This is a genomic window from Flavobacterium artemisiae, from assembly GCF_042678225.1.
Classification (GTDB): domain Bacteria; phylum Bacteroidota; class Bacteroidia; order Flavobacteriales; family Flavobacteriaceae; genus Flavobacterium; species Flavobacterium artemisiae.
In genome coordinates, this window is record NZ_JBHUDZ010000002.1 from 286,358 (window position 1) to 344,028 (window position 57,671).

Genomic DNA, 57,671 nt, shown 5'->3' on the forward strand with positions numbered 1-57,671 from the left:
AGTAAACGTAGAGCCTTTACCCACTTCACTTTTTAATTTGATTTCGCCGCCCAACAGTTCGATTAGTTTTTTTACAATGGTTAGGCCAAGTCCTGTGCCGCCATATTTTCTATTTACTTCAATAGATCCTTGCGAAAAACTTTCAAAAACAGATTGTAATTTATCTTCAGGAATTCCGATTCCGGTATCTACAATTTCAAAATATATAGTTGCATTTTCCTCTTCTTGAGAATAGAGTTTTGCAATGACATTTACGTGGCCGTTTTGAGTAAATTTTAAAGCATTGTTAATCAAATTTAGAATGATCTGAGATAATTTGGTAGGGTCGCCAATCAAGTTGTCGGGAATTGCTTTGTCTATTTCTAAATTGAAATAATTTTTATTGGCGGTAGCTAATTCTTTAAGAGAACTTTGAATGTTGAAGAGAAGTTCCTTTAAGTTGAAACTGATATTTTCTACTTCAACTTTAGTCGAATCAATTTTGTTAATCTCAAGAATTTCGTTGATAAATGTAGTGAGGTAATTTCCAGAGAATTTAAGTGATTCTAAATATTTTAATTGTTTTTTCTTCGGATTATCTTCTAATAAAATATGAGTAATTCCGTTAATAGCATTCAATGGCGTCCGGAGTTCATGACTTACGGTTGATAAAAATTCGGAACGTGCTTTTGAAGCTTTTTCAGCTTTATTTTTGGCAAGAATCAATTCTTTGTTTTTCTCTCGAAGCAATAAATTATTCTGATTTCTGATGATATTGTTTTTATACAAAGCCAAGCTTAAAAGTGACAAAATCGAAATCAATGCAATGGCAAGAATACTAACAAGTTTGGAGTAACGATACGTTTTGAGCTGAATTTTTTCTTCGCTTTCCCGTTTAATTGTATTGTTTAAAGACTGTGCTTTTTTGAATTTTTCGAATTCATTAAGATCAATCTTGGTATTTTTTAATCTTAAAAGATAATTTTCGATTTGGTAATGCTCGTCCAAATAAGAATAGGCCAAATCAAAGTTTCTGTTTTTTTTGTAGAATTGGCTGATTGCTAATACAATTTTAGATTTCTGTGCAAGATCATTTGTTTTTGCATTGTATTCTAATGCATTATCAAAATAAATAATAGCAGAATCATTTCGTTTAAGCTGTGTTTCAATTAGTCCAAGCTGATAATAGGCATCTATTTTTGTTTTTAAAATAGATGCATTGTCTGTCTTTTTCGTTATTTTTTGAAAAGTCTTAGCTGCTTGTGTTAAATCTTTATTGGCTTTTAGTGCTAATGCCTTTTGATAATCTAAAACTTCGGCATGATCAACAATATTAAGCTGTTTTAGGAGATCCTGAGCTTTTATATAATAAGTTGAAGCGGTTTTATAATCGCCTTTTGCTGTATTAGTTACGCCAATATAATGCAATGCCAATACTTTGGTACAGCTTGGTTTTAAAGTATCAAAGAGAGAAACAGTTTTATGAAAATTTTTTAAAGCCTCTTCGTATTTCTGCTGATTGTAATAAATTTTCCCCAGCTTAAAAGTCTGATTGGCCAGGTTTTCTTTTTTACCGTTTGCCTCACAAAAATTAATTGATTTTTTGGTGTAAAGTACTGCCTGATTGTACTTTTTATTGTTAAGATTGGCATTGGCCAGCTTGTTATAATAGGAAACGCTGTCTGTACTCTTTTTAGTTTGAGAATACAAAAACGAAGTAAAAAAACAAACAACAATAAAAAGATAGTATTTCATGTATTGCAATGCTTTTACAATGAATTTTATTTTTTTCTTAACAGTAAGATCAAATCTATCAATCGTGATGAATAGCCAATTTCGTTATCGTACCAACCTACAACTTTTACCATTTTATCGATAACCGAAGTGAGTTGTGCGTCAAATAAACACGAATGTGTATTGCCAATTACATCGACCGAAACAATCGGATCTTCTGTATAATCTAATATTCCTTTTAAATTTGTTTTTGAGGCTTCTTGAAATGCTTTATTAATTTCTTCAATGGTCACTGCGCGTTTTACATTGAAGGTAATATCTGTCAATGAACCGTCTGGAACTGGTACACGAATACCACAACCTCCGATTTTATTATGCAATTTAGGAAAAATTTTTGTTAATGCCTTAGCTGCTCCTGTAGTTGTTGGAACAATTGACTGACTTGCACCTCTCGCCCTGCGTAAATCCTTATGCGGCTGGTCGTGAAGACTTTGGTCTGTTGTAAAAGAATGTATCGTTGTAATATAAGCTTGCTCGATTCCGCACAATTCTTCGATGATTTTAATCATCGGTGCAGCATTGTTAGTGGTGCAGCTCGCATTAGAAACAATATTTTCTGTACCTTCTAAGATATTTTCATTTACTCCTAAAACTACTGTTTTTATAGTGTCAACTTCAGAAGGAGCTGATAAAATAACTCTTTTAGCTCCCGCTTCTAAGTGAAGATTTAAATCTTCATGTGTTTTGTATTTACCTGTTGATTCAATTACAAAATCAATATTGTGTGATTTCCAATCTAAATTTATGATATTTTTTTCATGAAAAAAGAAAAAATGACGCCCGTCTACAATAATTCCATTTTCATCAAAATTTACGGCAGCAGGCAAAACGCCGTGAATACTGTCATATTTAATTAAATGCGACATTGTTTTGTTGTCCGCGATATCGTTTATGGCAATAACTTCGATGTCGGGATGATTTAAAAGCAGGCGAAATAAATTTCTTCCAATTCTTCCAAATCCATTAATAGCTACTCTTGTTTTCAAATGAACGGTAATTTGTTAGGTAGTTTAACTATCCAATTTAATTTTAAATCGGATAGTTAAACGAATAACTTTTTTTAAAGAATGTGTTTTTGTGCTTTATATGAAGAACGAACTAGTGGTCCGCTTTCTACATGTCTAAATCCTAGATCAAGACCAAATTTTTCGTATCGGGCAAATTGCTCAGGAGTAATAAATTCTTTTACAGGAAGATGTTTTTTTGTTGGTTGTAAATATTGTCCAATAGTTACCACATCAACATTAGCATTTTTTAAATCGGTCATAGTCTGAAAAACTTCTTCTTCAGTTTCTCCAAGACCAAGCATAATTCCAGATTTAGTTCTGTTAATTCCTTTTTCTTTTAAGTAACGCAGCACTTCAAGGCTTCGGTCATATTTTGCCTGAATTCTAACTTCACGTGTTAAACGGCGAACAGTTTCCATATTGTGCGAAACCACTTCTGGATTGGCTTCTACAATACGGTCAATGTTTCTTTCCATTCCTTGAAAATCAGGAATTAAAGTTTCTAAAGTTGTATTCGGATTCATTCTGCGAATAGCTCTTACAGTTTCCATCCAGATAATAGAACCGCCATCTTTCAAGTCGTCTCTGTCAACGCTTGTCACAACAGCATGCTTAATGTTCATAATTTTAATAGAACGAGCCACTTTTTCAGGTTCGTCCCAATCTACCGTTTCTGGTCTTCCGGTTTTTACGCCGCAAAAACCGCAGGAACGCGTGCAGACATTTCCTAAAATCATAAAAGTAGCGGTGCCTTCTCCCCAGCATTCTCCCATATTTGGGCAGCTTCCCGAGGTGCAAATTGTATTTAAGCTGTATTTGTCAACCAAACCTCGAAGTTCGGTATATTTTTGTCCAATTGGAAGTTTAACCTTTAACCATTTTGGTTTTGCAGGTGGTATATTTTCAACGACTGTTTCCATATATCAATATTCAAAAGACAAAGATACGGAATGTAGTTTATTTGAACGCTTTAATTTGCTATTCGTTTATTCTCAAGTTTAGTATCGCTGTTTGAAAAATATTGAATTTTAGTGTTAAATTATTGTTTTATTGAGTCTTATAAATCCTGTTTTTTGAGTTTCTGATATTTGTTTGTGCTATTTTTTGAGTCTTTTAAAAAATCAAGATTCTGTCTTAATCTGTTATAAATTAGGCTCAACGGGATAATGGTAGTTTTTTGCTGTAGTAATTTTGTTGTTAATATTAATCAGTTAAAAAATTATAAAAAATGAGATTTATTGTATTAGGAATTTTATTTACTTCTTTTAGTTTTACAAATATGAATGCGCAAATTCTTTCAGACAAAACAATGGGAGCTGTAGGAAAAGGTATAAGTGGTTTTACTTTTAGTGATGCAGATGCCGCTGCATTAGCAAAAGAAGCTATTGTTGTAATGGATCAAAATAATCCTGTTGCAGGTCCAGCCGATGGTTACACACTTCGATTAAATCGATTGTTTGGTAATCATATTAATAGTGAAGGTGTTGATTTGAATTATAAAGTTTATTTAGTAAAAGATATAAATGCTTTTGCAATGGCTGACGGAAGTGTTCGTGTATTTGCGGGCTTAATGGATATTATGGATGATAATGAATTACTTGCTGTGATAGGTCATGAAATCGGCCACGTTGTAAATCATGATTCAAGAGATGCTGTAAAAGCGGCATATAAAAAAGAAGCTTTATTAGATGCTGCAGCAGCTCAGTCAGGAAAAATTACGTCTCTTACAGATTCTCAACTAGGAAAATTGGGTAGTGCAATGATTGATAGTAAACATAGCAGAAAGCAAGAATCAGAAGCCGATTTGTTTTCTTATAATTTTATGAAAAAATATAATTATGATGTGAATGCCGTAGAATCGGCATTTAGAATTCTTCAGAAATTAAGTGAAGGTCAAGACGCTTCGTTTTTTGCTAAAATGCAAAGTTCGCACCCAGATTCTGGTAAAAGAGCCGATGAAGCGAAAAAGAGAGCAACAAAAGACGGATTGTATAAAGCTTATGAACAGCAAAAGATTGATAATACTGCGCCAGTGGTAAAGACAACGGCAAAAAAGGCTACAACTCCAAAAAAGACAGCAAAAAAGAAATAATTATTGTTGGAAACCGGTAAATCTTAGATCTGCCGGTTTTTTTTATGTCATGAAAATACCATTTTAAATGCATTCTTAATTCGCCTAAAATTTATATCTTTATTTGTTAAAAAAGAAGTTTTTAATAAAATGGAAATAATATTTTGTTGTACTACATTTGATGTTAAATTGTAATTATAAAAAATATGAGAAAGAACTTTGTAATAATGACACTTGTGTTGGCATCTTTTAGTTTTACTAAAATGACAGCACAGATTAATTTTGGTGAAAAAGCAATAGGTGCAGTTCAAAAAGGTGTTGCAGGTTTTACATTTAGTAATGCCGATGCTGCAAAATTATCTAAAGAAGCAGTAGATAAATTAGATGCTGAACACGAAATTGCCGGACCTACAGATGGTTATACTTTAAGATTGAATAGAGTATTTGGAAAACATGCTACTACAGATGGCGTTACACTAAATTATAAAGTGTACAAAATAAAAGAAGTTAATGCTTTTGCAACTGCAGACGGAAGTGTTCGTGTATATTCTGGTTTAATGGACATTATGGATGATAATGAATTAATTGCTGTTATTGGACACGAAATTGGCCACGTTATCAACAATGATTCTAGAGATGCAATTAGAGCAGCATATCAAAAAGAAGCTTTGATGGATGGTGCAGCTTCTCAATCGGCTACTATTGCAACTGTAACAGACAGTCAGCTTGGTAAAATTGGAAGCGCTATTATCGATAGTAAATACAGTCGTAAGCAAGAATCAGAAGCAGATTTGTTTGCTTATAATTTTATGAAAAAAAATGGTTACAATGTGAATGCGGAAGAATCTGCATTTAGAATTTTAGCTAAAATGAGCGAAGGTGCAGAAGCGTCGTTTATTGATCAAATGATGAGTTCACATCCAGATTCTAAAAAAAGAGCAGATGATGCGAAAGCAAGAGCAGAAAAAGATGGTGCCTACAAGTTGTATGTACAGCAAAAAATCGTGAACACTGTTCCGGCTACAACAACAAAGAAAGCGACAACGACTAAAAAAACTACAAAAAAGAAGAAATAAAAATCTTTAAAGTAGAAAAGTATAAACCCCGACAGATTCAAGATTTGTCGGGGTTCTTTTTTTTATCCTAAAACGTGGAATGCAAGTACTTTTTGTACATCATAAACATTAACCGATTTATTGAACTGCTTTACAATACTCGGATTTAATTCGCTTGAAACCCAAATTTTTAATTCGGCATCAAGATCAAAAGTTCCAGCAGTTTCGACGCTGAATCTTGTAATGCTTTTGTACGCAATAGATTTGTATTCTGTTTTGCTTCCAGTAAGACCTTGCACATCAACCAGAATTAATCTTTTGTTAGTGAAAATAAAAGTATCACGAATAAGTTTAAAACCCATTTCGATTTCTTCATTATCAGTCAAAAGCTGTCCGTATCTTTTAATTAAATCTTCTTGGCTTACAGCGCCTGCATTGCCAAGAATTGCAGAAAATATTCCCATTGTTTTTGTTTTTGATTTTTTAAGTAAATTGATTTATTTGTAGTAAAAGTAATAAAAACAGAATAGTTTTTACACGATTAAAAGGTTAAGTTAAATTTAGATTTATAGTGAATCTTTTGATTTAACTTAACCTTTTAATCATTAGTGGAATGAAAGCAAAAAAAAAGCAGAACCTAAGTTCTGCTTTTTTATTATTTATTGTATTTCCGTTTTTATTGTAATCGGAAGATTATATGCGGTACGCACTGCTTTTCCATCAAGAATTCCAGGCGACCATTTAGTTTTTAATGATTTTAAAACTCTAATGGCTTCTTTTCCCATTCCATAACCTGGATCGTTTTTCACAACGATATCTGTTAAAGATCCGTCTCTTTCAACGATAAAAGAAACATATACTCTAAGTGTTTTTTCTTCATCAAGTTCTGGTCTGTTAAAATTTCTTCCAACATAGTTATAGAAATTCTGGATTCCACCAGGAAACTCAGGCATCTTATCTAGAGCAGTTGGAATAAACGGTTCATTAGTTGGAGTAACTGAAACAGGGCTTCCGTTTTCTACGCCGCCAGGACCTCCTGGTAACGGATTAGAAGTAGCAGGTCCAGTTCCCGAATTAGCATTGTCAACAGTTGGTACGTTATCAACATTTGGTGCAATATTTTGTACCGCATCTTGAGTTTTACTTACTACAGGATTAACTAATTGTTTAGCATCTGTAGCAGTTGTAGTACTTTGTTGTACTGGCGGTGCTATTGGCGCCGGCGGAGGCGTTATAACATGCGGATCGATTGTTACGGGCGTAAGCGGTATGTCAATCGGCTCCTTAGGTTCCACAATCGGATCGGTTTTGAATTGATTAATCAAAACAGGTATGCTACTCACAGCAGTTAATAACAATAAACCCATAAATAGAGCAGTGACAGTGGTTTTAGCATTCTCTTGGCGTAATTGATACGCTCCATACTCTTTGTTTCTGTTTTCGAAAACAAGATCAGTCCACTTGGATTCGTAAAGGCTTAATTTAGACATAATTTTGGGTTTTAAGGTTAAGTAACTTTAAATCATACGCAATAAGTTTTGGTTGAGCTACAATAGGAATTGTAGTTTTAATGTGTGGAATAATTAACTTTTTAAGAACAAAGAAAAGAAATTCTTGTTCTTTTATTAAAGATAATAAATTATCTGTTACGTTCGATAATTTCTGCCAATAATTTTTTAGCACGCAAAAGTTTTACTTTTACACTGCTCAAAGGCTCGTCTATCTTAACAGCAATTTCCTGATAAGACATTTCTTGAAAATATCGCAGCTGAATCACTTCTTGATAATGTGGTTTAAGTTCTTTGATGCATAGGAGCAGACGAGAAAGATTCTGTTCTTTAATTAATGCATCTTCTGCAGATGGAGTGGGATCAGCAATATTGTAAGCCTGCTGATCTTCGTTGTCAGTAATTTCAATAAAAAGATTGGTTTTCTTTTTTCGAAGTAAATCAATATAGACGTTTTTTGCAATAGCAATCAGCCATGTATTGAATTGAAATTCTGGGTTATAAGAAGCTATTTTGTCAAATGCTTTAGAAAAAGTTTCTATTGTAATGTCTTCTGCAATGGTTTCGTTTTCGGTACGTTTAAGCATAAAGCCGTACACCTCATTCCAATAATGATCTAATAAAAAAGTAAAGGCGATCTGATCGCCTTTTTTTGCTTTTTCTATTTTAGAATTTATTTCCAATATACTGGTTTTGAGAAGATATTAGTTATAAAGATATTAATTTGCGTTAATATAAGTGCTATCTCAACAACTGGAAACCAAAATTTTAAATCCTTTTCTTTTAGTTTTCCTGCAGAACAGCCTATTACTGTCCAAACTACAGTGTAACGAGTTGCTAAAATTGCTAAAACGGCGATCCATTCAAATTGGAAAGACAGCAGTATTATAACTAATAAAAAGAAAAATAATTGTGATAAGAAAAATAAACCTAACTGCATTTTATCAAAAAACTTATAATGTTCTGCAGTAGAGATATGTCTTCTTTTTTGTGTGAACCATTCTCCAAAAGTTTTTTTAGGCTCAGAATAAGTAAAGCTTTCTGGCGTGTAAGAAATGGTAGTATTCTCTTTGTTAGCCGCTTGATTGATAAACAAATCATCATCACCAGAACGAATCTGAATATGATCGATAAATCCGTTTACATTAAAGAATTCCTCTTTTTTGTAAGCCAAATTTCGACCGACTCCCATGTAAGGAAGTCCCGATTTTGCCCAAGAAAAATATTGAATTGCTGTTAAAACAGTTTCAAAACGAATAATTTTATTTAAAAATGAGCGTTCTACTTTTTCATAACCGCCGTAACCCAAAACAATAGTTTTTTCGGCAGTAAATTGCGAGGTCATAGCTGTAATCCAATCTTTAGAAGAAGGATAACAATCGGCATCCGTAAATAATAAATATTCCTTTTTTGCAGCTTTTATTCCAAGTGTCAAGGCGTATTTTTTATTTCCCCAAAAAGCTTCGTTGTTCTCTACTTTTACCAAACGAATATTTGAATATTTTTGTTCAAATTCTTCGAAAATTTCAAGAGTTTCATCACTTGATGCGTCGTCAATCAAAACGATTTCAAAATCGGGATAATCTTGCTCTGCCAAAAGCGGGATGTATTTTTTTACGTTTTCTTCTTCGTTCTTAGCACAAACAATTACAGAAACCGAAATATTTTTAGGTGTAATTTGTTGAGGTTTGGCAAAAGCAAACTTTCCAAAAATTCCGAGATAATAAAAAAGTTGAACAACAACAATAGCAATAAAAAAGTAAAATATGTATATAAGCATCTGATTTATTTGGTTCTTATTAAAATTCACGTTCTGCGACTGCAAATGTACTTATGAATTCTTTAAATTCAATAAGTAAAACCGATTTACTTTCGGCATTTTGACATTTCTTTTGCAACGGCAATAGACTGAGGGTTTTCGGTCTTTTCTAGTTCCAAAATTATGTTTTTATAATTGTGATCGTCACGGTTTTGAGAGAGTTTTTTTGTGGCTTGAATTTCCTCAATTTCTATTTCAAAACCAAAGATTCCTCTGGCTTCGCGCATTGTTTTTGAAGATAAATCTTCAACACGAATTGGCTTCGCAGAATTTGCTTCGTATTTGTCAACCAGTTTTTTTAATTGCTCTACTGAAGTTTCGTAATCTACTATTTTGATTCTTCCATAAACATGTACAGCTATGTAATTCCAAGTAGGAACATTTTCATGATCGTACCAAGAAGAAGAAATATAGCTGTGCGGTCCCGTAAAAACAGCCAAAACTTGGTCATTTTCTTTAAAGCCGTCAGCTTGCGGATTTAGTTTTGAAATATGACCTTCCAAAATTTCTTTTCCGTCGGCATTAATTCCTAATTCAATCGGAATATGAGTTGCAGTTAATTTTCCGTTGGTTTGATTAATGAGAATTCCGAAACTATTTTCTTTTAAAAATGCTCTGATTTCTTCCTGATTTTCGTTTTTGTATAAGTCTGGTGTGTACATTTTTTTCTTTTTTTGGTTCAAAGACCCAAAGAGACAGAGGTTCAGAGGTTTGTAGTCTTAAATCACATTTACTTCAGCTTCAATCTGAATACCAAATTTTTCAAAAACAGTTTTTTGAACTTCTTTTGAAACGGCTAAAATTTCTTGTCCCGTTGCATTTCCATAATTTACCAAAACCAAAGCTTGATTTTTGTGAACACCAGCATCTCCAAAACGTTTTCCTTTAAAACCAGCTTGCTCAATCAGCCAGCCGGCAGGAACTTTTACTTCGGTTTCAGAAACTTTATAAAACTTCATTTCTGGGAATTTCTGGTGAATTTCCTCAAATTGAGTTTTTGATATAATTGGGTTTTTAAAGAAACTACCGCTGTTTCCTAACTCTTTCGGATCAGGAAGTTTACTTTGTCTAATTGCGATTACTGCATTACTGACATCTTTTAAAGTAGGTTCAGTAATATTGTTTTTGGCCAATTCAGCCAAAATATCTCCGTAAGAAGTATTGATTTTGTGATCTCGTTTAGTCAATTTAAAAACAACAGACGTAATAATATATTGATCTTTTACTTCGTGTTTAAAAATACTTTCACGGTAGCCAAAATTGCATTCTTTATTGTCGAAAGTTCTCATTTCCTGAGTTGCAATATTCATCGCTTCGCAAGAAACAAAAGTGTCTTTAATTTCTGTTCCGTAAGCACCGATATTTTGAACTGGGGTTGTGCCCACATTTCCAGGAATTAGCGACATATTCTCTAAACCGCCAAAATTATGGTCAATGGTATATAAAACGAAATCATGCCAAGTTTCCCCAGCTTGACTTTCTACCCAAACAAAATCATCGTCTTCTTTGATTATTTTTTTGCCTTTTAAATCAATATGAATAACAAGTGCGTCAATGTCTTTAGTTAAAAGCATATTGCTTCCGCCTCCCAAAATAAATTTTTTCTCGTTTTTGTTTTCCTGTAAAATCGTTTTTAATTCTACAACAGAATGAACGGCAACAAATTGTTTGGCATTGGCTTCAATACCGAATGTGTTATGTTTTTTTAAAGAAAAATTGGATTGGATTTCCATAGATAAAAGGCTTTTTAATATGGTTCAAAAGTAAGGATTATAAGTTTTGGTTTAACCGCAAAGACGCAAAGTTTGCGCAAAGTCCGCAAAGCTTGTTTTTGTCGAGACGATTCTTATGCGTTTTGTGATTTAGAAACGGTCTTCTCTAAAAACAAAGCCATCATAATTCGTTATTTCGGTTTTAAAATCTTCTATTGAGTATAAAAAAGATTCCGCACATTCAATGAAATAATCAATTGTATCGTGATATAATTTGGTATAATCGTTTTTTTTGTCTTCTAATATATCAAAAAATAGATTTGAGGCTTCTGTTAATAATTTGTTTTCTTCTAAACCTTTTAGTTTGCCGATTAGTTCTTCTCTTTCGGTTGAGTAAGCTTCTATGTTAGAGATTATAAACTTGATTGATAAAATGATTAAAAAATCTATTACTAATTCTATTTCCCTCGCGTTTGAAGGTACAGAAATATCTACTTTTTTAGAAGATCCTTCTTTTTCTGCTATTTTTTGGTAATACATGTTTAAGCCATCTTCTCCTATAGATAAAATTTGGTTTTCGAATCTAGAATGAAGTGTTAAGATTTCCTTGAATCCTAAATCAATATGAAATGTCTCAATATCCTCGACTTCATCATTGTAATAGTCATCAATCCAATTAATTATTGCTTCAAACTCGAAATGATTAATTTTACAAAAATCAGTTTTTGTTTTAAAGATTATTTCTTCAAATGAAAGTGGGGTAAAAATCGAGTTTTTGTTAATCTCAGTTATGTAATCTTTAAAATTAGAAATCAGCTTGTCTGGAAAATAGTGATGTTTTTTTTTCGTTAATTTTACGTCAGTCAGTTTTTGTAATAAGTTGATTGATGTTCTATCTGTGTCGATTTTATAATAATTGAAATATCCACTCATTTTATTTTGTTTTTAATAGGATAAGCAATTTTATTTGTTCAATAACTCATGATATTTCTCCGAAACAACCTTCATATTAATATCATAATTAGCATTTTCCTCCACAAATTTTCTATTTCGAATAATGGCTTCATTTCGCAATTCAGGATTTTCAAAAGACCAGATTAATTCTTCTGCTAACATTTCAATATCATCAATTGTAATTAATTGACCATTTTCGCGGTGTTTGATCCAGCTTTGATTTCCGGCAATATCAGAAACGATAGGATAACAATTGCAAGCCATAGCTTCGAACAAAGAAGCAGAAACGCCTTCGGTAATCGGCATGCTGATGTAGATATTGGATTTTTGTAAAAGATTAGGAAGTTCTGTATTCGGAATTCTTCCTGTAAAAATCACTTTGTTTTCGATTTGTAATTCTTTAGCTAAATCTTTTAAAAACTGCAATCGAGTTCCGTCACCCACAATAGTTAACGAAAAATCGATTCCTTTTTGATTTAAAACTCCAAAAGCTTTTAAAATAGAATCGTGTCGGTACTCTGGCTGAAGTGAACGTGTCACAATCGCTTCAATTTTATTTGAATTATTTATTGAAGGAGTAAAACGCGATAAATCAATTCCTTTTGGAAGAACCAAAACTTTGTTCATATCAACGCCAGTTGCTTTCATGTGAATTGCCATGACAGGCCCCCAAGCATGAATTAAATGCGCTTTTTTGAAAGCATATTTCTGAATGAATTTTTTAAAAGGATATAATGAAGAGCCTTCTGGCCATAAATCTGTTCGTCCTTGCTGTGCGATTGCAATAGTTTTAGATCCTGATAAAGCGGCTAGAAAACCATAACTGGTCGTTCTTTCGGCGATTACCATGTCTGGTTTTTCTTTTTTAATAATTTTTCGAATAGAAATAGGAGAGAAGAAATACTCTAAAATGCGTTTCAATCTGTTGGTTTTCGAATTATTTGGGGTTTGAAGTTCCCATGTAATAATTTCAAAATCGCCAAATTGTTTCAAACCATTCATCCAAGTTATGGCATCAGCGCGGTAAGATTCTCCCAGAAAAAGTATTTTTCTTTTCATTCTATGGTTTAAATTTTTTCGCCACGAATTTCACTAATTTCTACGAATTAAGGTTTAAAACTATGAAATATTTTTTCGCCGCGAATTCATGAATAATTCGTGAATAATTCGTGAATTCGTGGCGATCAATTTTTTTAAAATTCTTCTGTCTCTAAAGCACGGTTGATGAATTCGTTTAAAGGCTTAAGAACAATTAATTTTTTAGTCATTTTAGAAACAAAATCTTTCTGAAGCACTTCTGAAATATCGTATTTTTGAGAAACCGTAAAGCTTTTTAGTTTCAAAAACTCAATTGCCGGATGATCTTTTTCGTAGCCTCTCGGCATGCTCTTAAGTGAATTGTTTTCGTTTACTTCTAAACTTCCGAATTCTTTCTTGAAATTTTTATCCGCTAAAATGGCTTCCAAATCTTCATGAAAAAACGCAATTTCTTTACGTACTTTTTTAAGTTCGTCAGCGTCTGGAGAATAAAATCCGCCGGCAATAAAACTTGCGCCTTTTTCTATATGAACGTAATAACCGGAACGATTTGCACCTTTCGCGCCAGCCGAAAGCCAGACGCCCAAATGTGCTTTGTAAGGAGATTTATCTTTAGAAAATCGAATATCACGATTGATTCTAAAAGTACAGTTTTTAACTTCTAACAAATCCAGTGAAGGATCAAGCGGTTTCATCGCGTCCAAAAAATCGCTTACCAATTGATGATAATCTTTTTTGAAAACTTCGTATCTCTTTTTGTTGTCCTGAAACCATTCTCTATTGTTGTTCTTTTTTAAATCGTCTAAAAACTGTAATGATTCTTTCGTTAGCATATTGTGTGTTTTTTTGATTGCAGTTGTTTTTTTAAGACTGCCACTAATTACACGAATTTACACTAATTTTCTTATTGGTTATTGATCAACTTTGACAAAGTTTCAAACTTTGTCAAAGTTTTGATTAGTGAAATTCGTGTAATTCGTGGCGAAAAAAAATCACAAATTGAATATCTTATAACTCTGATGTGTCGATTTTACAATTGTTTCGGTACGTTCAGGATGAGTGTCAGAAATGAATAATTGACCGAAAGTTTCGCTGTTTACCATTTCTACAATCTTTGCTACACGCGTTTCGTCTAGTTTGTCAAAAATATCATCAAAAAGTAAAATTGGTTTTACGCCGCTTTGTTTTTTTAAGAATTCAAACTGCGCCAGTTTCAATGCAATCAAAAATGATTTCTGCTGCCCCTGCGAGCCGAATTTTTTAATCGGATGCGAATCAATTTCAAAAGATAAATCATCTTTATGGATTCCGACACTTGTATAATGCAGTGCACGATCTTTGTTTATATTTTCCTGTAAAAGCGTTAATAAGTCTTTTTCGAATAAATGACTTTCGTAAACCAATTGTACACTTTCTTCCGATCCCGTTATATCGTGATGATGTTTATTAAATATAGGTAGAAACTGCCCTATGAAATCTTTTCTTTTTTCGAAAATCGAGTTTCCAAATTCCTGTAATTGCTCATTATATATAGACAAGGTATCGTTGTCAAAAACATGATTTAGAGCAAAATATTTTAAAAGCGCATTTCGCTGCACGATTACTTTTTGGTACTGAATAAGCTGATGAAGATAAGTAGAGTCTAATTGCGAAATCACACTATCCATAAATTTACGGCGGGTTTCACTTCCTTCAACAATTAAATCGCGGTCGGCAGGTGAAATAATCACAAGCGGAATAAAACCAATGTGATCTGAAAATTTATCGTAAGCTTTTCCATTACGTTTTAAAACTTTCTTTTGGCCTTTCTTTAAACTGCAGACAATTTGTTCGGTTCGTTCGCTTTTTTCTAATTCGGCATCAATTACAAAAAACTCTTCACCATGTTTAATGTTTTGAACGGCAAGCGGATTAAAATAACTTTTTCCGTAAGCCAAATGATAAATAGCATCTAATACATTGGTTTTTCCGATTCCGTTTTTGCCGACAAAACAATTGATTTTGTGGTCAAATTCGAAACTTGCCTCAGAAAAGTTTTTGTAATTAAATAAGGAGATTTTGTTTAAATGCATTTTTAAAAGAAACCACAAAGGTACAAAAAGGAAGATTCTTAAAGAAGTTTAATATTTTGATAAATCAGAACCTAAATATACTATTCTGCTAATATAAAATCAAGTTCGGGATTAAGTGTCGAAATGATTAGAAAAGTCTTGGTAATAAGGAAATAAACGACGTTTTGAGCTGATTAGTTTTGGCGCTTTCGCGGAAGCATAAAAGCAAATGCAAAATATTTCTTTTAAAATAGTGATAAAATCGAAATTTTTTACGTCAATTTCAATAAAAATTTTATTTTTGCCGTTCACTAAATAATTTTTAAATGGCAACTTACAATAAAAGAGGATATAAGACACCAAAAGAGAAGGAAGTTAAAGAAGTTACTGAAGAGCAACAAGTAATTATTGACGAAAAAGACAGCACAACAGCTGGCGTTTTTTCAAAATTAGACGAGACAGCTTCAAAAACTGAGGATTGGGTGGCTAAAAATCAAAAAATCATTATTGGTTTAGTTGCAGGTATTGCAATTGCTACAATTGGATATTTAGGTTACCAAAAATTTATTGCAAATCCTAAGCAGGAAGAAGCAGCAAGCGAAATGTTTGTAGCACAGCAAAATTTTGAAAAAGCTTTAAACGGTGTTTCTAGCGATTCATTATACAAATTATCATTAAACGGTTCAGAAGGTAAATTCGGATTTGTTAAAATCGCTGACGAATATTCTGGAACAGATGCAGGAAACTTAGCAAACTACTACGCAGGTATGGCTTACTTAAATACAGGTAAGTATGACGATGCTATTAAATATTTAGGAGAATTCAAATCAGAAGATATAATCTTAAGCGCTCTAGCAAAAGGTGCTATCGGTGATGCTTATTCTCAAAAAAACCAGCCAAAAGAAGCTTTAGACTATTATGAAAAAGCAGCTTCTTCTAACAAAAATGATTTTACAACGCCTCGTTTCTTGTTAAAAGCTGGAAAAACAGCTTTAGCTTTAGGTCAAAAAGAAGATGCTTTAAAGTATTTTAATGATATTAAAGATAATTACGATGCAACTCCAGAAGCAGCAACTATTGATGCTTTGATCGGATTAGCACAATAAAAATTTTAGACTTTAGATTTAAGATTGTAGATTTGTATTTAAGAATATAAAATCAAAAATCTAAAATATAAAAGATGGCTACTGAAAATAAAAATCTATCAGAATACGATAAAAACACAATCCCAAATGCGAAAGACTTTCGATTTGGGATTGTTGTTTCTGAATGGAATGATACTATAACTGAAGGATTGTATAACGGCGCTTTTGAGGCGCTAATCGATTGTGATGTTCCAGCACAGCAAATTATTCGTTGGAATGTTCCAGGAAGTTTTGAGCTTATTTATGGAGCAAAGAAAATGCTTCAGACTCAAAATGTAGATGCCGTTATCGTAATTGGCTGTGTAATTCAAGGCCAGACAAAACATTTTGATTTTGTTTGCGAAGGCGTTACGCAAGGAATTAAAGATTTGAATGTGCAAACAGATATTCCGGTAATTTTCTGCGTTTTAACAGATAACAATATTCAGCAGTCTATTGACAGAAGCGGTGGTATTCACGGAAATAAAGGTACAGAAGCAGCAATTGCAGCTATAAAAATGGCTTATATTCGTCAGCAGGCTTCAATAGCACATTCTTTTAATCAGCCATTATTGTCTTCGGGCGCCCTTCAAATCGAAGAAACTCCAATAAAAATCGAAAAAGAATAAACACATTTGTTTTAAAAATAATAAAACCTATACTGTGTCATAATAGTATAGGTTTTTTGTTTTTTTTATGATGAGTGTTATTCCAAAACCAAACCAAAATTCACTAAATTTGTGCTTCTTGGTTCGAAAAAACTTAACCTAACTTTTAAATTATTTTTGCTTAATGTCGAGTATTATTCAATTGCTTCCAGATCACGTTGCTAACCAAATTGCTGCCGGAGAAGTGGTTCAAAGACCAGCTTCGGTTGTAAAAGAGTTGTTAGAAAATGCTGTAGATGCAAAAGCAACAGACATTAAATTGATTATAAAAGATGCGGGTAAATCTTTAGTTCAGGTTATTGACAATGGTGTAGGAATGAATGTTACCGACGCTCGTTTGTGTTTTGCTCGTCATGCGACATCAAAAATACGTCAGGCCGAAGATTTGTTTTCGCTTGGTACAAAAGGTTTTCGTGGAGAAGCTTTGGCTTCTATTGCAGCGATTGCACACATGGAAATGAAAACCAAACAAGATCAAGACGAACTAGGAACGCATATTATAATTGAAGGAAGTAAGTTTGTTTCGCAAGAAGTTGCTGTTTTGCCAAAAGGAACTTCGTTTGCGGTTAAAAACTTATTTTTTAATATTCCTGCGCGTCGTAATTTCTTGAAATCGGATACAGTCGAATTTCGTCATGTTATGGATGAATTTCAGCGTGTAGCTTTGGCACACCCAAATATTCATTTTACTTTTTACCATAACGGAAGCGAAATGTATAATCTCCCTGCCGCTGGTTATCGCCAGAGAATTGTAGGAATAATGTCTGGGAAAACCAATGAAAAACTGGTTCCCGTTAATGAAGATACCGAGATTATAAATGTTCAAGGATTTGTCTGCAAACCCGAGTTTGCTAAGAAAAATAGAGGAGAACAGTTCTTTTTTGTTAACGATCGATTTATTAAAAGCGGTTACCTGCACCATGCAGTGATGTCGGCTTATGAAGGATTATTAAAAGACGGCTCGCAGCCAAGTTATTTCTTGTATCTGCAAGTACCGCCAAATACTATAGATATCAATATTCATCCGACTAAAACAGAAATTAAGTTTGATGATGAACAAGCGTTGTATGCTATTTTAAGAGCGTCAATTAAACATAGTTTAGGACAATTTAATGTTTCTCCGGTTTTAGATTTTGATCGTGACTCTAATTTAGATACACCATATCATTATAAAGATGTAGAAGCAGAAGTGCCTACCATTCAGGTTGATGGGACATTTAATCCGTTTACAGATGATAAAACCAATCAGCATTATAGTAAAGCGAGTTCTGGCGGGTCAAGTTATAGTTCTGGTTCATCTGGATCTTCTTCGGGTTCATCATTTTCAGGATCGTCTTACTCAGGTTATTCAAAAAAAGTAGAGCCAACTGCAAGCTGGGAAAGTCTTTATGTAGGTTTGGATATTGAGAATCCGGAAAGTATAGAAAGTTCGCCTTTTACATTTGAAAATGAAGAAGTAACTTCTTCTCTTTTTAATGATGATGAAGTAGAGCAAGCGACTCAGAAAACATATCAAATTCATAAAAAATATATTGTTTCGCCAATAAAATCAGGAATGATTATTGTGGATCAGCAACGCGCTCACCAGCGTATTTTGTACGAGCAGTTTTTGCTGAACATGACAGTTGATCAGGCTTCGAGCCAGCAATTATTGTTTCCGTTAGATTTGTTTTATTCGGCCGCAGAATTAGAATTAATAGAAGAATTAAAACCTTCGCTGGAAACTACAGGATTTGTTTTTGACGAATCAAAAAAAGAACATGTAGTAATTTCTGGAATTCCTGTGAATATTACAGAAAGTGAAGTTTCGTTGGTAATCGAGCAATTATTGAGCGATTTGCAAGACGGTATCCCAGCAAGCAGTTATAGTCAGAACGATACAATTGCCAAATCAATGGCCAAAAGTTTAGCGGTTAAAACGGGATCTTATTTAACCGAAAAAGAACAGGATAATCTAGTAAATGGATTATTTGCCTGTAAAGATCCAAATATTTCACCTTTTCAAAAACCTACTTTCATTACCATGCGTGTGGAAGATATAGATAAAAAGTTTGCTATATGATGAATATGACTCCAGTAGTTAAACAACTACTCATTATTAATATTATTTTCTTTATTGGATCGCAGCTGGTTCCAGTGTCGTATGAATATTTAATGCTTTTTTATCCAGAAAGCGATAGTTTTAGACTTTGGCAGTCAATAACGCATATGTTTATGCATGCACCTTGGCCAAATCTTATGCATATTTTATTTAATATGTTTGCTTTATACAGCTTTGGTTCTGCATTAGAGCATTTTTGGGGCGGAAAGAAATTCTTGTTTTTTTACATTTCTTGTGGTTTAGGAGCGGCTTTACTTCATACAGGAGTAAATTATTTGCAGCTTCAATCTCTTTTAAATTCTGTAGCTGATTTGCATTTGTCTAAAACAGATTTGCATTTAATTTTGAATACGGATCTTAGATCCTTGTTTGATGCTAATAATCGAATGATGCCTGGAGAAATAGCAACTATTTTAAATAATGCACATTGTACACAAGAGCAGTATAATATTTTGGCTGAGGCTAATGGAATTGTGCAATCGCCAGTTTTAGGTGCTTCTGGGGCAATTTACGGTTTATTGACTGCTTTTGCTTTTATGTTTCCAAATGCACAACTTGGTTTTATGTTTATTCCTGTGCCAATTAAAGCTAAATATTTTGTACCTGGGATTTTAGCAATCGATTTATTTTTAGGATTTAAAGGAAGTTCATTATTTGGTTCTGGCGGAACCGGAATTGCGCATTTTGCACATGTTGGTGGAGCATTGACAGGATTTTTAATGATGTGGTACTGGAAAAAAAATCAGTTTAACAATAATCGTTGGAATTAATTTATAACTTTAAGTTCGAATTCTAAAAAATACAAAAAAGCTTTTATGAATATTTTAGACGATTTAAAACTGCAATATAGATTGGGCGGAATTGCAATGCGTGTTATTTATTGGAACATTGCCTGTTTTATAGTTTCTTTAATTTTTTTCTATCAGTTTTCAATTGGTCAGTTTGCTTTTCCGAGCTGGCTGGCTTTGTCGTCAGATCCGCAGGTTTTTATGTATAAACCTTGGACTTTTTTAACCTATGCTTTTTTTCACGATGGATTTTTCCATTTGTTGTTTAATATGATGGTGCTCAATTTTGCCAGTACTTTGTTTTTGACTTATTTTACTCAAAAACAGTATTTAGGATTGTATATTTTAAGTGCCATTTTTGCTGGAATCGCATTTGCGTTGGGATTCTATTTTTCAAACATAAGTGCTTCTATTGTTGGAGCTTCGGCAGCGATTATGTCAATTTTGGTAGCTGTGACCACTTACTCGCCATTAATGGGTGTGCGTTTGTTTCTTTTCGGGAACGTTAAACTTTGGCACATTACAGCTGTAATTTTAGTATTAGACTTAATGCAGTTTCGTTTAGATAATACTGGCGGACATATTTCGCATCTTGCTGGTGCTTTATTCGGATTTATTTATATCAAACTGCTTCAAAATGGTACCGATTTGAGTATCATTGTTTCTAAAACATTGGATTTTTTCGCCAATCTTTTTAGAAAATCTCCCACGACCCCATTTAAAAAAGTTCATAAAAATTACAAAAAACCTACAGAAAGATCAACATCTAGAATTGTTACGAAAGACAAAACGCAGCAGCAGATTGACGAAATTTTGGATAAAATCAGTCAATCGGGTTATGATTGTCTGACGAAAGAAGAAAAAGAGTTTTTGTTTAAAGCTGGAAAATAATTTGTAGGAGGAAAATATGAAAAACCTTTCTTGGTTTAATAAGATTATGTTCTTTTTGAACATTGTACTGACTGTCCTGACATTTAGTATTTATATTCTGCCGTTTTTAGCACCTAAAAGTTTTCCGCTTTTATCGGTGCTTACGCTGTTTATGCCGGCTTTTTTCGTTTTAAACGGGTTCTTCTTTGTTTATTGGGGAATTCAGTTTAAAAAGCGTCTTATTTTGTCTGGTTTGGTATTATTAACCGGAATTACTTTTATCAGTAAATTTTATAAATTTTCCGCTAAAGAATACATTCATGGCGAAAAAGACTTTTCGGTAATGAGTTATAATGTCCGCCTTTTTAATGTTTTTAAATGGCTGGACCGCGATGATATCCCTTTAAACATTAAAACTTTTATAGACGAGAAAGATCCTGATATTTTATGTATTCAAGAATATTCTAATTCGGCACATTTAGACTTAAAAGTGTATCCGCATCGTTATATTTTTATTGAAGGAAAGAAAGTTAAAACGGGTCAGGCTATTTTTTCTAAGTTTCCAATTATAGAAGAAGGAAATATTATTTTTCCAAAATCAGATAACAATGTAGTTTATGCCGATATTAAGCGCGGAAAAGATATTATCCGTGTTTACAATATGCACTTGCAGTCGATTAGAATTTCGCCAGATGTCAATGAAATTTCTAATGATATCGATAATGTCAATCAGAAAAAATCACAGCTTATTTATAACAGAATCAGTAAAGGTTTCAGACAGCAGCAGGAACAAGCTGAGATTTTTAAAGAGCATATCAAAAAATGCAAATATCCTATTATTATTTGCGGTGATATGAATAATAGTCCGTTTTCATACGTGTACAGAAGTATAAAAGGAAAACTGAAAGACGCTTTTGAAGAAGCTGGAGAAGGTTTTGGAGCAACTTATAAATTCCGTTACTATCCTGCCAGAATCGATTATATTTTTAATGACAGTAAAATGAAAGTTAAACAATTTGAAAGCTTCTCCGATTTTGAAAATTCAGATCATTATCCGATCATGACGAGATTGTCAATGGAATAAAGAAATATAAAAATTCAATTTTTGAAATTCCAAATTCCAAATTGCATTATACTATTTTCTGGTTTTTTAAATAATCCATTGCAAATTTACCTTCATTAAAAAGCAAATCCAAAACACTTAAATTGTTGATGAATCCGTGTTTGTCATCAAAAGTTTGAGTGTATTTTTCAAAAGAATTCGTGTCTTTTTTTCCGTTAGCCAAATATCTGAAATCTTTAAAATCTGGCGTTTCGTGGAAATATTCAGTTGTTTTTCCAAACTCGACTTTCATTCTAAGACATTTTGTTACGATGTCAAAAACTTCGAAATTCAAATCCATTAAAAACGCATGTTTTTTTTCGAAAATAGGAGTAATATCATCTTCAAAGAACTCAAAGAACGGAGAACTTCTATAAGCGGCTTCTAGTGATTTAAAATGCTGTTTCTGCCAGTCAAAATCATTTTCGATCAAAATATCTTTCGTTTTATTATGCGCGTTTTTTGAATGCTTAACAGGAATATTTAATAATTGAATTCCGTTTGGACTATAGATATACGTTCTGTTTCTATTAGTCTGTTTCTGAAAATTATCTTCCATTTCAAAAGTAATAGCATCAGATTGTGCAATAACTGCAAAATGACTGATAGAAGGGAAGTATGTCGGAAGTAATAAGGAATTCATTTTTTTTGTTTCGTTTTAAAGTTTCAAGCTTCAGGTTTCAGGTTGTCTGAACTTGAAACTTGAAACCTGAAACAAAAGTACTATTTTTATAATTATGCTCTATTGGCTTTTCTTCTTTTCCAGAAAAATTCGCCCACAAAATAAAGCGCTAATGCGATAAGGAAATATTTAAAATAAGATTGAGGCTGGCCTTCGCCGTTTACGGTCGTAAAAACTCTATCCCAGCGAATTTTATTGATACCTTTTCCGTTTGTATCCCAGCTCATCCAGATAAAAACAGGTTTTCCGACAATATGGTTTTCTGGAACATATCCCCAATAACGGCTGTCTTCAGAATTATGACGATTATCACCCATCATCCAATAATAATTTTGTTTGAAGGTATAAGTCGTCGTAGGTTTTCCGTTGATGATAAATTTAGAACCTTTCAATTCTAACGTATTTCCTTCGTACTTGGTAATTATTTCTTGATAATAAGGAAGTGATTCGTTAGTCAAAGCAACTGTTTTTCCTGCTTCTGGAACATAAATCGGCCCCATATTGTCCTGAGTTCCTTTATTGATGTGAGGGAAAACGGCATTATCATTTCCTTTGTCAATAATTCGTGTCATAGAAGTGATTCCAGATACGCTTTTCAATCGTTCTGCATTTGCTTCTGTTAAAGCATTAAAGAATAATGTATCTCTTTTTTCGCTTCTAAAACCAACTCCTTTAAGATCAATGTTTAATTCTTTTAATAAACTTTCAAAATCAATTGGTGTTTTTCCGTCCAACGCAGCTCCGTAAGCAAATTGAGGTTTCGCTCTTTCTGGTAAAACTAACTTTTGTCCGTTAATAAAAACAATTCCGTTTTTAATAGATAAACTGTCTCCCGGAATACCCACACATCTTTTTACGTAATTTGATTTTTTGTCGATTGGTTTAATAACACCAGGTCTTCCTTTTGGCTCAAAGAAGTAATGAACGGTATCGACCGGCCAGTTAAAAACAACAATGTCGCAACGGTTTATTTTCTCATAGGCTGGAAGTCTCAAATAAGGTAATTGAGGCCAGCTTAAATATGATTTTTTCTTAGTTAACGGAATGGAATCGTGTACCATTGGTAATGCAACGGTTGTCATTGGAACTCTTGGTCCGTAATTTAATTTACTAACGAATAAAAAGTCGCCGATTAGTAATGATTTTTCTAGCGATGCTGTCGGAATGGTAAATGGCTGTACAACGTAAGTGTGTACTAAAGTTGCCACTATAATAGCAAAAAGCAGTGAGCTTATTGTGTCAGAAGTTTTGTTTTCGGGTTTAAGATTTCTTTCGGTTTTGTATTCTAGTTTTTGAGTGTAATTAACGTAATAGATATAAAACCCTAAAGTAAAGATTCCTAAAAGAGTGTCTAAAGTGGAACTTTTGCCAAACGTTTTTAATGTTTCAACCCAAACAACTGGAAACATTATTAAATTGATAATTGGAATAAATAATAACAGCGTCCACCAAGTAGGACGATGGATGATTTTCATTAAAATAATAGCGTTGTAAACCGGAATTGCAGCTTCCCAGCTTTTTCTCCCAGCAGCTTGATACAATTTCCAAGTTCCTAAGAAATGGATTATTTGCACAGCAAGAAAAAATACGAACCAAAGGTAAAACGTCATATGGATGTAGTTTAAAAAGTTTCAGGTTTCAAGTTTCAGGTTTACATAAACTTGAAACTTGAAACCTGACACAAAAATATTATTGATTTAATTATGCTTTATTTTCTCTTCTCTTTTTCCAGAAAAAATCTCCGATAAAGAATAATGCCAGAGCAATTAAGAAATATTTAAAGTAAGATTGCGGTTGTCCTTCGCCGTCAACAGTTGTAAAAACTCGGTTCCAGCGAATTTTATTGATTCCTTTTCCGTTTGTATCCCAGCTTAACCAAATGAAAACTGGTTTACCAACGATATGATTTTCTGGAACGTAACCCCAATAACGAGAATCTTCAGAATTATGACGATTGTCTCCCATCATCCAATAATAATTTTGTTTGAAGGTGTAAGTCGTTGCAGGTTTTCCGTTGATAATAAATTTAGAACCTTGAATATCTAATTTATTGCCTTCGTAATTGGTGATGATTTCTTTGTAAAATGGAAGCGATTCATTAGTCAAAGCAACTGTTTTTCCTGCTTCTGGAATATAAATAGGTCCCATATTATCCTGACTCCATTTATTGATGTGCGGGAAAATAGCGTTGTCGTTTCCTCTGTCAATTTCTCTTTTTACAGCAGTAATTCCAGGAGTATTTTTAAGACGTTCTGCACTTGCTTCTGTTAACGCTCTAAAGTACAAAGTGTCCTTTTTCTCGCTTTTAAAACCAGCTCCGTCTGTGATGTCTAATTCTCTAAGAAGACTTTCAAAATCAATTGGTGTTTTTCCGTCCAAAGCTACAGAATACGAATATTGCGGTTTTGCTCTTTCTGGTAAAACTAATTTTTGTCCGTTAATAAAAACAAATCCATCTTTGATTGATAAACTGTCACCAGGAATACCAACACATCTTTTTACGTAATTTGATTTTTTATCGATTGGCTTAATAACACCTGGACGTCCTTTTGGCTCAAAGAAATAATGAACGGTATCGACCGGCCAGTTGAAAACGACAATGTCGCATCGTTTTATTTTTTGAATAGCTGGAAGTCTCAAATACGGTAATTGAGGCCAGCTCAAATATGATTTGCTTTTAGTCATCGGGATCGAGTCGTGAACCATTGGCAATGCAACAGTTGTCATAGGAACTCGAGGGCCATAATTTAATTTGCTGACAAATAAGAAATCGCCGATTAATAATGATTTCTCTAAAGATGAAGTCGGAATAGTGTATGGCTGCACAACATAAGTATGTACCAAAGTTGCTACTATAATTGCAAAAAGTAACGAACTGATTGTGTCGCCGGTTTTGTTTTCTGGAGTTAATTTACGGTCTTTATAATGTTCTAATTTTTGCGTGTAATTAACGTAATAGATATAAAAACCAAGTGTAAATAAACCTAATAAAGTGTCTAATGTCGATTTTTTACCAAAAGATCTTAATGTTTCTACCCAAACAACAGGAAACATGATTAAGTTGATAATCGGAATGAAAAGTAAAAGCGTCCACCAAGTCGGACGGTTAATGATTTTCATTAAAACAATAGAGTTATAAACCGGAATTGCAGCTTCCCAGCTTTTTCTTCCTGCAGCCTGATATAATTTCCAAGTTCCTAAAAAATGGATAATTTGAACAGCTAAGAAAAATACGAACCAAGCATAAAATGTCATAATAGTATATTTTTTTAATTTAAAATTTGAGTGATAAGTATTCTCAAATTTTGATCAATTTATTATAAGTTTAAAACATCTTTCATGGTAAAGATTCCTTGTTTGCCTGCAAGCCATTCGGCAGCAATAACGGCACCAAGTGCAAAACCTTCACGATTATGGGCAGTATGTTTTATTTCGATGCTGTCTATAGCAGAGTCATAATTTACAGTGTGTGTGCCAGGAACTTCTCCAATTCTTTTAGCTTCAATACGTATTGTATTGTCTTTTGTTTCGTCTAAAGCCCATCCGGCATAATTACTGTTTTCGATAACTCCTTGAGCTAAAGAAATTGCAGTACCGCTTGGTGCATCTAATTTGTGAATGTGGTGAATTTCTTCCATCGATACTTTATAAGAATCAAATGGAGCCATTAATTTGGCTAAATATTCATTTAATCCGAAGAAGATATTTACGCCTAAACTAAAATTTGAGCTAGAGATAAAACCTCCTTTTTTCTCATTGCACAAAGCAATCATTTCGTCATAATGCTCCAACCATCCAGTTGTTCCTGAAACAACAGGAACGCCGGCATTAAAAGCAGCTGAAATATTCGCAACTGCTGCTGCAGGAACGCTGAAATCGATGGCAACATCTGCTGTTGAAAGCCCGTCATAAGTATTTAATTCATCTTTTTTTAATACTATTTCATGACCTCTCTCTAAAGCAATTCTTTCGATTACTTTACCCATTTTTCCGTATCCTAAAAGCGCAATTTTCATTATGATATTTTTTTTGAATTTTTTTAATAGAATGAACTCTATTAAAACTTATAATTAAAGGTTAGTCCAACGTTTGGTCTAAAAGTTACATCGTTGGGATAAATTTCTGGACGCATTGATAATCTTTCGTTTACATTAAACTGAATCAAAGCAGCGTCCACATTGGCATCAATGATATTTAATACATAAAAACCAACTACAAATAGAGCAGATAAGTCTCTGTTTCTTTGATAAAACTTCTGCCCGGCAATAAGTCTGCTGTTGTCAAGAAATTGGTAATTATCATCATTATATCCTTCTAGTCGTCTTTTGTAAGCGTCGCGATATTGATTGTATTTTTTATTATTATCAATATAAAAGTACAAACTCGTTCCGATCGCTCCATACACTAGAGGTATTTTCCAGTATTTTTTATTGTATGCCTGACCCAAACCTGGCAGAATTGCAGAATAAAAAGCTGCTTTTGCTGGAGTAAGAGGGTCGATTTCTGGTATTGCAGTAGTGTCTTTTACGACCAAAACCGTGTCTTTTTTTACCTGGGCAAAAAGAGAAACGGTTCCTATTATAAAGAACAATATACTGATGGGGACAATTTTATTCACTATCCGTTTATTAATTTTATAATTCGATTAAAGTCGGCTTCAGAATTAAAAGGAATTGTGATTTTCCCTTTTCCGTTACCAGCAACTTTAATGTCAACTTTTGAACCAAAATAGTCGTTAAAAGTATTTTTTTGAGTTTCTCTCACAATAAACGCAGAATCAGCTTTTGGTTTTCCTTCTGCTTTTGGAGAAAGCGTAAGACCTTCATGGTAATTTTTCACCAAAGCTTCTGTTTCACGTACAGATAAATTTTGGCTTACAATTTTTTGGTAAATATCGGTTTGAACGTCTAAATCGTCAATGTTGATAATTGCTCTACCATGCCCCATACTGATAAAACCATCACGAATACCAGTTTGGATAATCGGATCAAGTTTTAAAAGACGTAAATAATTGGCAATTGTAGAACGTTTTTTACCAACGCGGTCACTCATTTGTTCTTGCGTTAATTGAATTTCGTCAATTAAACGCTGATATGAAAGTGCAATCTCAATTGGGTCTAAGTCATGACGCTGGATGTTTTCAACCAAAGCCATAACCAAGGACTCGTTGTCATTCGCAATACGAATATAAGCTGGAACGTGTGTTAAACCAACTAATGTTGAAGCGCGAAGACGACGTTCTCCAGAGATTAACTGATATTTATTAAAATCTAATTTACGAACAGTAATAGGTTGAATTACACCAAGTTCTTTAATAGAAGTGGCTAATTCGCGTAATGATTCTTCATTAAAATTGCTTCTAGGCTGAAACGGATTTATCTCAATAGCGCTTATTTCAAGCTCAATAATATTTCCAACAACTTTATCAGCATTTTTATCTTCTACTGATTTAATGTCGTTTTCCGGATCTTTTAATAAGGCTGATAATCCTCTTCCTAAGGCTTGTTTTTTAATTACTTTTGTCATAAAAACTATTTACTGTTTTTCTTTATAATTTCTTGAGCTAAATGAATATAGTTTACGGCACCTTTACTGGTAGCATCATAATTAATGATACTTTCACCAAAACTAGGAGCCTCGCTCAATTTTACATTTCGTTGAATTACAGTATCAAAAACCATATCATTAAAGTGTTTTTGAACTTCTTCTACAACCTGATTTGACAAACGTAATCTAGAATCATACATAGTTAGTAGTAATCCTTCGATATCAAGTTCTGGGTTGTGTATTTTTTGAATACTCTTAATAGTGTTCAATAATTTTCCTAATCCTTCAAGAGCAAAATACTCACACTGAATCGGAATAACTACAGAATCTGATGCAGTTAAAGCGTTCAAAGTTAATAAACCTAAAGAAGGAGCACAGTCGATAATGATATAATCATATTCTTGTTTTGCTTCTTCTAATGCTTTTTTAAGCATGTACTCACGGTTTTCTTTGTCAACCAATTCAATTTCGATAGCAACAAGGTCAATGTGAGCAGGAATCACGTCAACATTTGGAGCTGTACATTTTAAAACGGCTTCTTTTGGTGTTACAGTATGCTCAAGAATTTGATAAGTACCAGATTCAACTGTTTCTACGTCAATTCCAAGACCTGATGTGGCATTGGCCTGTGGATCAGCATCGATCAATAATACTTTTTTTTCTAAAACACCTAATGCGGCTGCAAGATTTACTGATGTAGTAGTCTTTCCAACGCCTCCTTTTTGATTAGCAATAGCAATGATTTTGCCCATTTATTTTCTGAATTTTGAACCGTAAAAATACAATTATTTATGGTTTTTGAAAATCTATTTTGTTAACATTTAAGAAAGTTTGGTTAATCGGGGTTTCATGGGTGTTCGGCAGAAAATAATTTTAGTTATGAATAGAATTATAAACCACATTTTGAAAAAAAATTATCAGAGTTCCGGTCTTAAAACGACTGGAATCAAATTTTGTCTTGTAAAAATGCTCGGATTTTAATTTCTCATTTTTTTGATAAACTAAACTGCTTTTTGAAAGATAATAAAACGAGATTTCTTTAAATGATGTGTTTTGTTTGTGCTGTGAACGGTTAAATATCGGCGTTTGTATAGTTTTTGATAAGAAATTTGAAATCAAAACTGGTAAAGATTATCCCTATTTTAGACTTCCTGAAAACTACATTTATTACAAACTATCAAACCGCAAAATGAACATTCTTATGACTAAAAAAGTGACTTCAGTATTTACAGCATTTTTGTTTATATTGATTTTATCCAGTTTTGTTTCTTCTTATTCTGACAATAAAAAAATAGAAGGAAATAAAATAGAACGCAAAATTGTTTATAACAAAAAGAAACACAACATTACGTTATCATGGTCGGCTTTTGGCTCTTCTGGGAATTATGTGATAACTAGAGGGGGAAGTCGTCTGGCATCAGATTTTGTGTCTGTGGGTTCGACTTCTAAATTGACATTTACTGATAATAAACCCAATGCGGCTAAATATGAAAATTATTATAAGGTTACCCGTAACGATATTACAGTGATAATTTCTCTCGAAAATGAAATTTTTGGTGACAATATGTATTTCTACGACAGAAAACATGAAAAAGCAGAAACGGCGCGAAACGAAATTAATTCGCATTTTAGTGCCATTGGTTTAGGAGGTGCAAACGGCGAGTGGACCACAAAACGTCAGGCGTATTATTTTAAAGCCAATGTGAACGGACAGACCTATGATGTAGGCGGATCTGGTTCTGCATCTTCGGCGGAAGCCAATTCAATCGAATTAGGATTTTATTCTCATATCGGTGGTTTAGGAAAAGTACCATCTGATGTAAAACTGGGGTCAATATTTACAAGACCTCATCTCTCGGGCGGCGCAAATGCAACTTGTACATTTTGGCGTTCTGTTGAAAATGTAGAAGTAATGCGTGATTTTTCGTGGACCGTTTCACAGTCTACAAGCGCAAGAAGGTTACTTATTGATAGTACTTCAAAATATATTTCGGATATTGGAAATACAAATTTTTGGGGAAGCGGCGGTTTTATTGCCGACACGCATTATACGTCATCAAGACCAAACTGGGCTGGTCAACAGCAATGGTATACTAGAAATACCGTTTTTCCGTCAGGTTCGGGAGCAATGGGCGGTTCTTATAATATGGTTTGGCAGGGTTGTGTAAATGCGCCTCAGGCAGATCAAACCAATTCGCCAATTGCTGCAACTCCTATTATTAGAGAAAAACCTTTTTTGTTTATTGATAAAGATGGAGAATACAAAGTATTTGTTCCAGATTGGCAAAAAGATCGAGTAGGAACCTCATGGACAGCAACAGATATGGGAAAAGGAAAAGTTCAGGATTTGCTTGCCAGCTGGTATGTTGCCAAAGAAGGTGATACTGATTTTGAAATTAATGCAGCGTTAAAAGCGGGTAAAAATATATTTTTTACACCTGGACATTATTCTTTAAATGCGCCTATTCAATTAAACAGGAAAGATGCGATTCTTTTGGGGGCAGGAATTGCTTCTGTAACATTGGAACCAACAGAGAAAAATACTTGGGGGTGTATTTACGCAGATGATAAAGACGGAATTATTATCGCCGGACTTTTAATGGATTCTTTTAACAGCACAACGTATCAAGTCAGAATTGGTAATGAAGACGCAAATGCAGATCATAGTGTTGATCCTATTTTATTAACGGATATCACTTGCAGAGTAGGAGGTATTCAGTCAAAAAATATCCAGATTCAGGCTTCGATGCAAATCAATAGTAATAATGTTGTGGGCGATCATTTCTGGTTATGGCGTGCCGATCATGGTTCGCAGAAAGGCGGCGATGTGCGCTGGGTAAGAGACAGGTGTAAAAATGGACTTATCGTTAAAGGAAATGATGTTACACTTTATGCTTTATTTGTTGAACATTTTCAAGAATATGAAGTTTTATGGCTGGGAGAAAGAGGCAGGACTTATTTCTTTCAAAATGAACCTCCATACGATGCGCCAAATCAGGCGAGCTGGAGCAGTCAGGGTGGTAGAGTTGATGGTTACGCTGCTTTTAAAGTTGCTAATACTGTAAAAGAACATCACACAATCGGAATGGGATCTTATGCCGTTTTTACAGGAACAGACGGAAATGTAAATAAGAAAAATGGTTTTGAAGTGCCAAACAGTCCAAAAGTGAAACTCGAAAAAATGTGCATTACGCGTTTTGCAGGTTCTGGAAATATTCAAAACGTGATCAATAGTACAGGCGGCAGCACTTCAGGTGGTGCAAAACGGGTTTCTTTATATAATGGTGAAGGAGGAACACAGCCTTTTAATGAGGAATTTACTTTACCGAATCGAGAATCATATCCTGCTTATATAAATATGGAGTGATATTAGAAATAGAAAAACTCTGAAGATTGCTGTCTTCAGAGTTTTTTGTTTTACAAAGCGAAGCGTGTTTTGTTGAAAAACTACTTATTTATGATTCCTGTTGAAACTGTGAAAATTCCAAAATCGTCAATCAGCATATTTTGTTTTGTTACATTATTAAATTTAAACACATTATCAAGTTCTCTTTGAGATCGGCGTCTCATTACCCAATCTTTTTCTTGATGACTGTTTAGGACATAAGCAATCATTTTTAACTGCGGATGCCAAGGCTGACCAGTATAAATTACTGCGCTGTTTGGTTCAGAAACCGAAGCTACTCCAGATATTGCATTACTTACCAATTTGTTGTTTTCGAACAATTCAAAGATTCCTGAAATAATAGTAATATTAGGAGTGAAATCAATCTTCTTGTATGTTTCGGGATCAAAACAATTATAATTGGTAAAACGCATTTTATCAATTCCTTTTTCAGCAAGCTCTTTTTCTCCAGCTTCAATATTTGATTTCTTAAAATCATTCACCACAATTTCGGCTTCTGGATATTTCTTTTTAATGTCAAAAAGATAATTTCCTGTACCGCCGGCAATATCTAGAATTTTAATCGGTCTGTTTTCTTCTTGTAATCTCTTAATTTGAGTTTCAATTTGATGTAACAAATGTTGTTTACGAATTCTGATGCCTCTCCATCCAATTGCATTTAAATAAGATTTGTCCATTAATTTACCAAAACCAAATTTCCCGGCAGGCTGATTTTTATAAACATAATCAAGAGATAGACCAGAGTCAAAACCATATACCTGACCAATTCTCATTCCGTTGCTCACAAAACCTATTTTGCTCATTGACCATTTCTGAAACGCAAAATTTAAACGTTCGGGAAGTGAAATCATTTTTAAAGAAATAGTATGAAATTCATCTTTCGAAAATTTATCACTGCTTAAAGAAGCTTGAGGCGCAGTTAATGCAAAACTTTCTTCAATAAATCTTTTGATGTGATCGTAAACAATAGTTCGGTCTTTTTCGAATAAAATTCCGTGATAAAAATCTTTAAGCTCTACAAATTCTTTATGAGTAGATTCTAGTTTAATGAAAAACTTTTTTTGAGTGCTGTTGCGGGCAACGTAGTCTTTTTCGGCAGAAAATAATATAGTCGGAACATTTATTGCTTCTGCATCTTCGACAATTCTTTTGCTTCCGTCAAGATAATTCACCAGCATTTCACCATGAATAGCTTTGGTAATTAATGGATCCGAATTGTACAAATCCTGTTGTGTTTTATCGTGTGTTAAAACCTTTGCTTTTACATAGCTTTTTACAGAAAGATTTTTGTTTAATTTAGTTCCTAAAGCAATAAATTCTTTTGCAAAAGGCACATATAATTTAATATCAAATGCTGGGGCTACCAATGCCATTCCTGCAATTGGAGGAGCAAAATCATGTACCCAAGCCGAAACAATTACACCCGTAATACTGTTGGCAACGATAAAAATATCTTCGGTTTTAATTTCGTATTCAGTATTTAAGAAATTTACAAAAGCATCCATGTCTCTAATATAATCCATAAAAACAGGAGATACGGGCTCTTTTGTATAACCGTGACCTCTTAAGTCGAAGCTGAAAATATTGTAATTTGAAAATCTTTCGTCAGTTGCAAATTCTGTCATACGATCAGAATGTTCGTGACCGCGATGCAGTACAATTAGTGTTTTTTGAGAAGGTTTAAAATCCCATTCTTTATAATATATTTTAGCCTGGTCAAAAGAATTGAAAGTTTGTGATTTCATGATTTTGATTTAAATTAATTTATTAGATATTTTGGGAATATAGATTGCGAATGTTTTGTTGTAACGATTTCAATTGCTTCTTCAAGTTTAATATTCAATAATTCTTTCAGAAAAAAGACAGTTATAAATACACTTCGGGAATAGCCCATTAAACAATGAATAAAAATTTTTTCGTCGGGTTTTATATTGGCGTGAATCTCTTTTAATAAAGTTACTATTGTTTCAAGCTCTTTGTCTTTTATAGATCCGATATCTAAAAGAGGTTTCGAAAAATATTTTGATTGATGCCTGATGAAGTCAATTTCTTCAGTTTCGGCTGCTAAATCAATTATATAAGTTTGTTCGTTGATAAAAGCTTTTGCTTGTTTGGAGTTTAATTTGGCACCAATAAAAATTTGTGGTACTATTTCAGTAATCGGATTACTACTGTTTTTTCTGCCAAAACGCCAGATTATTTTATAAATAAACAAATAAGGGAAATAAATGATTTTTTTGAAGAAGTTTATGCTGCCATCTTCTTTTTTTAGAAATCTTGGATTTGAGTTAGTATAAGCTGTTCCAACGAGAAAAACAGCAAGAGAAATCCATAAAATCAATAAGCCGAAATTTGAAATATATTGATAAATCAATAAGGCAATTAATGAAAACAGTAAACCGAAAAAGTAGTAGACTAAACCAATTCGATAATTTCGGTTTTTATTTTCTGAAAAAATGAAAAAGGTTACGCAGGAAAGAAGCAGTGCCGTAATGATATCTATAAAATGATGCTGAAAAACTGTCAGAGTAGAAATGCATAATAACAAAATCCAGATTTGAAGCATTATTAGAAGTTTTGAGTTTTTGAATTCCTTGCGAATAATGAACCAAAAAATAACGGCATAGCCAATATGCAGAGAAGGAGCTTGATTATAATTACTGTCCCAAGTAGTTAAAAAATGAAAAAAAGTATTTAAAAAATCAGAATCGGTTTGTGGTTTTACAAAAGAAAATTTGAGCGGAAAAAGAAAGAAAAAAAGTCCCGATAGTATAGTTGTAAAGTTGATTCTCTTTGTTAAAAGAATCAAATCTTTTTGCGAAGAACAAAAGAAAAATGCAAGTGTAAATAATAGTCCGCTTGTCATGTACGGAATAATCATCCATTCTAAAAACGGAATATTTTTTTCAAAATCAAATACAAAAGAATCTGATTTTTGGAAATGAAAAGCATACCACGCACTCGAATTATAAATTATCATAAATAATATATAACTCAGCGCAAGCCATAAAAGCCTTGTGGATACAGTCGCCTTTTTATCCATTTTTTTGACGTTTTACCCTTTTCAGCATTATAAAAGTCAATAATGGAGTTGGAAGGATTGATAGAAAACCAATCAGGTATTTCATTTTTGACGGAAAAACAATTCGTTTCTTTTTTTCTTCAATTCCTTTGATGATGATCGATGCGGCATAACTGCAGTCTACCACAAAAGGTTTTTTAGATAAATCATCATTATTGAGTTCTCTTAATCTTGGAGAATTTACATAGCCGGAAGCTATTATGGTTACATTAATTCCAAAGTTTTCTAATGCACTGCGGTAAGCGTCGGTAATCTGAATCAGCGCTCTTTTGGTTTTGCTGTAAATAGTAGCTTTTGGATAATCCAGCAATCCAGAAACCGAAGCAATAACGGCGATATGACCTTTTCTGTTGAGATGCATATGATCTCTGGCAATTTCTAAAGAATTTACAGCGCCCGCAATATTACATCGAAGCATTTCTGTGCTTTCTTCATAAGTTAAGTCGTAAAGTGCACTGTCTGAATAATTTCCCGCAGAAAGGATCATAATATCTAAACTTTGATTTGCAAAATCAGAAACGGCTTCTTCGAGTCTGTTTTTGTCATAAACATCAAGCTGATACATTTTTAAAAGAGGATAGTTTTTTTCAAGTTGAACCTTTTTAATATCACGGCCGCAGATTCCAACTTCATGTCCTGCTTCTAAATATTGTACAGCAATAGCCAATCCTATTCCTGATGTACCGCCAGTTATAAATATTTTCATTTTTGAAGTGCTTTTAATGCTTTGTCATATCCATACTGCCATTGTTTACCTATGTCGTTTACAAATTTTTCGTATGAGTCGGGCAAATCTATTTTTATTTCAAAATTTTTCCAGTCAATCTTTTTCTGGCAGTAATGTCCGTTCAAAGCTTGAGTCGCGTCGGTGGTGTCAATCCAATAATTAACTGCTTTTTTTTCAATTTCATCCAAACGTTGATTACCGCTAAAGCCAAAAACAGCTCTTACGAGAGATTCTTCAACATTGGTATAGCTGTTTTTGTTTTCAAAAATAACTTCGTCTGCAACTTCAAGAGCCAATTCTATAGGAACCAAATCGACTGCGCCTCCAGCATAATATTGATTCTGATATAGAACTGGTTCTACATAAAACATATCAGAAACCGAAATTCGCATTGCCTTCTGCATTGGGACGTCGGTTAAAATTTCAATAGAAGAATCAACAGCGCTTAATTCGTAATTTTTAGATTGAATTTTAATAGTATTGAGATCAATTTTCTGAGCAGTGATTGGATCTGTAAATAATATTTTTTTGTATAGTTTTTTATTTTTTCGAGCTTTTCCAGTATCCAAAGAGTCAAACAATATTTGAGAACCAATAATGATACAAGATATATTTTGAGCAAATTGAGAAGAAAGTGACGGAAGTTGTAAACTAATATCTTGTGACATATTAACAAGATAGTTGTCAAAAACATTTTCGATAAAAGGTGCTCTATTTTTAGAATAGGTCTTTTTTAAAGAATACCAGCCAATGCGATGAAGCTTTCTTTCTTTTGTCAGTTTTGTGTTTTGTACAAATTCAAACAACTCTCTTGATTGTAAATAGTTTTTTCTTTCTGAATTTGTTTTAAATGAATTAATAACTGCTGCTGCAATCGAACCGCCGCAAACGCCAATAATCAAATCGGGAGAAAGTCCTTTTTCTTCAAAAGCAGCAAACATACCGCAGTACATCGCAAAGCGTGTTCCGCCGCCAGAAAAAACCATTGCTCTTTTGTATTTGATATTGTTTTCTTGCATTTACAGAAATAAGTAAGTGAGCAGCCCAAAATAAATTGGTGTAATAAACATAAGGCTGTCAATTCTGTCCAATAGACCGCCATGTCCGGGAATTAAATTCCCAGTGTCTTTAACACCTGCATCTCTCTTGATATAAGACATGAAAATATCTCCTAAAAATCCTAAAACTCCGATTAGAATTCCTATTACACTATTTAAAAGAAAATTTTTATTGGGTAATAAAAATAAACCAAGAAGATTACATAAAAGTGTCGTTAAGAGCAAACCTCCCAGAAAACCTTCTAAAGTTTTATTTGGACTTATATTTGGTGTGATTTTTATTTTTCCAAATGCTTTTCCGGTTAAGTACTGAAATACATCATTTAATTCAGTCGGAATAACTAAAAGGATTAAGAGTTGTATGCCTATAATATTAGCGTACGGAAAATTAAAATTATATATAAATCCCAAATGACCTACTGAAAAGCCACAAAGAAAGATTCCGATAAAAACAATAAGACTTTTTTTAAAAGGAGTTTTATTGATGAAAAAAATGAGTGGTGTTATTACCACAGCAAACAGACTCGTATAAATTATGAAATAGCTGTAGTTTTGGGTAAACAATAAAAAGTATTCCGGTATCAAAAACAGAAAAAGAACGGCTGCTGTTATTTTAGTATAAAGGTTGTAGAGTGATAAAAACTCTTTCATTCCCCAAAAAGATAAAAAACAAATAAATGCATACATCAATGTTGGGTGCAGTGTTGCTGTTGTAAAGATTATTATAATAACAATCCAGCTTCTTACTCTAAGGGGTACATCGGCATATTTATTTGTGCTAAGGTCTTTTTTACTCATTACACTTTATGATTTCAGTGTTTTATTGATTCGGATATAAGTGCTGATAAGCAGTAATAAAATAATAACTGAGAAAATCCAAATTGAATAAGAAGCAAGAGTAACGTTGCAAAATTTCAAAATTCCGTAAACTCCCAGCAATAAAGCTCTGTCGCTTTTTCCCATTGGACCGTCATATCTTCGTTCGCCCGAAATTACTTTACCCATAACACCAGCAAATTCGTTTATAATACTCAAAGCAATAAACAATACAACAAGATACAAAGCTTCTGGCTCAAACTTGAGTAAGGGAAAAAATACAAATAAGTCTGATACAATATCGCCCATTTCGTTGAACATTTCGCCAGTTTTGCTTGATAGATTATATTTTTTGGCCATCATTCCGTCTAAGGCATTAAGAGCCATTCGCAGCAATAAACCAATAGGAAGCATTAGAAAAAATAAATTATTAGAATCTGCATACCAAAAAAAGATACCAATTAGCAGAGAAAAAAAGCAAGAACCAATAGTAATTTGATTTGGAGTAATATTTCTTTTATGTAAAAAAAACAGAATAGGTGAGAGTAGTTTTTGAAACTGAGGTTTGATGGTGTATATGGAAATCATTTAAGCAGATATTTTGTACAAAAACAAATGTAATAAAAAAACCTGCTTTATATAGATGCATTTTGATTTTGATTGAAAAAGAAACTTAACTTTAAAGGGCTTAATGATTTACGGGAAGAGCGCAACCGTGGGTACCAATGTATTTTAAGTTTATTGCAAAAAAAAAAAAGTCTTTCCAAAATTGAAAAGACTTTTTTGTCGGGGTGGCAGGATTCGAACCTGTGGCCTTCCCGCTTGGAGGCGGGACACGATAACCGTACGCTACACTTTATACTCAAAATTTATGTCTTGAAGATATCTTTTAGCTCCACGTTTTTTTATTTTAGTTTCAAGATTAACTGCTTCAGATCGCGAATTGAGTTCAATGGAATAAACGATCTTCCATGGTATTCCAGTTTTTGTAGATAATGATTGTCCATTATTATGTCTTTTAAGTCTATCGTCAAGGTCATTTGTTTGACCGATATAAAACTTTTCCTTTGTAGCGCTGTAAAGAATGTAAACGAAAAACATACGGATTTGAATTAAAAAGAAAAAGCCGAACATTTCTGTTCGGCTTTTGTCGGGGTGGCAGGATTCGAACCTGCGGCCTCCTGCTCCCAAAGCAGGCGCGATAACCGGGCTACGCTACACCCCGTAGCTTTGCTTAGTAACGTTACTGTGGTCTTCCCGCCTTAGAGCGGGACACGATAACCGGGCTACGCTACACCCCGAAGATGTATTTGTTGTAGTGCCCGAAAGCGGATGCAAAGATAGAAATAAATTTCATTTAGAAAAGGAAAAAATGAAAATAAATAAAACTTATTTTGACATAGCTATTTCAGATTTATTTTAGGCGTTATTTTTTATAATATAGTTTACATTTGCATCACAAAAAAACAATACACATTATGTCAGATACAATCGAAAAAATTAAATGCCTTATTATAGGTTCTGGCCCTGCAGGATATACTGCAGCAATTTATGCAGCCAGAGCAAACATGAATCCGGTTTTATATCAGGGAATGCAGCCTGGAGGTCAGTTGACAACAACTAATGAAGTAGAAAATTTTCCAGGTTATGTTGATGGTGTTACAGGACCAGAAATGATGATTCAGTTACAAGACCAAGCAAAACGTTTTGGTGCTGATATTCGTGATGGATGGGCTACAAAAGTTGATTTTTCTGGTGGAATTCATAAAGTTTGGATTAATGATTCAATCGAATTACACTGCGAAACGGTTATTATTTCTACAGGAGCATCGGCTAAATATTTAGGATTACCATCAGAACAACATTATTTAAATATGGGTGGAGGAGTTTCTGCCTGCGCAGTTTGCGACGGATTTTTCTACCGCAACCAAGAAGTTGTAATTGTTGGGGCTGGAGATTCTGCTTGCGAAGAAGCACATTATTTGTCTAAACTTTGTAAAAAAGTAACGATGCTGGTAAGAAGCGAAAAATTCAGAGCTTCTAAAATCATGGAAGAACGTGTTCGTAAAACAGGGAATATCGAGATTTTAATGAACCACGATACTGTTGAAGTTCTTGGAGATAATAATGTAGTGCATGCTATTAAAGCATTAAACAAAACGACAGGAGAAGTTATTGAGATTCCTGCAACAGGTTTCTTCGTAGCAATTGGTCACAAACCAAATACAGATATCTTTAAAGATTACATCACGTTAGACGAAACAGGTTACATCATAAATACTCCTGGAACATCTAAAACAAATGTAGAAGGTGTATTTGTAGCTGGAGACGCTGCAGACCACGTTTACCGTCAGGCAATTACTGCTGCAGGTACAGGTTGTATGGCTGCGCTTGATGCTGAAAGATATTTAGCTTCTAAAGAGTAAATTTTTTTGTTTCAGGTTTCAAGTTTGTTAATCTGAACCTTTATAAAGACAAAGTCCCATTCAAAAAATTTGAATGGGACTTTTTTGTTTTAATCTACAGCTAAAAACTTAGCATCTTAGCAACTTAAAAGCTTAGATTACTTAATCTTCTTAAACAACTTCGCTTCTTCAGAAAAACGAGTTAATTCTATTTTAGGGTTTCCAAAAAGGGAAACTTCCGATTTATCTCCAACAGCAAGTGAAAGCGCTATTTCAGCAAAAATAGTCGCTGTAGCATTGTTTTCAGCTGTTACATTTGCTTCTTTAAGAGTGAATTTTGTTCCTGTAAAAACAGAATTATTATCTATTCTAATAGTCGCTTTTTCTGCAATTCCTTCTACAGCTGCAGTAGCTTTTTGATACAAATCACATTTAAATTTTATAGCAGAAACTAATGTTTTAACCGAAGAATTTTTGCTCAACTGTAAATTTCCTTCTTCTGCTTTTAAATTCAGCTCTGTTTTGGTTTTATCATCAGCAATTAAACTGAATTTTTTAGCATTTACATTCAAAAATAATTTAGAATAATCAACGCAATTCATTGTAATATCATCCAATTGAAGTTCCTGAATCGCATATACGATTGCTTCATTTTTAGTAATTACTTTATTCAGCGATTTTGTATAAGTAACACGAACAGATAGTTTCTTAAAAATAGAAGATTCTTTATTGGTATATAATCTAAGTGTGTTTTCTCTTAAATCCATTCCGACAATATCATGAAGATTGTCATCGGCTTCAATTTTAATTTCGTTTTTCTCTCCGCGTTCCAAATACACTTCAAGATTATCATCAACTTCAATAGCGTTAAAACTGCCAACTTCTTTAATAGAAGTAGTTACAATTTTAGAACCTTTAATTTTCTCTCTTTTTTGTGCAAAAGTAAAAGTGGTAACAAATAATAATAGGAGCAGCGCTGTACTTTTTTTCATTAATTCTAGATTTGATTTTGACAAATATAAAAAAATCATCCACTTTTGATGAATGATTTCTTTTATATTTAACAGATAAGCAGTTTAGCTTTTGTTAACGCTTCCACCAGATTGAGCAGATTTTTCTAAATTTTTCGGAGAGCCAGTATAGTTGATACTTCCACCGCTTGATGCTTCTGCTTTTAAGCTCACAATTGAATTAACATTTACACTTCCGCCGCTAGATGCTTCTGCATCAACATCATTGGCTAATAATTTTTCAGCGTCAATAGTTGCACCGCTTGAAGCAGAAGATTTAATTTTTAATGCTTTTCCTTCAATGCTGATAGAACTCCCGCTTGATGATTCTAAAGATATATTGTCAGATTCTATATTTACGTTCATTGTCGCTGCGCTTGATGTTTCAAGGCTGATGTTTTCTCCTTGAATCACTTTTTTAGCTTCAACTGTTGACGCGCTAGAAGCTTCTAATTTATCAATCACAGGCATTTTTACAGTCACTTTTTTCATAGTAACATTTTTAAAAGAGCTGTATTTGCATTCGATAACAAGCGTTCCGTGTTCAACTTTAGTGATAATTTCATTTTGAAGATTATCATCGGCTTCAACAGTAATTTCTTTAACATCAGACTGCTCGATAACCAAGTCAATTGCATTACTGACTTTAACATTTGTAAAATTACCTTCTACAATTCTTTTTTCTGTAGTAACATTACCGCTTCCTTCGATAGCATTAAAGTTATAGTTGCACGAAGCAAATAGTAAAGCGGTAACTGTGGCAATTATAAATTTCGTAATATGAATGATTATTTTGATCATGGTTTTTTAGTTAATTTTAATTATTACTCCGTTTTTGTCAGTGGTTAATCTTCCTTTGGTTTTTTTTGCGTTTAAAATTTCTTTGCCACCAACTTTTATTGATAATTCTTTAATGCTATCATTTTCAGTTGTATTAATTTCGTCAGAATCATTTTCATTATAATTGTCTGAAGAACAATCCAGGCATTTTACAGTAGAACCTTCAACTTTATAAATATGGTTTCCGTCGCGATCAATATCTGAGAAACCTTCATTAGAATTATAGTACTTTTGAATAGAATCATCAGTTTTAATTAATTGTCCTTCTGGTAAATACAAGTAGATGTCTACCTCTTGACCTCTAAATTTGTTTTTTACATCTGTCAGAAAATAATTATCCAAAAATAGATTATTTCCTTGAATCTCAAACTTGTAATTAATTTTTTCTGCTCTTTTTTTAGCATTTGCAAAAGAATTTCCTTTGGCACTTTTTTCTACCTGAATAAATGGTGTCAATTCATCCGTACGTAAAATATGTAATTGCACCATATTAGAGTAAATCAATTCATTGTTTACGGAGTCTTGTACAAAATAGAATTCTCTGTTGTAATCTAAACTTTTTGCATAATAATCACTGTATTTAAATTTTACAAACAAAGTATCTGTAGGCTTAATTCCAGTAATCTTTTTTTCAACTACTTTATTCTCATAAGAGATTTCAGTAGCTTGCTTAATTAATATACTTACTGTGATTGCAAGTGAAATAATCCAAACTGCCAGCAACGTATATTTTGTAATATTTCCGATTGATTTTAAGTTTGGAGACAACAATTTAAAACCTAACAAAGTCAAGAAGAAAAATGGAATTCCAATTACAAAAAGCATTAACAATCCAAAACACCAGATTGGATATTGTGTAAAGTTTCCTGTTTCAATAAAATTCTCCCAAGGAAAATCTAGAAATATATTGGTACCTAAAGTAAAAACCCCAATTATTAATATGATCAAAACGCTAATTCCTGACATGATTAAAACCACTCCTAAAAACTTAGCGAAGATTTTAAAAACCGACATTAAAAAGTCTCCAAATGAACTACTTATTCTCTCAGCTCCCGACTTTACCTGGTTTCCCATTTTGTCATAATCGGCATTTTTAAATTTTTCAGATAATGAATCAATTTCTTCACGAACTTTTTTTTCGATGTTTGAAATCGTTACCGGCTCTCCCGTCATTTCTAGTTTCTCCGAAGTTGTTACTGCTTCAGGAGTTACAATCCAAAGAACGAAATAAGCTAAGATTCCAGTTCCAAAACCTGCAAAAACGAAGATCAAGAAAATAATTCTAACCCATACAGTATCAATTCCAAAATAGTGGCCTAAACCAGAAGATACACCTCCAAGCATACCATTTTCTTTATCTCTGTATAATTTTTTATGTTTTCTAGAATAATTATTAAACGATTGATTTTGGCTTTCTTCGTCTTCAATTCGGTAATCTTCAGGTTGTCCCATCACCGCAATCACTTCGTCAACGTCTTTTAGACCAACAACATGTTTCTCGCTTTTTTGTTTTTCTGTTAATAATTCAGAAACACGCATTTCGATGTCTTTAATGATTTCATCTTGTCCAGACGAATTGCTCAACGATCGTTTTATAGCGTCAAAATAGCGTGTCAATTTTAAATATGCATCTTCATCGATGTGAAAAAACATACCGCCTAAGTTAATATTTACTGTTTTGTTCATGACTTATTGATTTTGATTGGTGATTAGTTTTACAGCGTCAGACAATTCTGTCCAAGTACCGCTAAGTTCGTTTAAAAAAGTTTGTCCTATTTCGGTTAATCCATAATATTTTCGTGGCGGCCCTGAGGTCGATTCTTCCCAGCGATAATTTAGTAAACCGTCATTTTTCAGTCTAGTTAACAACGGATAAACAGTTCCCTCTACAACTAGTAATTTTGCGTTTTTTAGAGTGTCTAATATTTCAGAGGTATAGGCATCTTTTTCTTTTAATACTGATAAGATGCAAAACTCAAGAACACCTTTGCGCATCTGTGCTTTTGTGTTTTCAATGTTCATAATTTCATTTTGTTTTTTTTTGATTGAACAATTCGTTTTTTGATTGATGATGATTGATTGATGATTGATTGATGATTGATTTTTAAGGTTTCCCTTAACCTATAACTTTTAACTTTTTACTATTATTTAATAAAAGGAATCGTTAGCGGATATTTGTATAATTCTCCGTTTGAAGCTTTTATCGAAGCATAGATTACTAAAAAGAATTCAACAAATTTTAACAATCCAAAAAGTAAAACAGCCGTTGCGCCAATACTTAACAATCCGATATTTCCTTGAAAATTAAAATTTCTGATGTAGAAATCGTCGTCGTTAAAAACAGCTTCCATAGGAATGTTTTGTAATACTACCGAGATAAAAATCGGAATTGCAATTAAAGCCAAAATCAAAGTATAAAGCAATAAACTCAATTGGAAGTTCAATGCTTGTTTTCCGTGGTGATTTACATATTCTGATTTTTCTTTGTAGCTTGACCAGATTACGATCGGGAAAATATAATTTCCAAATGGAATTATATATTGACTTAATGTACTTAAATGTGTGAACGCCGCAGTGTTTCTTTCTGATGATGTTTCCATGATGAGTGGTTTTGTTTTTTCCATGATTAAAAGTATATAGTAATTTCTAATGCAAATATATATCTAAAAACAAGTATCTTGTTTTACATAGTACCTAATATTAACAAAATATTAACAATATTGAAATTTTGATTTGCATTATAATTGACTGAAAATCATTCGAAACACCTGATTTTACTAGCGATTTTCGAAAGATCATTCGATTTATTGTGCGTGCATAGTTTTTTTGTATTTTTACATAAAAAAATAATATTATGGCAGTTTCAGTTTCCAAACTCAATAAATTTGTGTTGTTCAAATTACCATCAGCCTACTTCTGCGGCGTACGTGTAAAAGCTATCGACAAAGACAGCTGTATCGTAAGCGTTAAACATCGATGGATAAATCAAAATCCTTTTAACTCTATGTATTTTGCAGTGCAGGCAATGGCGGCCGAACTTACAACTGGAGCTTTGGTGATTTCACAGATTCAGGAAAGTGGTCGTAAAATATCAATGTTAGTAGCCAATAACAAAGGGAACTTCACAAAAAAAGCAACTGGTAGAATTAACTTTGTCTGCAATGACGGGCATTTAATTGCAGAAGCCATCAAAAAAACGATCGAAACCGGAGAAGGACAAACTTTCTGGATGAAATCTATAGGAACAAATGAAGAAGGAATTCAGGTTTCTGAAATGGACTTTGAATGGAGCGTTCGTTTAAAATAAATTTCCTCTTATATAAAAAAAAGACTTGCTGTAAAAACAGGTCTTTTTTGTAATTATTTGTTAACCAGCATCTTTTGTTGGTTTTTTTATTTTTATAACTTTTCTTTTGTAATTTTATGTGATTATTATTTACATCAAAAAAGTAAAAAATTCATAATATCTTCATCAATACAAAATAATTTTGCTGCCAAAAGTAATTTTATTTTGTAAGAATAATACGTGTATATTTGCCGCCGAATAAAATAAGTAAAGTATTCTCTAAGCTTTTTTTTAAGATTTAAAACTAAAATTTAATTGATTTTCGGCGATGAAATTCGTCATTAAGCAATAAGAAAGGTATGGATGGTAAAAAACAAATATTTCAGACAGTAACTCAAAAGCGCTGGAAAACTTTTCAATGGTCAAGCCGGCTTATATTATTCATTCTTGTTTTAATGATTCCTGTTTTTTTTCTCACTTTAAAAAGAGGATTAAAACCGCCATTACCGCTTTTAGCTAATAACAGCAAAGCAGGACGCACTTTAGAAAACCCGATTACACCAAAAAAATTAAGCGACAAAGAACTCAAAAAGTTTCAAGGGTTTGATTATTTTTTACGTGAAAAAAAGAAAATTGAAAAACTAAGAAAACAACCAATCTCACCAAAAACAAATGCAGAAGTTCGTGCTGCTTTTTATGTAGATTGGGATCCGCAGAGTTTGTTTTCTCTTGAAAAAAATATTGACAAACTCAATATGGTAGTTCCAGAATGGTTTTTTATTGATCCAAAAACCGATTTATTACGAACAGAAATCGATACCGCTGCATTGAAAGTAATGAAAAAAGGAAAGGTTAGAATTCTTCCTTTAATCAATAACATAAATGAATCATTAGGTCAAGGTGAATTTGACGGAAATCTTATTCATCGCATTCTTCATGATAAAAACAAAAGAGACCGACTTATTAATGACATTGTAAAAACATTAAAAAAATATGATTTACAAGGAATAAATATTGATTTTGAAGAGTTTAAAGAAAATAGCGATGAGCCGATAATTACTTTTCAAAAAGCATTATATGAAAAACTGAATCCACTTGGTTATTTGGTTTCACAAGATATTATGGCTGGAGATGATGATTTTAATATAAAGGAATTGTCAAAGTACAATGATTATATGTTTTTGATGGCTTATGATGAACATTTTGCCGGCAGTATTCCCGGAGAAGTCAGCAGTCAAAAATGGATTGAAAGTATTGTCGATAAAACAGCAAAAGAGATTCCGTCAGACAAGATTATTCTCTGTTTTGCGGGTTATGGATACGATTGGCAGGAAAAACAGGAAGGAGAAACAATTACTTACGATCAGGCAATTGCAATTGCAAAACAGCACAATGCCGTGATAAAATTTGATAACAACAGTTACAATAACTCTTTTAAATACACCGACAGCAATGGTAAAAAGCATGAAGTAGATTTTGAAGATGCAGCCACTAATTTTAATACGATAAGATTTAGTGACGAATATGGTTTAGCAGGAACTGCATTGTGGCGCTTAGGAAGTGAAGATCAGCGTTTGTGGAGTTTTTATCAGCGAAGTTTAACAGATGAAAGCATTAATAAAAAACCATTTGATTATTCAGTATTGAAACGTGTCAATACCAGAATCGAAAGTCCGGCTTACATTGGCGACGGCGAAATATTAAATGTTATTGCTGACCCTGCGCCAGGAAAAATTGACTTGGAAATTAATAAAGATGAAGACATTATCACAGAGCAGCGTTATGTTGAATTACCAACTAAATATGTAATAAGTAAATTTGGGAATGTCAATAAACAAGTCATTTTAACTTTTGATGACGGGCCGGATCCTACCTATACACCGCAAATTTTAGATATTTTAAAAAGAGAAAAAGTACTAGCTGTGTTTTTTGTTATCGGAATTCAGGCAGAAAATAATATTCCGTTGTTGCAGAGAATTTACAAAGAAGGCCACGAAATAGGAAATCATACTTTTACGCATCCCAATATTGCTTTGGTAAGTCCGGATCGCGCGGCCAAAGAAATGGAAACGACAAGATTGCTAATCGAAGCTGTTACCGGAAGAAGTACAGTGCTTTTTAGAGCGCCTTATAATGCAGATGCCGAACCAACTACAGAAGCCGAACTGAAACCAATTGCACTAAGCAAAGCACAAAATTATTATAGTGTTGGAGAAAGTATCGATCCGAATGATTGGGAAAAAGGCGTAAGTGCCGATTCGGTTTACATTAGAACCATAAAACAATATGAAGCAAATCCGGACAAAGGAATAATTCTGCTTCACGATGCCGGCGGCGACAGAGAAGCAACTGTTGAAGCTTTACCCCGAATTATTAAATATTTTAAAGACAGAAATATTCAGTTTACAACTGTGGCTCATTTGCTTGGCAAAACCAAAGAGGAGATTATGCCAGAAGCAAAAGGACCTTTTATTACGGTAGATAATTTTATTTTTGACTTTGGATATTGGTTTGGGCATTTTATTACGGCGACATTTTGGGTGGCGATATTTCTTGGTTTTCTGCGAATTGCTTTGATGGCGATTATGGCTTTTATAAAAAAAGGAAAAGATCATAAATATCCGCCTGTTTATAAGTCTTTTTCCGAAGGACTTCCTAAAGTGAGTATCATTGTTCCCGCTTATAATGAAGAAATAAACGCAGTAAAAACAATCGAAAATTTGCTTTTACAAGATTATCCCGCTTTTGATATTGTTTTTGTGGATGATGGATCTAAAGACAAAACTTTTACGATGATTAATGACGCTTTCGCGAATAATCCGAAAGTAAAAATCAATACGAAACCCAACGGCGGAAAAGCATCTGCATTAAATTACGGAATCAATTTAACGGAAAATGACTACGTAATTTGTATCGATGCAGATACACAGCTTAAAACGGATGCGGTTTCTCAACTAATGAAAGGCTTTACGATGCAACTGAAAAACAATCAGGAAATTGGTGCTATTGCCGGAAATGTAAAAGTTGGAAACGAAAATACCATGCTTACCAAATGGCAAAGTATTGAATATACAACGGCTCAAAATTTTGATCGACGAGCTTTTGATTTAATTAACGGAATTACGGTTGTTCCCGGAGCAATTGGCGCGTTTAGAAAAGAAGCAATCGAAAAAGCCGGCGGTTTTACAACAGATACACTTGCCGAAGATTGCGATTTAACAATCCGAATTTTAAGAAACGATTATCGCATCATAAATTGTATAGAAGCAGTGGCGGTAACTGAAGCTCCTGAAAGCTTGAAAGAATTTATGAAACAGCGTTTTCGCTGGAGTTACGGAATCATGCAGGCGTTTTGGAAAAACAGAGACGCCTGTTTTAATCCAAGATACAAAGGTTTAGGTTTGGTGGCTTTACCAAATATTCTGCTCTTTCAGATCGTGTTGCCTATTTTTGCGCCTTTGGCAGATTTAGTTCTTATTCTAAGTTTGTTTTGGAATTACAATGATCCGGACAGTCTTCATAAAATACTGGTTTATTATATTGCTTTTATGCTCGTAGATATGTTGGTCAGCGTCATTGCTTTTATTTTCGAAAAAGAAAAACTGACCAAATTGATATGGCTGATTCCACAGCGATTTGTATACCGACAATTGATGTATGTGATTTTGTTCAGAGCTTTAAGAAGAGCCATAAAAGGTGAAAGCCAAAGCTGGGGTGTGCTGACGAGAACAGGAAATGTGGCAACAGTGAAATAGTTTTTTGCCACGAATTTCACTAATTAGCACAAATTCTATATGCAAAATAATTAGTGAGAATTAGTAAAATTTGTGGCTAAAAAATAAAAAAGACCTCGTTTTTAGCGAGGTCTTTTACTGAAATCAAATTTCGTTTATTTTTTAACGCAACAAGCTTTTTTATCTTTTTTGTCTGCTGTCTTTTTACAGCAAGATTCTTTTTTTGCTTTCTCTTTTTTAGCAGGTTTTGTTTCCTGAGCGTTTAAGCCAATTGTGAATAAAGCAGCAGTAACGATTGTAATTACTTTTGTCATTGTGTTTTAATTGTTTTTTGTTAGAAAGATTATAATTGGTGAATCAAATATAAAATGATTTCGTATTTGTAAGAATAGTTTTGTTGTTAATGTTTTGATAAAAATAAGTTTTAATCAACGTTAAATGAACTTACATAACTTATATGGTTCAAAAAAAAATCAATAATTCAAATTAACCCCAAACCCGATTCCCATATCGCTGTCATAATGTGTCGTGATTCCGAAGTTTCGTGCAACAATATATTTCAGGCCAGCCATATATTCTTTATCGGTATTCCACATTAAATTCATGCGGAGACGTTGTGAAAGCGGAATATCTTTTCGTTCAAATTGTAAACGAACATTTCCATCCGTGTAAACCTCAACTTGCGCTTTTATCAGCATTGGTAAAGTATATTCTGCTCCTAAACTGAAAACCGAACGATTGTCTTTGGTGTTTTTTTGTCCGAAAAGATTTTGTTCCTGTTCGTCCATTCCCATTTTTCGGTAACGCCAGTCAAAACCAATAAAAGGCATTAAAATTTGATTTTTTCCGATGTATCGCCCAATATGAGTTTCGGTTTCATAACCATGTTTGTCATTATAACCCAATCTCCATTCGGTTCCAATGCTCCAACGCGTGTTGCTGTACATGGCTTCTCCGTCATTTCCATTCGTAGCAAAATCATTTTCGCCCATAAAATGAAACATGCGATCGTCCATTTTAAGCATTTTATAAGCCATTTCAGGATGATGAATCAACGGATTTGGAGCCGAATTTTCATAACTAAAAATCCTTCCCATTCCTGCCATCATGTGATATAAAATATGGCAGTGAAAAAACCAGTCGCCATCTGCATTGGCTTCAAATTCAATCGTATCGGTTTCCATTGGCATAATATCCAAAACATTTTTTAAAGGAGAATAATCGCCATGTTCGTTTAAAACCCTGAAATCATGTCCGTGCAAATGCATTGGATGGCGCATCATCGAGCCATTATATAATGTAATACGAACAATTTCTCCTTTTTTAATTAAAATTTTATCGGTTTCAGAAACTACTTTATTGTCTAAACTCCAAACATAACGATTCATATTTCCTGATAATTCGAAACGTAATTCTTTTACTGGTGCGTCTTTTGGAAGATTGGTTTTAAAAGGCGATTTCAGCATTCCGTAATTTAAAGTCACAATTTCAGAAGTTTCCATGCTGTCACTTTCCATTTTCATGTCTTCCATAGTATGATTTGCATGATCTATGACAGGTTTTGCATTTTCATCTTCACCCGAAATTTCAGGATACATTACAGCATTCATGTCCATTTTGTTGAGAGACATATTCATGCCCATATCGTTCATTTCGCCATTCATTTTCATCATATCGTTCATCATTTTCATCCCTTCAAAATATTTTAATTTTGAAAGATGATGAACAGGCTGTTTCTCGCCATTTCCTAAAAATAAAGAAGCAGATCCTGTTCTGTCTTCGGCTGTAGCCAAAAAAGCAAAAGATTTATTGTCTTCTGGAATCGTAACTACAACATCATAAGTTTCAGAAACCGCAATAATCAAACGATCCACTTCTACAGGTTCGACATCATTTCCGTCGCTGGCCACAACGGTGATTTTTCCACCACCATACGTTAGCCAGAAATAACTTGAAGCGCCTCCGTTGGCAATTCTTAAACGAACTTTTGAACCCGGTTTTAAATCAGAAAACTGTTGTTCATTTTTTCCGTTAAGCAAAAACTTTTCATAATAAACATCGCTTACATCCATCGCATTCATTCGTTTCCATTCGTTGGTTACTTTGGTCGAAAAATGTCCTTGTTTTATGGCTTCTGCATAACTCTGTGTTGTTCCTTTTTTGATAGCAAACCAGTCGTTGGCATTATGTAACATTCGCTGAATATTCTCCGGTTTCAAATCGGACCATTCGCTTAGAATAACTGGAATCGTCGGTAAATCGTCAATCCCTTTTCGGATAGTCGGATCGTCTTTTTTCTTATTGATAATGAAAAGTCCGTACAAACCAATTTGTTCCTGTAAACCCGAATGGCTGTGATACCAATACGTTCCGTTTTGAATAATCGGAAAAGTATATTTATGAGTTGTTCCCGGTTTAATCGGCATTTGTGTTAGATACGGAACTCCGTCTTCTTTATTAGGAAGAAATAATCCGTGCCAGTGCATTGCGGTGTCCTCGTTTTCCAGATCGTTATGCACATAAATTTCGGCGATATCGCCTTCGGTAAAAGTCAAAGTTGGCATCGGGATTTGTCCATTTACTGCAATTGCTCGTTTTTCTTTACCCGAAAAATTGACAATCGTATCGCGAACGTGCAAATCGTAACGTACGACTTTCTGGGCTTTCAGGTGAAAAGCGATTAAGAAAAATATAAAGAGGTATTTGATTTTCATGATAGATTTTAATTCGTTATAATTATTTTAAACACATAGAAACATAGATTTTTGTGTCTAAAAAAAAGAGAATAAAAGAAACTAGTTTCCACACATAGCTATGTGTATTAATGCAAGTGAAACGCCTTTACGCACAATGCAAACTATGTTTCTATGTGTTTAAAAAAATTTCGCCACAAACTACAATTTTAGATTTCTCAATCGCAAAGCATTTACGATTACCGAAACAGAACTTAAACTCATAGCAACCGCCGCCAACATTGGTGAAAGCAAAATGCCAAAGACTGGATATAAAATTCCTGCCGCAATTGGTACACCCAAAGTGTTATAAATAAAAGCAAAAAACAAATTCTGTTTGATATTTGACATTACAGCATGGCTGAGGTTTTTCGCTTTTACAATTCCGTTTAAATCGCCTTTGACCAAAGTAATTTTAGCACTTTCAATCGCAACATCAGTTCCGGTTCCCATTGCAATTCCGATATTCGATTGTGCCAAAGCAGGCGCATCGTTGATTCCGTCCCCGGCCATTGCTACAATTTTTCCTTGTGCTTGAAGACGTTTTATTTCTTTCAATTTATCTTCAGGAAGACAATCGGCTTTAAAAGAGCTCAAATGCAAATGATCGGCAACGGCTTTGGCTGTATTGTGATTGTCGCCAGTCATCATGATTACCTCAACGCCTTGGTCAATTAATTCTTTAATCGCTTTCGCACTGTTTTCTTTGATGGCATCGGTAATGGCTACAAAACCTAAAACTTCTTTTTCAATAGAAATATACGAAATAGTTTTTCCAAGATTTTGTTCGGCAGTTACTTTGTTTTCTAGATCTAAAGAAATAGAAACTCCGATTTCATCCATTAATTTTTTGTTTCCTAAAGCTACTTTTTTACTTTCGATAGCTCCAAAAACACCTTTTCCTGCAATAGTTTCAAAATCTTGAACTTCTTTTAATGAAGTATTTTTTGCTTTCGCGAAATTGACTACGGCTTGCGCCAAAGGATGCTCGCTATGTTGATTCAAAGAAGCGATGTTTTGAAGAAGAAAATCTTCGTCATTATTAATCGCAAATATTTTTTCTACAGATGGCTTTCCTTCGGTAATAGTTCCAGTTTTATCGGTTATTAAAACATCAATTTTATTCATGTTTTCTAGTGCTTCGGCATTTTTTATTAAAATTCCGTGCTGAGCTCCTTTTCCAACACCAACCATAACCGACATTGGAGTTGCTAATCCAAGCGCGCAAGGACAGGCAATAATTAAAACCGCAATCGCATTGATTAATCCGTAAACATAAGCGGGTTCTGGACCAAATTTCGCCCAGATAAAAAAGGTTAAAATAGAAATAATCACCACAGTCGGAACGAAATATTTAGAAACTCTATCGGCTAATTTCTGAATTGGAGCGCGAGATCGGCTCGCATCATTTACCATTTGAATAATCTGCGAAAGCATGGTTTCGGACCCTACTTTTTCGGTAATCATCACAAATGATTTAGTACCATTTATAGTTCCGGAAATTACAGCGTCGCCAACTTTTTTATCTACAGGAATTGGTTCTCCGGTAATCATCGATTCGTCGATACTGCTTTCGCCAGAAGTTATTTTTCCGTCAACAGGAATTTTTTCTCCAGGTTTTACGCGTAACAAATCGTCTTTTTGAATATTATGAATGGAGATTACTTTATCAATTCCATTTTCGACTAAAGTGGCTTCAGTTGGCGCTAATTTTAATAATTCTTTTATAGCGCCATTGGTTTGTCCGTGTGCTTTGGCTTCCAATAATTGCCCTAATAAAACTAAAGTGATAATGACCGTTGACGCTTCAAAATACAAATGAATGGTTCCGTGGTGCGATTTGAATTCGGCTGGGAAAATATCCGGAAAAAACATTCCGACAATACTGAATAGAAATGCAACGCTTGTCCCGATTCCGATTAAAGTAAACATATTCAAATTCCATGTCACAATTGATTTATAAGCTCGAACGAAGAACATCCATCCGGCATAAAACAAAACAGGAAGAGAAAACAAAAATTGAACCCAATTCCATTTTTCAATAGACATGATATTATATAAAGGATTGTTCGGAATCATTTCTGACATGGAAATAATGAAAATTGGAAGCGTAAACAAAATCGCAATTTTCATTTTCTTCCATAAATCAGAATAGGTTTTGTTTTCTTCATTTTCAGAAGCCTGCATCGGAACCAAATCCATTCCGCAAATCGGGCAATCGCCTGGTTCGTTTGAAACAATTTCCGGATGCATCGGACAAGTAAATTGTGTTGCGGTTATGGCAACTTGTGGTACCAAATCCATTCCGCAAACAGGACAATCTCCAGGTTTATTGTAGGTTTTGTCGCCTTCGCAATGCATCGGACAATAATAAACGCCGTTTGCACTATGCTGATGTACTTTTGTTTCTGTTTTATGATGATAGTGGTTCTCTTTTTTATGGCTAGAACAGCAAGATTTAGCTTCGCCGTGATTTTTAGGAGAATCCATTTCAATAGTATAATTTCCCGCCGCAGTTAAAATTTTCTGAAATTTTTCCGTCGGAACATGTTTGTCCATTGTTATGGTAGCTGTTGGTGGATTTAATGTTACTTCTGCCTGAACGCCTTCAACTTCGTTCAACGTTTTTTCGACTTTGGTTCGGCATCCGTTGCATGACATTCCTGAAATTATATATTGATGAGTCATTGTATTGGTTTTTAAGTATTACAATGCAAATTTCGGAACTATTAATGGGGACGGTTTGTAGAATTTTGTGAATGATTTGTAAGATTTACTAAACTATGGTTTTTAACCGCAAAGCGCGCAAAGGTTTACGCAAAGGACGCTAAGTTTTTTGTGTTTTGAGAAATTTAAAAAGTTTGGAAAGCTTTTTAAATTCTATATAAAACATAGCCCAAGGTTTCAACCTTGGGAAACGTATTGTGTTTCAATTTTTGTTTACCTTCCAATCTTTGTGTGCCCAAGGTTGAAACCTTGGGCTATGTTCTGAATAAATTGCGAAATGATTATTTAAAAAGTTAGCCACAGATTAAAAGATTATCACAGATTTTTAAAATCCTTTTAATCATTATAATCTGTGGCTAAATAAAATCTTTGTGCTCTTTGTGATTAAGTCTCTCGCAGATTCCGCAGATTGAGCAGATTTAATTTTTATTAATCAAAAAAATTTGCACAATCTGTTTAAATCTGCGAGAGAATAATTTTTCGCTTTTACGAGAAACTATATATTCTCAATCTGAATACGCTTTTTATCTTTTGACTGCTTGAAAGAAGTAGGAGTGAAGCCAGTAATTTTCTTGAATTGATTACTTAAATGCGCTACGTTGCTGTAGTTTAGAATGTCCGCAATTTCACTTAACGAAAGCTCATTATAAATCAATAATTCCTTTACTTTTTCAATTTTCTGGCTGATGAAATATTTTTCAATCGTGGTGTTTTCAAGTTCAGAAAATAAATTGCTTAATGAATTATAATCCTGGTTGAGGTTTTCTGCCAAATAATCTGAAAGATTGATTTTAAGATCATTATTTTTATGATGAACCAAATCGACAATCAGGTTTTTTATTTTTTCGATTGTTTTGGTTTTTTTGTCATCAAGTAAATCAAAACCTATTGTTTGAAGGTTTTTCAATAAAATTTCTTTTTGATTTTCATCGATTTCCTCTTTGATTTCGACTTCACCCAATTCAACAGAAGTAGGATGAAGTCCGAGTTGTTCTAACTCAGACTTCACTACCATTATGCATCGGCTGCACACCATGTTTTTGATGTAGAGCTTCATATTTATTTGATCGTTTCTACCACATTTCCGCAAGTCAGCATCGAAGAACCGTAATACGGATTCTTAACTGCTTTTTCTTTGCTCAACCAATCAGCATCGGCCATTGGGCAATATTGTTTGTAGATTGGCTGTTCTGGATTTGAAACTTTAATTAAATCATAGGTGTTTTTAGATAATGATTTAAAAGTTTCGCGTTGTTTTTTTAGATCTGTAGTAGATGAAATACTTTTAGCATCGGCAGTTAATTTTTTAACCACTTTCATCCAAACCGTATGTTCATTACTTTTTAGTTTGTCCATTTTAACTGCGGTAATTGCCGTTAATAAAGTTGCCGCTTTCGCCGAAGTCAATTTACTGTCACTTTTAATAAGTGCATCTTTTACGGCAAAATAAGAATCATAAACCGATTGAAGTTGACTTGCTTCAACAACTTCGTTTGTTATATCGATTGTTTTTGCCTGAATATTATTTGCAGAAAATAATAAAGTGATTACTGTTGCTATTGCTATGATTGATTTTTTCATTTTATTTAATTTAGAAAGAATGTTATTTTTTATAATGTTAGCTCTCGCAAAGACGCGAGGGTTCAAAGTTGTTTTAGTGTTTCTTTGTGAGAAAAAAATTCTGGACAAAACACATTTATGGCTATCGCAAATCGAACTAAGTTATTTTCGGCTTTAGCCAAATAGAAGTAAATCCAGAAGAAATGGTAGAATTACTATAAGATGAAATCGTGTTTTTTAAAGAAAAATTGAATACATCATTTTGTAAATCAAAATCATTTGAAGTTAAAATAACAAATTGCAAAGTAGAAGTTGTACAACCAGAATGACGACATTTTCCTTCGCATGAATGTTTTTCCTCTTTAGTAGTTTTCTTTTCACAGCATTTTTTAGAACAGCTGTTTTCTTCTTTAGCAGCAATTTCTTTTTTGTGTACCATATTACATGCATAATTATAACTAGGATTCAAAAAGAAACCCAGCGTTAGAAAAAGCATCAATATGTGTATTCTTTTGGTCAAAGAAATTGTTTTTAGAAGTACAAATTTAGTTAAAAAATATCCGAAGAAATACTTTTTAAGATTTCGATAACTAGAGTTTCTTAAAATCAGTAGGTTTCATATTTTTCCTTTTCTTGAAATAATTCGTCAGATGACTTTCATCGGTAAAACCAAACTCATACGCAATCTGTTTAATTGGTAATTGATTGTTATGAAATCTTTTTTCGATTAAAGTCATTCTCAAATTATGAATATATTCTCTATAACTGATGCTAAATGTTCTTTTGAAATAAGCACTAAAATACGTTTGAGCAATATTAAAATGTTCTGCAATTACTTTTACCTGAACCAGTTTTGGCTGATAAATATTTTGATGAATGTAATTCGCAATTTGTTCGTTATCTAAATGTGTCGATTGCATCTGCAGATTCATACACCGAATAGTTTCCTTAATCAAACCAAAAATCGAAAGAATTTGATAAAATACAATTGGAGAATTCGTCACATCAATATAACGATCGTAGGTTACAATATTTTCAACCGTATTTTTTAAAATCGTTTTGCAAGGTTCATCAAACTTCAAAACTGTTTCTTTTAAGATTTTGTCTCTCATGAAACTTTCAGGAGTATTTAAAAGAAATTCATCACAAGTCAGATTCTGTTTCGAATTGAAATAATTATCGGTGAATTTAATGAAAATGAAGCCTGTACTTTTCTTTATATCAAAATAATGTTCGTCGTCTGGCGAAATCACAAATAGATCTCCTGCTTTATACGGCAAAAGATTATTATTCAAATGATGAACACCGCTTCCCTTTTTGATATAGATGATTTCATAATAGGTATGCGTATGCGGGGGAAGATGAAATTTCTCTTCTTCAAATTCATCAAGTACTAGTGTTTTAAACTGATTTAATTTCGGCATAACTTAAATTTACAATTTAATATCACAAATATACAATTTCTAATCCGGCTAACGGTGTTAATTTTGTATCGTAGAAATCATTCATTCCTTTCTACTATTAAAACATATGAAAAAAAGTCTTATTGCACTCTCTTTAGGAGGGTTAACTATTGGAATTACAGAATTTGTAATGATGGGGCTACTCCCAGATATTGCTTCAGATATGAAAGTTTCGATTCCTGTTGCGGGATATTTAATTTCATCTTACGCGCTTGGAGTTGTTATTGGAGCGCCTTTATTAGTAATCGCAGGAAGAAATTATGCGCCTAAAAAAATGTTGTTGATATTAGCTTTAATGCTGGCGGTTTTTAATGCACTGTCAATTATTGCTCCCGATTATAATATTTTATTTGCTTCTAGATTTCTTTCGGGTCTACCTCATGGCGCATTCTTCGGAGTGGGAGCGGTAGTCGCAAGCCGTTTGGCAGATAAAGGCAAAGAAGCGCAGGCAATCTCAATCATGTTTGCTGGTTTAACCATTGCAAATTTGATAGGTGTGCCAATCGGTACTTATATAGGTCATCATTTTATTTGGCGTTACACTTTTGTTCTAATTGCAATTGTAGGTCTGCTGACATTTTTGGCAATTTATTTATGGATGCCAAATCTTGAAAAAGGAGAAAGTGTCAACATGAAAACGCAGCTTCAATTTTTTAAGAAAACAGAGGCTTGGTTAATTATCGGAATCACGGCAATCGGTTTTGGCGGTTTATTTGCCTGGATCAGTTATATTGCTCCTTTATTAATTAATGTGTCAGGATTTGCTCCAGAAGATGTTTCGACAATCTTGATCTTAGCTGGATTCGGAATGGTTGTAGGGAATTTTATCGGAGGAAAACTAGCAGATAGATTTTCGCCTGCACCAACCACTTTGGCTTTATTATTAGTAATGTCTATAGATTTGATATTGGTATATTTCTTTTCGTCAAATCAATATGTATCATTGTTTTTAACT

52 protein-coding genes and 1 tRNA gene (2 of these 53 running past the window's edge) are annotated in these 57,671 nt (G+C 33.4%); 13 read left to right on the forward strand and 40 right to left on the reverse strand.

What is annotated here, in order from left to right:
- From ACFSC2_RS03180 to lipA, 3 genes are all read right to left on the reverse strand, one after another.
- Window positions 1-1,734, reverse strand: partial view of a tetratricopeptide repeat-containing hybrid sensor histidine kinase/response regulator gene (locus tag ACFSC2_RS03180; protein WP_379816168.1) — the 5' portion only. Its footprint begins 438 nt before the window's first position; only the first 1,734 of its 2,172 coding nucleotides appear in the window; the start codon lies at window positions 1,732-1,734; its stop codon lies beyond the left edge, outside the window.
- Window positions 1,735-1,760: 26 nt separating this feature from the next.
- A complete protein-coding gene (gap, locus tag ACFSC2_RS03185; RefSeq protein WP_379816169.1) occupies window positions 1,761-2,759 on the reverse strand; it encodes a type I glyceraldehyde-3-phosphate dehydrogenase in 999 nt (332 codons plus the stop codon).
- A 74-nt stretch (window positions 2,760-2,833) separates the two neighbouring features.
- The gene (gene lipA, locus ACFSC2_RS03190; RefSeq protein WP_379816170.1) at window positions 2,834-3,700 is read right to left on the reverse strand and encodes a lipoyl synthase; all 867 of its coding nucleotides are present in this window, start codon (window positions 3,698-3,700) and stop codon (window positions 2,834-2,836) included.
- Between the two features lie 308 nt (window positions 3,701-4,008).
- Between lipA and ACFSC2_RS03195 the strand changes: the two genes are divergently transcribed.
- Window positions 4,009-4,872 (forward strand): M48 family metalloprotease, encoded by an 864-nt coding sequence (locus ACFSC2_RS03195; protein WP_379816171.1) that lies wholly within the window; start codon window positions 4,009-4,011, stop codon window positions 4,870-4,872.
- Between the two features lie 185 nt (window positions 4,873-5,057).
- A complete protein-coding gene (locus tag ACFSC2_RS03200; protein ID WP_379816172.1) occupies window positions 5,058-5,927 on the forward strand; it encodes a M48 family metalloprotease in 870 nt (289 codons plus the stop codon).
- 62 nt (window positions 5,928-5,989) lie between these two features.
- Here the strand turns inward: ACFSC2_RS03200 and ACFSC2_RS03205 are convergent, their stop codons facing one another.
- The 10 genes from ACFSC2_RS03205 to recF all read right to left on the reverse strand — a co-directional run bounded on the left by ACFSC2_RS03205 (window position 5,990) and on the right by recF (window position 15,009).
- Window positions 5,990-6,370 carry a PH domain-containing protein gene (locus ACFSC2_RS03205; RefSeq protein ID WP_379816173.1) on the reverse strand — a complete coding sequence of 127 codons (381 nt, stop codon included), beginning with the start codon at window positions 6,368-6,370 and terminating at the stop codon, window positions 5,990-5,992.
- Between the two features lie 195 nt (window positions 6,371-6,565).
- The gene (locus tag ACFSC2_RS03210; RefSeq protein WP_379816174.1) at window positions 6,566-7,396 is read right to left on the reverse strand and encodes an energy transducer TonB; all 831 of its coding nucleotides are present in this window, start codon (window positions 7,394-7,396) and stop codon (window positions 6,566-6,568) included.
- Between the two features lie 149 nt (window positions 7,397-7,545).
- Window positions 7,546-8,097, reverse strand: a complete 552-nt coding sequence (locus ACFSC2_RS03215) for an RNA polymerase sigma factor (protein ID WP_379816175.1) — start codon at window positions 8,095-8,097, stop codon at window positions 7,546-7,548.
- A complete protein-coding gene (locus ACFSC2_RS03220; RefSeq protein WP_379816177.1) occupies window positions 8,088-9,194 on the reverse strand; it encodes a glycosyltransferase in 1,107 nt (368 codons plus the stop codon). Before ACFSC2_RS03220 ends, ACFSC2_RS03215 begins: the two co-directional genes overlap by 10 nt.
- A gap of 86 nt (window positions 9,195-9,280) precedes the next feature.
- The gene (locus ACFSC2_RS03225; protein WP_379816178.1) at window positions 9,281-9,895 is read right to left on the reverse strand and encodes an FMN-binding negative transcriptional regulator; all 615 of its coding nucleotides are present in this window, start codon (window positions 9,893-9,895) and stop codon (window positions 9,281-9,283) included.
- 57 nt (window positions 9,896-9,952) lie between these two features.
- Complete coding sequence (gene murB / locus ACFSC2_RS03230) at window positions 9,953-10,966, reverse strand: UDP-N-acetylmuramate dehydrogenase (RefSeq protein ID WP_379816179.1); 1,014 nt, start codon at window positions 10,964-10,966, stop codon at window positions 9,953-9,955.
- Window positions 10,967-11,095: 129 nt separating this feature from the next.
- Window positions 11,096-11,878 (reverse strand): hypothetical protein, encoded by a 783-nt coding sequence (locus ACFSC2_RS03235; RefSeq protein ID WP_379816180.1) that lies wholly within the window; start codon window positions 11,876-11,878, stop codon window positions 11,096-11,098.
- 30 nt (window positions 11,879-11,908) lie between these two features.
- Window positions 11,909-12,958 (reverse strand): glycosyltransferase family 4 protein, encoded by a 1,050-nt coding sequence (locus ACFSC2_RS03240; protein WP_379816181.1) that lies wholly within the window; start codon window positions 12,956-12,958, stop codon window positions 11,909-11,911.
- Window positions 12,959-13,092: 134 nt separating this feature from the next.
- Window positions 13,093-13,770, reverse strand: a complete 678-nt coding sequence (locus tag ACFSC2_RS03245; RefSeq protein WP_379816182.1) for a DUF2461 domain-containing protein — start codon at window positions 13,768-13,770, stop codon at window positions 13,093-13,095.
- A 159-nt stretch (window positions 13,771-13,929) separates the two neighbouring features.
- The gene (recF, locus tag ACFSC2_RS03250) at window positions 13,930-15,009 is read right to left on the reverse strand and encodes a DNA replication/repair protein RecF (protein ID WP_379816183.1); all 1,080 of its coding nucleotides are present in this window, start codon (window positions 15,007-15,009) and stop codon (window positions 13,930-13,932) included.
- Between the two features lie 305 nt (window positions 15,010-15,314).
- Between recF and ACFSC2_RS03255 the strand changes: the two genes are divergently transcribed.
- The 6 genes from ACFSC2_RS03255 (at window position 15,315) to ACFSC2_RS03280 (ending at window position 21,623) form a co-directional block, all read left to right on the forward strand.
- The gene (locus tag ACFSC2_RS03255; protein ID WP_379816184.1) at window positions 15,315-16,094 is read left to right on the forward strand and encodes a tetratricopeptide repeat protein; all 780 of its coding nucleotides are present in this window, start codon (window positions 15,315-15,317) and stop codon (window positions 16,092-16,094) included.
- 74 nt (window positions 16,095-16,168) lie between these two features.
- On the forward strand, window positions 16,169-16,741 hold the full coding sequence (ribH, locus tag ACFSC2_RS03260) for a 6,7-dimethyl-8-ribityllumazine synthase (RefSeq protein ID WP_379816185.1): 573 nt from the start codon (window positions 16,169-16,171) through the stop codon (window positions 16,739-16,741).
- 163 nt (window positions 16,742-16,904) lie between these two features.
- A complete protein-coding gene (gene mutL / locus ACFSC2_RS03265) occupies window positions 16,905-18,842 on the forward strand; it encodes a DNA mismatch repair endonuclease MutL (protein WP_379816186.1) in 1,938 nt (645 codons plus the stop codon).
- A complete protein-coding gene (locus tag ACFSC2_RS03270; protein WP_379816187.1) occupies window positions 18,839-19,651 on the forward strand; it encodes a rhomboid family intramembrane serine protease in 813 nt (270 codons plus the stop codon). Before mutL ends, ACFSC2_RS03270 begins: the two co-directional genes overlap by 4 nt.
- 45 nt (window positions 19,652-19,696) lie before the next feature.
- A complete protein-coding gene (locus ACFSC2_RS03275; protein WP_379816188.1) occupies window positions 19,697-20,560 on the forward strand; it encodes a rhomboid family intramembrane serine protease in 864 nt (287 codons plus the stop codon).
- Window positions 20,561-20,576: 16 nt separating this feature from the next.
- Entirely contained in the window at window positions 20,577-21,623 is a 1,047-nt protein-coding gene (locus ACFSC2_RS03280; RefSeq protein ID WP_379816189.1) for an endonuclease/exonuclease/phosphatase family protein, read from the forward strand.
- A gap of 46 nt (window positions 21,624-21,669) precedes the next feature.
- On the opposite strand, the gene ACFSC2_RS03285 is transcribed toward ACFSC2_RS03280, so the two are convergent.
- The 7 genes from ACFSC2_RS03285 to ACFSC2_RS03315 form a co-directional block, all read right to left on the reverse strand.
- Window positions 21,670-22,284 (reverse strand): WbqC family protein, encoded by a 615-nt coding sequence (locus ACFSC2_RS03285; protein ID WP_379816190.1) that lies wholly within the window; start codon window positions 22,282-22,284, stop codon window positions 21,670-21,672.
- Between the two features lie 92 nt (window positions 22,285-22,376).
- Entirely contained in the window at window positions 22,377-23,933 is a 1,557-nt protein-coding gene (gene lepB / locus ACFSC2_RS03290; RefSeq protein WP_379816191.1) for a signal peptidase I, read from the reverse strand.
- A 91-nt stretch (window positions 23,934-24,024) separates the two neighbouring features.
- Window positions 24,025-25,578 (reverse strand): signal peptidase I, encoded by a 1,554-nt coding sequence (lepB, locus tag ACFSC2_RS03295; protein ID WP_379816192.1) that lies wholly within the window; start codon window positions 25,576-25,578, stop codon window positions 24,025-24,027.
- A 62-nt stretch (window positions 25,579-25,640) separates the two neighbouring features.
- Window positions 25,641-26,339 (reverse strand): 4-hydroxy-tetrahydrodipicolinate reductase, encoded by a 699-nt coding sequence (gene dapB, locus ACFSC2_RS03300; protein WP_379816193.1) that lies wholly within the window; start codon window positions 26,337-26,339, stop codon window positions 25,641-25,643.
- A gap of 41 nt (window positions 26,340-26,380) precedes the next feature.
- Window positions 26,381-26,941 carry a DUF5683 domain-containing protein gene (locus ACFSC2_RS03305; RefSeq protein WP_379816194.1) on the reverse strand — a complete coding sequence of 187 codons (561 nt, stop codon included), beginning with the start codon at window positions 26,939-26,941 and terminating at the stop codon, window positions 26,381-26,383.
- Window positions 26,941-27,849, reverse strand: a complete 909-nt coding sequence (locus ACFSC2_RS03310) for a ParB/RepB/Spo0J family partition protein (RefSeq protein WP_379816195.1) — start codon at window positions 27,847-27,849, stop codon at window positions 26,941-26,943. The genes ACFSC2_RS03305 and ACFSC2_RS03310 overlap by 1 nt, the downstream gene beginning before the upstream one ends.
- Window positions 27,850-27,854: 5 nt before the next feature.
- The gene (locus tag ACFSC2_RS03315) at window positions 27,855-28,622 is read right to left on the reverse strand and encodes a ParA family protein (RefSeq protein ID WP_379816196.1); all 768 of its coding nucleotides are present in this window, start codon (window positions 28,620-28,622) and stop codon (window positions 27,855-27,857) included.
- A 449-nt stretch (window positions 28,623-29,071) separates the two neighbouring features.
- Here ACFSC2_RS03315 and ACFSC2_RS03320 point away from each other — a divergent pair, with 449 nt between their 5' ends.
- A complete protein-coding gene (locus ACFSC2_RS03320) occupies window positions 29,072-31,237 on the forward strand; it encodes a hypothetical protein (RefSeq protein ID WP_379816197.1) in 2,166 nt (721 codons plus the stop codon).
- A gap of 80 nt (window positions 31,238-31,317) precedes the next feature.
- On the opposite strand, the gene ACFSC2_RS03325 is transcribed toward ACFSC2_RS03320, so the two are convergent.
- The 8 genes from ACFSC2_RS03325 to ACFSC2_RS03360 form a co-directional block, all read right to left on the reverse strand.
- Window positions 31,318-33,021 (reverse strand): alpha/beta fold hydrolase, encoded by a 1,704-nt coding sequence (locus ACFSC2_RS03325; RefSeq protein WP_379816198.1) that lies wholly within the window; start codon window positions 33,019-33,021, stop codon window positions 31,318-31,320.
- 14 nt (window positions 33,022-33,035) lie between these two features.
- Entirely contained in the window at window positions 33,036-34,319 is a 1,284-nt protein-coding gene (locus ACFSC2_RS03330) for a dual specificity protein phosphatase family protein (RefSeq protein ID WP_379816199.1), read from the reverse strand.
- On the reverse strand, window positions 34,312-35,064 hold the full coding sequence (locus ACFSC2_RS03335) for an SDR family NAD(P)-dependent oxidoreductase (RefSeq protein ID WP_379816200.1): 753 nt from the start codon (window positions 35,062-35,064) through the stop codon (window positions 34,312-34,314). The genes ACFSC2_RS03330 and ACFSC2_RS03335 overlap by 8 nt, the downstream gene beginning before the upstream one ends.
- Entirely contained in the window at window positions 35,061-36,104 is a 1,044-nt protein-coding gene (locus ACFSC2_RS03340) for a patatin-like phospholipase family protein (protein WP_379816201.1), read from the reverse strand. Before ACFSC2_RS03340 ends, ACFSC2_RS03335 begins: the two co-directional genes overlap by 4 nt.
- Window positions 36,105-36,941, reverse strand: coding sequence for a phosphatidate cytidylyltransferase (locus ACFSC2_RS03345; protein WP_379816202.1), 837 nt, complete (start codon window positions 36,939-36,941; stop codon window positions 36,105-36,107).
- 6 nt (window positions 36,942-36,947) lie between these two features.
- The gene (locus ACFSC2_RS03350) at window positions 36,948-37,547 is read right to left on the reverse strand and encodes a CDP-alcohol phosphatidyltransferase family protein (RefSeq protein WP_379816203.1); all 600 of its coding nucleotides are present in this window, start codon (window positions 37,545-37,547) and stop codon (window positions 36,948-36,950) included.
- Window positions 37,548-37,808: 261 nt separating this feature from the next.
- Entirely contained in the window at window positions 37,809-38,093 is a 285-nt protein-coding gene (locus ACFSC2_RS03355) for a GIY-YIG nuclease family protein (protein WP_379816204.1), read from the reverse strand.
- 16 nt (window positions 38,094-38,109) lie between these two features.
- Window positions 38,110-38,184: transfer RNA gene (locus ACFSC2_RS03360), tRNA-Pro, on the reverse strand.
- Between the two features lie 253 nt (window positions 38,185-38,437).
- On the opposite strand from ACFSC2_RS03360, the gene trxB reads away from it, so the two are divergent.
- Window positions 38,438-39,385, forward strand: coding sequence for a thioredoxin-disulfide reductase (gene trxB / locus ACFSC2_RS03365; RefSeq protein ID WP_379816205.1), 948 nt, complete (start codon window positions 38,438-38,440; stop codon window positions 39,383-39,385).
- Window positions 39,386-39,522: 137 nt separating this feature from the next.
- Here the strand turns inward: trxB and ACFSC2_RS03370 are convergent, their stop codons facing one another.
- The 5 genes from ACFSC2_RS03370 to ACFSC2_RS03390 all read right to left on the reverse strand — a co-directional run bounded on the left by ACFSC2_RS03370 (window position 39,523) and on the right by ACFSC2_RS03390 (window position 43,814).
- Window positions 39,523-40,356 (reverse strand): GIN domain-containing protein, encoded by an 834-nt coding sequence (locus ACFSC2_RS03370; protein ID WP_379816206.1) that lies wholly within the window; start codon window positions 40,354-40,356, stop codon window positions 39,523-39,525.
- A gap of 84 nt (window positions 40,357-40,440) precedes the next feature.
- Window positions 40,441-41,175 (reverse strand): head GIN domain-containing protein, encoded by a 735-nt coding sequence (locus ACFSC2_RS03375; RefSeq protein ID WP_379816207.1) that lies wholly within the window; start codon window positions 41,173-41,175, stop codon window positions 40,441-40,443.
- Between the two features lie 6 nt (window positions 41,176-41,181).
- The gene (locus ACFSC2_RS03380) at window positions 41,182-42,900 is read right to left on the reverse strand and encodes a PspC domain-containing protein (RefSeq protein WP_379816208.1); all 1,719 of its coding nucleotides are present in this window, start codon (window positions 42,898-42,900) and stop codon (window positions 41,182-41,184) included.
- A 3-nt stretch (window positions 42,901-42,903) separates the two neighbouring features.
- Window positions 42,904-43,236 carry a PadR family transcriptional regulator gene (locus ACFSC2_RS03385; protein ID WP_017498072.1) on the reverse strand — a complete coding sequence of 111 codons (333 nt, stop codon included), beginning with the start codon at window positions 43,234-43,236 and terminating at the stop codon, window positions 42,904-42,906.
- Between the two features lie 122 nt (window positions 43,237-43,358).
- Window positions 43,359-43,814, reverse strand: a complete 456-nt coding sequence (locus ACFSC2_RS03390) for a DUF4870 domain-containing protein (protein ID WP_379816209.1) — start codon at window positions 43,812-43,814, stop codon at window positions 43,359-43,361.
- Window positions 43,815-44,068: 254 nt separating this feature from the next.
- Here ACFSC2_RS03390 and ACFSC2_RS03395 point away from each other — a divergent pair, with 254 nt between their 5' ends.
- Together ACFSC2_RS03395 and ACFSC2_RS03400 are read left to right on the forward strand one after the other, a co-directional pair.
- Complete coding sequence (locus ACFSC2_RS03395) at window positions 44,069-44,521, forward strand: DUF4442 domain-containing protein (RefSeq protein WP_379816210.1); 453 nt, start codon at window positions 44,069-44,071, stop codon at window positions 44,519-44,521.
- A 338-nt stretch (window positions 44,522-44,859) separates the two neighbouring features.
- Window positions 44,860-48,255: a polysaccharide deacetylase family protein gene (locus tag ACFSC2_RS03400; protein ID WP_379816211.1), complete on the forward strand. Its 3,396-nt coding sequence runs from the start codon at window positions 44,860-44,862 to the stop codon at window positions 48,253-48,255.
- Between the two features lie 134 nt (window positions 48,256-48,389).
- Here ACFSC2_RS03400 and ACFSC2_RS03405 read toward each other — a convergent pair whose 3' ends face one another.
- The 7 genes from ACFSC2_RS03405 to ACFSC2_RS03435 form a co-directional block, all read right to left on the reverse strand.
- A complete protein-coding gene (locus ACFSC2_RS03405) occupies window positions 48,390-48,548 on the reverse strand; it encodes a hypothetical protein (protein WP_379816212.1) in 159 nt (52 codons plus the stop codon).
- Window positions 48,549-48,707: 159 nt separating this feature from the next.
- The gene (locus ACFSC2_RS03410) at window positions 48,708-50,948 is read right to left on the reverse strand and encodes a multicopper oxidase family protein (protein WP_379816213.1); all 2,241 of its coding nucleotides are present in this window, start codon (window positions 50,946-50,948) and stop codon (window positions 48,708-48,710) included.
- Window positions 50,949-51,128: 180 nt separating this feature from the next.
- Window positions 51,129-53,654, reverse strand: coding sequence for a heavy metal translocating P-type ATPase (locus tag ACFSC2_RS03415; RefSeq protein WP_379816214.1), 2,526 nt, complete (start codon window positions 53,652-53,654; stop codon window positions 51,129-51,131).
- A gap of 535 nt (window positions 53,655-54,189) precedes the next feature.
- Window positions 54,190-54,750 carry a helix-turn-helix domain-containing protein gene (locus tag ACFSC2_RS03420; RefSeq protein ID WP_379816216.1) on the reverse strand — a complete coding sequence of 187 codons (561 nt, stop codon included), beginning with the start codon at window positions 54,748-54,750 and terminating at the stop codon, window positions 54,190-54,192.
- A gap of 2 nt (window positions 54,751-54,752) precedes the next feature.
- Complete coding sequence (locus tag ACFSC2_RS03425) at window positions 54,753-55,274, reverse strand: DUF3347 domain-containing protein (RefSeq protein ID WP_379816217.1); 522 nt, start codon at window positions 55,272-55,274, stop codon at window positions 54,753-54,755.
- A gap of 136 nt (window positions 55,275-55,410) precedes the next feature.
- Complete coding sequence (locus ACFSC2_RS03430; RefSeq protein WP_379816218.1) at window positions 55,411-55,773, reverse strand: hypothetical protein; 363 nt, start codon at window positions 55,771-55,773, stop codon at window positions 55,411-55,413.
- 70 nt (window positions 55,774-55,843) lie between these two features.
- Window positions 55,844-56,677, reverse strand: a complete 834-nt coding sequence (locus ACFSC2_RS03435) for an AraC family transcriptional regulator (RefSeq protein ID WP_379816219.1) — start codon at window positions 56,675-56,677, stop codon at window positions 55,844-55,846.
- A 106-nt stretch (window positions 56,678-56,783) separates the two neighbouring features.
- Between ACFSC2_RS03435 and ACFSC2_RS03440 the strand changes: the two genes are divergently transcribed.
- Window positions 56,784-57,671, forward strand: the 5' portion of a protein-coding gene (locus ACFSC2_RS03440; protein ID WP_379816220.1) for an MFS transporter. 279 nt of this gene lie beyond the right edge of the window; only the first 888 of its 1,167 coding nucleotides appear in the window; its start codon is at window positions 56,784-56,786; the stop codon falls past the right edge of the window.

Coding starts and splice junctions, on each gene's coding strand:
- ACFSC2_RS03310 (WP_379816195.1), bottom strand. CDS start 27,849: ATGACAAAAGTAATTAAAAAACAAGCCTTAGGAAGAGGATTATCAGCC.
- ACFSC2_RS03255 (WP_379816184.1), top strand. CDS start 15,315: ATGGCAACTTACAATAAAAGAGGATATAAGACACCAAAAGAGAAGGAA.
- ACFSC2_RS03340 (WP_379816201.1), bottom strand. CDS start 36,104: ATGCAAGAAAACAATATCAAATACAAAAGAGCAATGGTTTTTTCTGGC.
- recF (WP_379816183.1), bottom strand. CDS start 15,009: ATGCATTTAAACAAAATCTCCTTATTTAATTACAAAAACTTTTCTGAG.
- ACFSC2_RS03355 (WP_379816204.1), bottom strand. CDS start 38,093: ATGTTCGGCTTTTTCTTTTTAATTCAAATCCGTATGTTTTTCGTTTAC.
- ACFSC2_RS03435 (WP_379816219.1), bottom strand. CDS start 56,677: ATGCCGAAATTAAATCAGTTTAAAACACTAGTACTTGATGAATTTGAA.
- ACFSC2_RS03275 (WP_379816188.1), top strand. CDS start 19,697: ATGAATATTTTAGACGATTTAAAACTGCAATATAGATTGGGCGGAATT.
- ACFSC2_RS03420 (WP_379816216.1), bottom strand. CDS start 54,750: ATGAAGCTCTACATCAAAAACATGGTGTGCAGCCGATGCATAATGGTA.
- ACFSC2_RS03205 (WP_379816173.1), bottom strand. CDS start 6,370: ATGGGAATATTTTCTGCAATTCTTGGCAATGCAGGCGCTGTAAGCCAA.
- ACFSC2_RS03315 (WP_379816196.1), bottom strand. CDS start 28,622: ATGGGCAAAATCATTGCTATTGCTAATCAAAAAGGAGGCGTTGGAAAG.
- ACFSC2_RS03350 (WP_379816203.1), bottom strand. CDS start 37,547: ATGATTTCCATATACACCATCAAACCTCAGTTTCAAAAACTACTCTCA.
- ACFSC2_RS03330 (WP_379816199.1), bottom strand. CDS start 34,319: ATGGATAAAAAGGCGACTGTATCCACAAGGCTTTTATGGCTTGCGCTG.
- ACFSC2_RS03320 (WP_379816197.1), top strand. CDS start 29,072: ATGACTAAAAAAGTGACTTCAGTATTTACAGCATTTTTGTTTATATTG.
- ACFSC2_RS03200 (WP_379816172.1), top strand. CDS start 5,058: ATGAGAAAGAACTTTGTAATAATGACACTTGTGTTGGCATCTTTTAGT.
- ribH (WP_379816185.1), top strand. CDS start 16,169: ATGGCTACTGAAAATAAAAATCTATCAGAATACGATAAAAACACAATC.
- ACFSC2_RS03410 (WP_379816213.1), bottom strand. CDS start 50,948: ATGAAAATCAAATACCTCTTTATATTTTTCTTAATCGCTTTTCACCTG.
- ACFSC2_RS03220 (WP_379816177.1), bottom strand. CDS start 9,194: ATGCTTATATACATATTTTACTTTTTTATTGCTATTGTTGTTGTTCAA.
- ACFSC2_RS03400 (WP_379816211.1), top strand. CDS start 44,860: ATGGATGGTAAAAAACAAATATTTCAGACAGTAACTCAAAAGCGCTGG.
- ACFSC2_RS03280 (WP_379816189.1), top strand. CDS start 20,577: ATGAAAAACCTTTCTTGGTTTAATAAGATTATGTTCTTTTTGAACATT.
- ACFSC2_RS03285 (WP_379816190.1), bottom strand. CDS start 22,284: ATGAATTCCTTATTACTTCCGACATACTTCCCTTCTATCAGTCATTTT.
- lipA (WP_379816170.1), bottom strand. CDS start 3,700: ATGGAAACAGTCGTTGAAAATATACCACCTGCAAAACCAAAATGGTTA.
- dapB (WP_379816193.1), bottom strand. CDS start 26,339: ATGAAAATTGCGCTTTTAGGATACGGAAAAATGGGTAAAGTAATCGAA.
- ACFSC2_RS03210 (WP_379816174.1), bottom strand. CDS start 7,396: ATGTCTAAATTAAGCCTTTACGAATCCAAGTGGACTGATCTTGTTTTC.
- ACFSC2_RS03325 (WP_379816198.1), bottom strand. CDS start 33,021: ATGAAATCACAAACTTTCAATTCTTTTGACCAGGCTAAAATATATTAT.
- ACFSC2_RS03245 (WP_379816182.1), bottom strand. CDS start 13,770: ATGCTAACGAAAGAATCATTACAGTTTTTAGACGATTTAAAAAAGAAC.
- ACFSC2_RS03345 (WP_379816202.1), bottom strand. CDS start 36,941: ATGAGTAAAAAAGACCTTAGCACAAATAAATATGCCGATGTACCCCTT.
- lepB (WP_379816192.1), bottom strand. CDS start 25,578: ATGACATTTTATGCTTGGTTCGTATTTTTCTTAGCTGTTCAAATTATC.
- ACFSC2_RS03240 (WP_379816181.1), bottom strand. CDS start 12,958: ATGAAAAGAAAAATACTTTTTCTGGGAGAATCTTACCGCGCTGATGCC.
- ACFSC2_RS03370 (WP_379816206.1), bottom strand. CDS start 40,356: ATGAAAAAAAGTACAGCGCTGCTCCTATTATTATTTGTTACCACTTTT.
- murB (WP_379816179.1), bottom strand. CDS start 10,966: ATGGAAATCCAATCCAATTTTTCTTTAAAAAAACATAACACATTCGGT.
- ACFSC2_RS03405 (WP_379816212.1), bottom strand. CDS start 48,548: ATGACAAAAGTAATTACAATCGTTACTGCTGCTTTATTCACAATTGGC.
- ACFSC2_RS03195 (WP_379816171.1), top strand. CDS start 4,009: ATGAGATTTATTGTATTAGGAATTTTATTTACTTCTTTTAGTTTTACA.
- ACFSC2_RS03425 (WP_379816217.1), bottom strand. CDS start 55,274: ATGAAAAAATCAATCATAGCAATAGCAACAGTAATCACTTTATTATTT.
- trxB (WP_379816205.1), top strand. CDS start 38,438: ATGTCAGATACAATCGAAAAAATTAAATGCCTTATTATAGGTTCTGGC.
- ACFSC2_RS03225 (WP_379816178.1), bottom strand. CDS start 9,895: ATGTACACACCAGACTTATACAAAAACGAAAATCAGGAAGAAATCAGA.
- lepB (WP_379816191.1), bottom strand. CDS start 23,933: ATGACGTTTTACCTTTGGTTCGTATTTTTTCTTGCTGTGCAAATAATC.
- ACFSC2_RS03380 (WP_379816208.1), bottom strand. CDS start 42,900: ATGAACAAAACAGTAAATATTAACTTAGGCGGTATGTTTTTTCACATC.
- ACFSC2_RS03395 (WP_379816210.1), top strand. CDS start 44,069: ATGGCAGTTTCAGTTTCCAAACTCAATAAATTTGTGTTGTTCAAATTA.
- ACFSC2_RS03270 (WP_379816187.1), top strand. CDS start 18,839: ATGATGAATATGACTCCAGTAGTTAAACAACTACTCATTATTAATATT.
- ACFSC2_RS03390 (WP_379816209.1), bottom strand. CDS start 43,814: ATGGAAACATCATCAGAAAGAAACACTGCGGCGTTCACACATTTAAGT.
- ACFSC2_RS03335 (WP_379816200.1), bottom strand. CDS start 35,064: ATGAAAATATTTATAACTGGCGGTACATCAGGAATAGGATTGGCTATT.
- ACFSC2_RS03415 (WP_379816214.1), bottom strand. CDS start 53,654: ATGACTCATCAATATATAATTTCAGGAATGTCATGCAACGGATGCCGA.
- mutL (WP_379816186.1), top strand. CDS start 16,905: ATGTCGAGTATTATTCAATTGCTTCCAGATCACGTTGCTAACCAAATT.
- ACFSC2_RS03385 (WP_017498072.1), bottom strand. CDS start 43,236: ATGAACATTGAAAACACAAAAGCACAGATGCGCAAAGGTGTTCTTGAG.
- ACFSC2_RS03235 (WP_379816180.1), bottom strand. CDS start 11,878: ATGAGTGGATATTTCAATTATTATAAAATCGACACAGATAGAACATCA.
- ACFSC2_RS03375 (WP_379816207.1), bottom strand. CDS start 41,175: ATGATCAAAATAATCATTCATATTACGAAATTTATAATTGCCACAGTT.